This is a genomic window from Vibrio sinensis (genome assembly GCF_003605645.1).
GTDB classification, from domain to species: Bacteria; Pseudomonadota; Gammaproteobacteria; order Enterobacterales; family Vibrionaceae; genus Vibrio; species Vibrio sinensis.
Map to the genome: position 1 here is coordinate 115,343 of NZ_QVMU01000007.1, position 57,671 is coordinate 173,013.

The window sequence follows — 57,671 nt, forward strand, 5'->3', positions numbered from 1 at the left end:
TTTTTAGGTGTGACTTTACCTATCGCCTGCCATGGGCCTGGCATCGGATTATCAATAGTGACGATGTCCATCGCCGATTCTTGATACCAGCGTACATTGTCAGGGCTTCGCTGTGCGTAATATTTTCTTCCATCTGGACGCACTAACACAACTGGCTTAGAACGTTCTGCACGATAAATAACAAAGGTGATTTGCTCTATACTAGGATCAACTCGAAATCGGTTATCAAGTAATGAAATTGAGGACGAATTAGAAGCATAACAAACACTCGTCATTATCATGCCCATCAGGGCGAACCAAATCCTCAATTTCATTTCTCCTATTGGCGCCAAAGGCAGTTTCCGCTCTTTGCGACCAAATCTAATCGACTTTGATGTGCTTCTATTTCATCGGCCGTTGCATGTAAAACCTTTAGTGCTTTTCGCTCAGAAGTGACGCGTTTTATTGACTCACCTCCCGTCTCGCTCGAATTCCCCGCATTAAATTGCAATGACGTTTGGCCACCGGTCATTAATAAGTAAACGTCAGCTAGGATCTCCGCATCGAGCAATGCGCCGTGGAGCGTTCGGTGAGAGTTATCTATGCCATAACGGTCACACAAGATATCAAGGTTATTTCGTTTGCCCGGGAAGATTTTCTTCGCCATGGCAAGAGTATCGGTAACCTTACAATAGTCTGTGGTTTTACCAATAGCTGGATTGAGCATACCAAACTCATAATCCATAAAGCCCACGTCGAAGGGCGCATTATGAGCAACTAACTCAGCGCCTTTAATGAAGTCGAGAAACTCTTCATGTACGTCACGGTATTCTGGTTTATCCAACAAGAACTCATCTGTAATACCATGAATTTCTACCGCCTCGGACTGAATTTCACGATCCGGTTTGATGTAAACGTGAAAATGACGACCGGTCAGTTTACGGTTGATGATTTCAACCGCACCGATTTCGACAATACGATGCCCTTGATAATGAGGGCCGCCCTCAAGGTTCATACCGGTGGTTTCGGTATCAAGAACCACGATGCGATGCTGATTAGAATTGTTACTGGTATTCATTGCGAGCTATATGTCAGACTATGGAATTATGTGTGAACCCCAATAGTATCAAATCATGACGAAACAAGTGGAAATTTTCACAGATGGTTCTTGTTTAGGTAATCCAGGACCTGGTGGTTACGGTATCGTATTGCGTTATAAGCAGACCGAAAAGACGCTTGCCCAAGGATATACGATGACAACCAACAATCGCATGGAAATGCTCGCAACCATTGTGGCTTTGCAAGCACTCAAAGAACCATGCAATGTCATTCTCACCACAGATAGCCAATACGTTCGTCAAGGCATCATGCAGTGGATCCATAATTGGAAAAAAAGGGATTGGAAAACATCAGACAAAAAGCCGGTAAAAAATGCCGACTTATGGAAAATGCTCGACCATGAATCACAACGTCACCATGTTGACTGGCGCTGGGTAAAAGGCCACGCTGGCCATCGTGAAAATGAGATGTGCGATGAATTAGCTCGAACGGCAGCAGAAAACCCAACCCAAGAAGACACTGGCTACATCCCGAACCCAAGTTGATACAGGAACGTCACTACTTTCGTAAGTATGATGACGATTTGGGCTTGATGCTGTAATTAACATTTACCGGTGTCAGTTTTCGTTTTAAGTGCCAATGTGGCTTGATAGGTTTCAACGGATATGTCCGCTTTCGAGCCACGATAAAATAAGCACTACCAAATACGTTAGCCCAATCTCCTATTCCGCTCTCTAGCCATGTCCACATGGTTCTGCAATTTTGCATCGGAAACAAGGCATAACTGTCACACTCAATCACTTGGTAATTAAGAATACTCAACCAATCTTTTACTCGTGCTGGTGTAAACATACGACCGCTCCAAGGAAGATCGTTTTTACGCCACGGCATAAAGCTCGCCAAACCAATAAAGCTGATAGGATTGAAACCAGAGATGATAATGTAGCCATCATCAATCATCACTCTATCAACTTCACGCAGTAATCGATGCGGGTCAGTACAAAAATCTAATTGATGAGCGAGAATCACAGCATCAAAGCTTTTCTCAATGAAAGGGAGGTCACAACCATCAGCAATCACATTGTGCAGAGGATTATGGTGGTCAACACTAACTTGATGTTGAATATTGCAATTAAAACTGGTTAATTCACAGCTTAGACCACCAAGCTTAAGCAAATGGTAGCCAAATAACCTTGGACACCACTCATCAAGGCGTGTTTGAATTGAGTCACTTACCCATTGGCCATTTTTCAATTGTGACCATGAATACGGGGTTTCTAATTTTCGTTTGCTGTGTGCTGGCTTCATTCCTAACCTGCTTCACCTTGATACTGGAGATACGATCATGCTAAACATCAAAAGCATACCCGCATTTAATGATAATTACATCTGGTTGATACAAGATGATGAATGCCGCTGTGCTGTCGTTGATCCTGGTGACGCACAACCCGTACTTGATTATTTAGACAAGTACGATCTCAATTTAGATGCCATCTTGATCACCCACCATCACAACGACCATATCGGCGGTATCTCTGCATTGCAAAGACGTTTTCCTAATGTAGACATCGTTGGCCCAGCTCATGATCCTATTCCTACTTTAACCCACGAGGTTGAAGACGGCGACCAAATTGACTTATTTGGTGAGATTTTTTTAGTGATAGGACTACCGGGTCACACACATGGTCACATCGCTTATGTCGGTGATGGCAAGCTTTTCTGTGGCGATACGCTATTCTCAGCCGGTTGTGGCAGAGTATTTGAGGGTACGATGGAGCAAATGCATCAATCTTTGAACAAGTTAGCAGCACTACCAGAAGAAACCGAAGTTTATTGTGCCCATGAATACACCGCGAGCAATGTCGCCTTTGCCCTTGCGGTTGAACCTGACAACCGGTTATTACATAACTATCGTGACCAAGTAAACCGTATGCGCGCTCAAAACCAAGCCACATTACCAACTACCATACGGCAAGAAAAGTGGATCAATCCATTTCTGCGCGTTGATCAAGAAAGTGTCATAAAATCAGTCAGCAATCGCACTTCACATCGCGATCCCCTATCAGTCTTTACCGCCCTACGCCAGTGGAAGAACGAATTTTAGCATTTTGTTTCTTGTCACTCCTATAGGGAGACAAGTATTATCAGCAGCCATTGAAAAGAAGGGCTGTACAATGCGAGTAACACACAGCTGGGTTTTGGGACTGCTTTTATTGTCAGGTTGCCAACTAACCCAGCCCACCACAACTGCGTCAAATGAAACGACGACAGATACATCACTACCAAAAGTAGTGAAGCCGGTAACACCTCCAGTTGTTGAGGTGAAAGAACCTGTGCCACCTCAACCTATTGAGACGCCTCAAAACCAAGAGGACGTGTGGCAACGTATCGCTATGCAGCTGCAAATGCAGATACCCGATCAAAAAAAGGTCGACTACTACCGTAAATGGTATTTAAAACACCCTAGCCATTTAAAAACGGTTTCCCAACGCGCACAACCATTTATGTACTTAATCGTTGATAAGATTGAGAAACGTGGCTTGCCAATGGAACTCGCCCTATTACCTGTTGTTGAAAGCTCTTTCGATGCTTTTGCCTATTCTCATGGCAGTGCAGCAGGCCTATGGCAGTTTGTCCCATCAACAGGGAAAATGTACGGCTTAAATCAAAACTATTGGTATGACGGTCGTCGTGATGTCAACGCATCAACTGATGCTGCATTGGATTTTCTAACTGATCTGAATAAACGTTTTAATGGTAATTGGGATCATGCAATTGCCGCTTATAACAGCGGTGGTGGTCGAGTATCGAGTGCAATTCGTGCCAACAAAAAAGTAGGCAAACCAACGGATTTCTTCTCTCTGCGTCTACCAAAAGAGACCAGCAGCTACGTACCTAAGTTACTAGCACTGGCTGATGTCATCGCCAATCAAGAGAAGTACGGTTTAAAACTACCACCAATTGCGAACAAACCCGTAGTACAAGTGGTGAAACCTCAAGAGCAACTGGATTTAGCTATCGCGGCACAATATGCCGGCATTTCAGTCTCAGAACTTCAGGCGCTCAACCCTGCTTACAACCAGTGGGCAACGGCACCGAATGGCCCTCATCAGCTAATGTTGCCAATCCATAGTGTTGATCGCTTCAACAAAGAGCTATCGAAAAATCGCGGTAAGGGAATGACGGTTGTTCGTTATAAAGTTAAGTCGGGGGATACATTAAGTGTTCTCGCGAATAAATATAAAACGACAACGGCTGTAATTCGTACTGCGAACGGCCTAAAAGGCAATAATATTCGAGTTGGCCAGCATTTATTAATTCCAGCATCGACCAAAGGCAACTCAGCGTACACGCTAACCGCTTCAAATCGACTGCAAAAAACACAAGCGAAAGCACGTGGTCAAATTAAACTAACGCACACAGTAAAAAGTGGCGATAGTTTATGGAGTATTGCTAAGGCGAACAAAGTATCTCATCAATCTTTAGCTAAATGGAATGGAATGGGTCCGAGAGACACATTGCGTGTTGGGCAAAAATTAGTGATTTGGAAAAACGGTGCGGATGGCGCAATTATTCGTACGGTTTTCTATAATGTACGCTCTGGTGACACGATCAGTGGTATCGCAAGTAAGTTCAAAGTGAAGAGCCAAGACATTGTTAAATGGAACAGCTTACACAAGAAAAAATATCTGCAACCAGGTCAAAAACTTAAGCTCTACGTCGACGTCACCAAGGTTAGTGTATGATGCCATCAAGTAACCCACTTATCATGTTGGTTGATATATTCCGCTCTCCAAGCGCGTGTTTTTTAGCACTTCACCAACGAGGAATGTGGGGCTGGCAACCGTATATTTTCTTGATCATTAGCCCTTTCCTTTTTTGGGGAGCGTACTTTGATCTTGTAAATTTTGATTGGTTATTTAAGACGTTATCAAGCCAAATGGTCGATCTCACTCCGCAACAACTTGAGTTGCTAGATGCGAATACCCTTATGGCTATGGAGATAATTCAAGACATCACCTATCGGACAATAACCATTCTGATGTTGGCTTTTTGGTTCAAGCTTGCAACTAAACCGAGTCAGCACCAACATGGTTATTGGCGTTGGGTCGCAGCCAGTGCTGTGATCCTATTTCCAGCAGTGTTGGGCGATTTAGCCAGTTACGTTTCGGTATTGCTTAACCATGGTTATGTCATGACCTATGCAGCAGACCTCAATAGCTTAAACGGGCTATTAAAATTACCACCAAGTAATGATTGGTCTGCGTTTGCAAGTGCATTCCCATTACTTCTGCCTTGGTATATCGCATTAGGCTACGCAGCTGTGATTTCATGGACAGAGTTCGAGCGAGGACAAGCCTTGGTTATTTCAGCCCTACCATGGCTTGGTTACTACTTTTTTTGGGCAATATTTATCTTAATTTTTTAACGTATTCGTTATTGATGACTTTCGTTAGTCAGTGATTAAGGTAAGCTCAGCTCGACAAGCAATGGGTTATGATCAGAGGCATCCGTTTGAGGTGCCTCTGCTTTATCTACCTTTAATCCACGAACAAATACATGATCTAACGCGAGTCCTGTGACAAATTGCACACGATGATCAGGAGAGAAGTGAACCTCTTTCACACCAATACTCCCCAACACCTGACTCATCACTGCCACCCGACTTTCACTCCAACTGTTAAAGTCACCCGCTACAATAATGGGACCTTGGTGATGCTTGAGCTCGTTAATCAGAACGCTCAATTGGTGTTGATACTCTTGTGTTCCAAACGTGAAATTCACCGCATGAATATTAACCACGGCTAATGACGCTCCGTTCGAGAGCGCATAAGTGGCATAGAGCCCGGATTTAGGCAAACGAAGCCATGGCTCTAGCTCAGTATAAGCACAAGCCAATTTTGGCAGCTCTGGTGCTAGATTTAGCACTCCAGCTGTACTATCAAACGCTTTGAAAGCTTCAACTTGATTACCATTCCACATCTTAGTCGCGATCCAAGCTTTCAAGTCTGGCGTCATGTTTGCTTCTTGAAGCAAAACTAATTGCCGTCCCTGCGAGTATTGCCCCAAGGCTTGTTGCCAGTTTTCTCGATTTTGCTTGTAGATATTCCACACTAACAGATTGATCTTGCCATCCACATCTAATGGTTTCGGTGAAGCATTACGATAACAAGCAAGCTCAGGAATAGGTGCTGAACTCGATTCCGAAATGGTGGTGACTTTAGCGCTATCAGGCAAAGTAAAGATCACTTGAACAGTGATCAGCGCAATAGTAAATATCACGCATAGGAGTAAAGTTAAATTTCGTTTTTTCATAATAAAAAAGAGCCGATTGGCTCTTTGGTTTTAAATTGCATCTTCGTCTTCTTCGCCTGTACGAATACGTACAACACGTTCCACACTGGTAATGAATATTTTGCCATCACCAATTTTACCTGTTTGTGCTGTTTCAATGATCGTATCAACACACTGGTCTGCCACGTCATCAGTGACCACAATCTCTAGTTTTACTTTCGGTAGAAAGTCCACCATGTATTCCGCGCCACGATATAGCTCGGTATGGCCTTTCTGACGACCAAAACCTTTTACTTCAGAGACGGTCATGCCTGTAATGCCAACTTCCGCTAGCGCTTCACGAACATCGTCCAGTTTAAAAGGCTTGATAATTGCTTCTATCTTTTTCATGTTCATCCCTTAAACGTCAATTATTTGGTCCATTATCCCATGATACACAGGCAATAAAAAGCCCAAGCAAAATAGCTTAGGCTTATCGTGCGTTGAGTTCAACCTTTCCTAAAAAAGCCTGATATCACAACAATCACTTTAGGCTTGAATAATAAGCCGCTAAGTTCGCAATATCAGCATCATTTAGCATTGAAGCTTGCGCTTGCATCACTGCCGCTAAGCCACCGGTTCGCTCTTGCTTTTTGTAAGCGTTTAACGACAAAGCTAAATACTGCTCATTCTGACCTTTAAGGTTAGGATATCCCGGGATCATTGCGATTCCATCTGCGCCATGACACGCAGCACAAACCGCTGCCTTGGCTTGTCCTGCTGCAATATCCCCAGCGGCCAATGCCTGACCACTAAATACGCCTGCAATGGTCAGCATGCTCAACACTATTTTTTTCATTGCTCATCCTTATATGGCTAACCTATATGTCTTAGGTTTTGGTTATATATTATGTATTGATCACTTTATTTTTACATAATTTACAATTGCTTGTCCCAGATAAGTTCACATCCTTGACCGATAAATGCTTTATCGACAAACAGATCCGCAACCGCAACCACACAATCACCACACATTAAAATAGGAGTACGGCGACGTAACCAACTAGGTACGCCAAGCTCTTGAAACAGTTTCTTTAATTTACGGCTGTGCCCACGGTCACTTGGATGAGCTTTCAACCCCTCCGGATTAAACACAACATATAGCTGATGTAACTGTTCGTTGGTCAAAGCTATCGTACCACTCTGGTTTTCAGCAACGGTTAAGGTTCCTAGCTGTTCAGGAAGAAGCAAAGCATCACCAAGGGTCAAAGAGTGCTGCCAATGGGAAATATCACTATGCTCTTTCACTAAGTAGAGACGCTGACAGAAACGGCGAACTTGAACTCCGCGAAGGTTAAGTTGTGGATTGGCATCTTGCTGAGAAAGAGCAACTTGATGCCATAAACGATGCAAGTGATCTCGACTTGGCATCACTTGTTGCTGGTTAGAAAACCACATTCGAATCAATCGATTACGCAGCAATTCGCTTTCACTGGCTAAGTCTGCAATATTTATACTGCCATCAATATGTATTGCTTGTGCTAATTTGCTTTCAAGCAGCTGATCAAGTAATAATTCTTGTTCTGCACATAACTGCGCTGAACGCTGTACTGATTGATAAATACTCGGCCAACGTTGTGAAAGAGTCGGAACAACTTGGTGGCGTAAGTAGTTTCGGTCAAAGCGTGTATCCGCATTGCTTTCATCTTCCACCCACTGCAATTGATGAGAGAACGCATAACTCTCTATCTCCTTTCTGCTGACCTGCAAAAGAGGACGCAGCAAGGTACCCTCAGCAAAAGGGGCATGTTGCGCCATTGCCGATAAACCTTTGGGACCACTGCCTCGCTTCAACGCAAGTAAAAAGGTTTCAATCTGATCATCCGCATGTTGACCTGTTAGTAAAATATCGCCCTCACCAACATGTTTTGCTAAAGCCGCATAACGAGCATCTCGTGCACTAGCTTCCAAACTGATGCCGCTTCCTGTTTCTAGCTGAACTCTTTCTGCGACAAATGGGATCAGCTTTTCCTCACACCATTTCTGACACTGTTGCTGCCACTGATCTGCATTTGCACTTAAGCCATGATGCACGTAAACAGCCAAAAACTCTAACTGGGTTTCTGTTCTGTAACGATTAAGTAATTCCAATACTACGCGCGAGTCCACACCACCGCTAAACCCGAGAATGCAACGAGTCCCTTTACGGTGATGTGTATGAAGCAAAGAATGAAAGTGAGTGTATAAATCACACATAATTAATGTCGGTTCGCTCAGGGTGGTGTTATTTTAACTGCTTGCGCACAGAAAAGAAAAAGGCTGAAACAATGTTCAGCCTTTTATATCAATTTCTATGCTAATCGCAATTAACAGTAGCCGTAGTTCATTAAACGTTGATAACGACGTTCAAGTAGCACATCTTGTTCAAACTGCTCTAGTTCATCGAGCTGTTTAACCAATACGTCTTTCATGTTTGCTGCCATTTGCACATAATCACGATGCGCACCGCCTAATGGCTCTTCGATAATTTCATCGATAAGCTCAAGCTCTTTTAGACGAGGAGCAACTAGGCCCATCGCTTCAGCAGCTTGTGGGGCTTTATCAGAGTCACGCCATAAAATAGAAGCACAACCTTCCGGTGAAATTACCGCATAGGTTGAGTACTGAAGCATGTTTACATAGTCACCAACACCGATAGCTAAAGCGCCACCAGAGCCACCCTCACCAACAACGTTACAAATCACTGGCACTTTCAAGCCAGCCATTACTTTCAAGTTGGTTGCAATCGCTTCTGACTGACCACGTTCTTCCGCGCCAACACCAGGATAAGCACCCGCTGTATCGATAAACGTGATAATCGGCATGTTGAAGCGTTCAGCCATTTTCATTAAACGTAACGCTTTACGATAACCCTCAGGTTTTGGCATACCGAAGTTACGCTTCACTTTCTCTTTGGTTTCGCGACCTTTTTGGTGACCGATAATCATCACTGGACGGCCTTCAAGGCGAGCCATACCACCCACGATTGCTTTATCATCAGCATAAGCGCGATCACCCGCTAGTTCATCAAACTCAGTAAACACGTGCTCAATATAATCAAGGGTATAAGGACGTTTAGGATGACGAGCTAACTGTGCTGTTTCCCATGCGCCTAAATCACTAAATGTTTTCTTTTTAAGCTCTAAACTTTTCTTTTCAAGCTGCTCGATCTCTTTTGCAAGATCGACACCTGAGTCACCCCCATGACGAGATACATCACGTAACGCTTCAATTTTAGCTTCAAGTTCTGCGATAGGCTTTTCAAATTCTAGAAAATTCAGGCTCATCTATAGATCCTTTGTGGTTCGTTTATTTCACGAACTTAGTTAAATTCGAGTTCTACCTGGTTATTACCAAGTAACTGTTTTAAGTCATCCAATAGGGAGTCACTAGGCGTAACTCGCCATTCAGTACCCAGCGTTAGGCGTGCTCGTGCATCGGCTCGCTGGTAGTATACATGGACAGGAACTGACCCTGCCCGATGAGGTTCTAGTATTTGACTGAAACGCTCAAAAAATTGGTTGTCTATTTGTGATTCATCTATCGAGATGGATAAGCCCCGAGCAAATTTTTCACGAGCTGCACCAAGATCCATCATCTCACGTGCAGACATTTTAAGACCACCATTAAAATCATCAAAGCTGACCTGTCCAGAAATCACCAAAATTCGATCGGTTTCTAACAATTCTGCATAACGATCAAGCGCATCTGAGTAAAGCATCACTTCCATTCGACCACTTCGGTCGTCCAACGTCAGCAAGCCAATGCGAGTACCACGCTTCGTGGTCATAACTCGTGCTGCGATAACCAAGCCAGCAATCGTTAATGATTGGTCTCGGCGAGTCGGCGTCGCGTCTTTTAAGCGACAGCTCGTATATTTACCCAATTCTTTAATGTATGCGTTGATTGGGTGACCTGTAAGATACAAGCCTAATGTCTCACGTTCACCCTCAAGCCATACTTTTTCAGGCCAAGGCGGAACTTTAGTATATTTATGCTCAACCTCTTCTGGGGCTTCAGTTAGTACACCGAATAGATCTGATTGACCAAATGCTTCCGCTTGATGATGCTGGCTTGCTGCCTTAACAGCATCATTTAGTGAAGCCATCATAGCAGCTCGATGTGGACCAAGGCGATCCAGCGCTCCCGCATAAATGAGTTTTTCTATAACTCGTTTATTCACTTTCTTAAGATCGATACGCGCACAGAAGTCAAACAAGTCTTTAAAGTAGCCGTCTTTATTACGCGCCGCTAAAATCGCTTCAATCGGTCCCTCACCAACGCCTTTGATTGCACCAATGCCATAAACAATTGCACCATTTTCATCAACGTTAAATCTGTATAAACCCGAGTTAATATCTGGTGGAAGAAGTTTAATTTTCATACGGATACATTCATCGACCAAGCCTACGACTTTTTCGGTGTTATCCATATCGGCAGTCATTACTGCTGCCATAAATTCGGCTGGATAATGGGTTTTAAGCCACAATGTTTGATAAGAGACCAGTGCGTATGCGGCAGAGTGTGATTTGTTAAAACCATAACCTGCGAACTTCTCTACCAAGTCGAAGATTTTCATCGACAACTCGCCATCAACGCCGTTCGCAATCGCCCCTTCTTCGAACGTGCCACGCTGCTTGGCCATTTCTTCTGGCTTTTTCTTACCCATCGCACGACGAAGCATATCCGCCCCACCAAGCGTATAACCCGCAAGAACCTGTGCAATCTGCATAACTTGTTCTTGGTATAAGATGATACCGTACGTTGGATCAAGGATCTCTTTTAAAGATTCATGTTGCCATTTTTCATCTGGGTAAGAGATGGCTTCACGACCATGTTTTCGGTCGATAAAGTTGTCTACCATGCCCGATTGTAGCGGGCCTGGGCGGAACAAAGCCACCAATGCGATAATATCTTCAAAACAGTCAGGCTGAAGACGTTTGATCAGATCTTTCATCCCACGAGATTCAAGCTGGAATACCGCAGTCGTTTCCGAGTTTTGTAGAACGCGGAATGAAGCCTCATCGATTAATGGAATTGATTCAATGCGAACGGGCTCTTTACCCTCTTTTTCTAAACGAGGGTTAATCAACCCTAGCGCCCAGTCAATAATGGTTAGAGTACGTAACCCCAAGAAGTCAAACTTAACCAAGCCGGCCGTTTCAACATCGTTCTTGTCAAATTGTGTAACGGGGAAGTGCCCTTCCGCATCAGCATAAATCGGTGCAAAATCTGTAATGGTTGTTGGTGAAATAACCACACCACCAGCATGCTTACCTGCGTTTCGAGTACAGCCTTCCAAGATACGACACATGTCGATCAGTTCTTTGACTTCTTCGTCATTTTTGTACAGTTCAGGTAACGCAGGTTCAGCAACGAATGCTTTTTCTAGCGTCATACCTGGATCAGGTGGAATGAGCTTTGAAATACGGTCAACAAAACCAAATGGATGTCCGAGTACTCGGCCCACATCGCGAATTACCGCTTTTGCCGCCATCGTACCAAAAGTAATGATCTGAGATACCGCATCGCGACCATACATTTCAGCGACGTGATCAATCACCTGATCACGCTTATCCATACAGAAGTCGACGTCGAAATCGGGCATGGAGACACGTTCAGGGTTTAAGAATCGCTCAAACAGCAGGTCATATTCTAATGGATCAAGATCTGTAATTTTTAGTGCGTAGGCTACAAGTGAACCAGCACCCGACCCTCGCCCAGGACCAACTGGAATCAAGTTATCTTTTGACCACTGGATAAACTCCATTACGATCAAGAAGTAACCAGGGAATCCCATGTTATTAATTACTTCTAACTCGATCTGCAATCGCTCATCGTACTCTGGTCGGCGTTCTGCACGAACTTGAGGATCTGGAAATAGAAACTCCAAACGCTCTTCTAGGCCTTCCTGAGATTTTAAGACTAAAAATTCCGTCTCTTTCATTCCCTCTGTTGGGAATGCGGGGAGGAAATATTCATCTAGACGTACGGTGACATTACAACGCTTAGCAATTTCTACGCTATTTTGTAACGCTTCAGGAATGTCAGCAAATAGCTCACACATTTCATCAACACTACGCAAGTATTGCTGAGGGCTGTAATTTTTAGGTCTACGTGGATCTTCTAACGTATAACCGTCATGAATCGCAACACGAATTTCGTGCGCGTCGAATGACTCTTCCGTCAAGAAGACCACTTCATTGGTTGCCACAACGGGTAAATCAGTCTGCTCAGCAAGATCGAGTGCAAAGTGAAGATAAGACTCTTCATCGGCTCGACCAGTACGAGTCAATTCTAGATAAAAGCGATCAGGAAAATACGTTTGGTAAAACTCAACGCACTGCTCAACGAGCTTATGGTTACCTTTCAATAACGCTTTGCCAATCTCGCCGCTTCGTCCCCCTGATAAAATAATCAAACCTGCAGCGTGTTTTATCAACCACTCTTTATCAATAACGGGCTGATGTTGAACATGTCCACGCAGATAGGCTTCAGAAATCAGTAATGTCAGGTTTTTGTAACCCTCATTATCCGCTGCTAATACCGTCAATTTTGTTAGTTCATCACCAAACTCACTCGACTGCATTATAAAATCGGCACCTACGATAGGTTTCACGCCACAGCTGTGCGCTGTTCCATAGTACTTAACCAAACCACACAAGTTGGTAAAGTCAGTAAGAGCCATGGCTGGCATGCCCATTTCAGCGACTTTTTTTACCAAGGGTGGCACTTTAGATAGGCCATCTACCATGGAATAATCACTATGAATTCGAAGGTGGACAAACTTAGGATCTGACATTAACTATTTCCGAGGTATTACACTTTAAGATCTTTAATCGATTATTTTACGCGAATGCTCTCGCGATTGTTACTCTAGGCCGAGTGCTTTTTTCACTGGTTTAAAACTTTTACGGTGTTGGTCAATCACACCGTGTTGCTCAATGGCAGCAAAATGCGCTTTAGTTGGGTAACCTTTATGCTTAGCAAAACCAAATTCTGGATGCAGCTTATCTAGCTCCTCCATTTCTTGGTCACGCACAACTTTAGCGATAATAGAGGCCGCACTGATTTGAGCGACCCGTAAATCCCCTTTCACAACGGCTATTGCATCCATTGGTAACTGCGGCGTTCGATTACCATCAATCAGCGCAAGATCTGGCTGTATATGTAAACCAGCAATCGCTCGCTGCATTGCAACCATGGTTGCTTGCAAGATATTCAAGTTATCGATTTCTTCCGGTGAACAACGACCGACAGCCCAAGCGAGTGCTTTTTCTTTAATTTCTGGCAATAGCGCCAAGCGTTTCTTCTCACTTAGCTTTTTCGAATCATTGAGTCCTTCAATCGGATTATTCGGGTCTAAGATCACAGCGGCAGTAACAACATCACCAACTAACGGACCACGGCCAACTTCATCAACGCCCGCGATCAATTGGTAACCTAATGGGTATTCAAATGGTGGAAGCTCTACTTTTTCTTTTGTCATAATAATTCTATCTATTTTCTTTTCCGATCAATTTGATCACTGCATTTGCAGCCTGGCGATCGGCATCTTTGCGGATCCAGTGATGCATTTCGGTAAACCGTTTAATCATCGCATCACCCCCACCATCAAATAATCTTGATACTTCGTTAGCTAAATTCTCTGGCGTACATTCTTCAAGTAAGTACTCTTTCACCAACTCTTCATCTGCCAAAATATTTGGCAACGAAACAAATTTGGTTTTCACTAAACGTTTAGCGATAAATGCCGTTATCGCATTAACACGATAACCCACGACCATAGGTCGCTTTATCAGCATACATTCGAGGGCTACTGTGCCTGATGCTAGCATCACTGCATCTGAAGCTGTTATTACGTTACGTGCGGTATCGTTAACCAATACAAAATCAAGTTCTGGAGCGATCGCTTGCCATGCTTGCTCAAACTGTACCCGGCGCTTTTCGTTCACTAAAGCAACGACGAAACCAAGATCTGGATAGCGTTGATGAAGTAATTGGCATGCGCGTATAAAGGGCTCAGAGAGCATTTTTAATTCGTTGCCTCGGCTACCAGGTAAAACGGCTAACCACTGCTTATTTTGCTCTAAATTTAGAATTTCACGAGCAGGGCCTTTATCCGATGTTAGAGGAATAGCATCGGCCAATGTGTGACCGATAAACTCACAAGGAACATTAAATTTATCGTAAAACGCTTTTTCAAAAGGTAAAAATGCTAGAACCAAGTTAGTTGCGGCGGCAATGTTATGAATTCGCTTCTGACGCCATGCCCAAACCGATGGGCTAACATAGTGTACTGTTTTGATCCCAGCCTTTTTAAGGTCAAGTTCTAAACGCAAGTTAAAGTCAGGCGCATCGATACCAACAAAAACATCCGGTGGGTTGTCAGTAAAATAGCGGACTAACTCAGCTTTGACTTTCAGCAATCGAGGTAAACGACCAAGAACTTCAACGAGTCCCATCACGGACAGTTCTTCCATATCGAACAGCGACTGACAACCTTGAGCCATCATTTTGGGGCCGCCAATACCAACAAACTCTGCATCTGGGTATTGCGCTTTGATTGCTTGAATAAAGCCCTCACCCAAGATATCTCCTGATAACTCGCCGGCAACAATACCGATTCTTAGTGGTCTTTCCATAGTTGAATCACCTAAGCTTAAAAACACAAAAAGACCGCAACCGTTCAGCTGCGATCTTTTTATCTATCACATATCAACGTTAGCGAATAATGCCACGTTCAGTCGTTTCAATCATCTCTAGCATTGGTGCTATTGATGGGAATTCTTGGGCCATTTCTGCAAGAACTGGCTTCACTTCTTCCATTGTTTTGCCTGAACGATAAATCTCTTTATACGCTTTTTGTAATGCACGAAGCTCTGGCTTTTCAAAACCATTACGTTTCAAACCAACAAGGTTCAAACCAAATGGTGATGCATGGTTACCTTGTGCAAGCACATAAGGAAGTACATCTTGAACAACGGCAGAACAACCGCCAATGTAGGCATAAGCACCGACACTACAGAATGGATGGATCGCAGACAATGCCATGACACCAGCATAATCACCAACCGTCACATGGCCACCCAAAATAGAGTTATTACCAATATGCGTGTGGTTACCAACAATAACATCGTGAGCAATGTGCGCATTCACACACAGCAGGTTATCGTTGCCGATTACTGTCGTCGCTTTGTCTTGTGTTGTTCCGCGATGAATCTGAACGCTTTCACGGATCACATTACGATCACCGACAACCACTGTCGTATCTTCACCACCATATTTTTTATCTTGGTTTTCTTCACCAATAATAGCGAATGGGAAAATACGGTTATCTTTACCAATCACGGTGTGACCTTTAATCACAACGTGTGACATAACTTCAGTACCATCACCGATCTCAACATTTGCTGTGATGTAGGTAAAAGGACCAACTGTTACATTTGCACCAATTTTGGCGCCATCTTCTACCACCGCAGATGGGTGGATTTGAGCGGTTTCATGAATCATATTAAAACTCTCGACGAGCACACTTCAAATCAGCCGAACAAACTACGTCACCGTCTACTTTCGCAGCACATTTAAACGCAGCAATACCACGACGCTCTTTTACAAATTCAACTTCGATTACAAGCTGGTCACCAGGCGTCACTGGCTTACGGAATTTCGCGTTATCAACACTCGCAAAATAGTAAAGTTCATTACCAGATGGGGCGCCAAAGGATTTAAATGCCAACAAGCCTGTTGCTTGAGCCATCGCTTCCAAAATTAACACACCTGGGAAAACAGGAAGTTGTGGGAAATGACCGGTAAATTGTGGTTCGTTTACTGATACGTTTTTGATTGCAGTTAAATGTTTTTCTTCTTGGAAATCTATAACACGATCAATCAGCAAAAAAGGGTAGCGATGCGGCAACAGCTCTTGGATCTCTGTAATAGTCATCGTTTTCTTTTCAGTAGTCAAAGTCATATTCCTATGGTTAAGTCTTAAAAATATCTTCGCAATGCAAATATTATATACCCAAGCCAATTCAAGTTGCTCGTTTGAGCTCGAATTAATTTTGGTGAAATTTGATAAAAAAGACTCGCTAGTCAGCGAGCCTTTTTTCATTTAAACGAATGGCTTAAGCTTTTGCGTCTTGATTAAGCAATCTTTCAACCGCTTTAAGGCGTTTATTCATGTCATCGATACGGTGTACACGAGCGGCTGTCTTACGCCACTCTTTATTGCTTTGAAGAGGAATACCTGATGAGTACATTCCTTTTTCTTCAATGCTACGCATCACCATGCCCATACCAGTGATGGTTACACCATCAACAATCTCGATATGACCATTGATTACGGTCGCGCCACCAATAATGCAGTATTTACCAATAGTCGTACTACCAGCAACTACAGTGCCGCCAGCCATCGCTGTACCGTAGCCAATTTTTACATTATGAGCGATTTGAATTTGGTTATCGATGATTACGTTATCTTCGATTATCGTGTCATCTAGTGCACCACGGTCAATCGTGGTACATGAACCGATTTCAACACGATTACCGATACGAACAGAGCCAAGCTGTGGGATTTTAACCCACTCACCTTTATCGTTCGCATAACCAAAACCATCTGAACCGATAACGGTGTTTGATTGCACTAGACAGTCACTGCCTAATTCAACGCGATGGTAAATACTCACATTAGCCCAAAGCTGTGTGTTATTACCCAATTTCGCATTCTGACCAATAAAACAGCCAGCACCAATCACGACGTTGTCGCCCAGTTCAACACCAGATTCAACTACCGCATTTGCACCAATCGAAACATTAGTCCCTAGCTTCACATCAGCTGCAACGACAGCAGATGGCGCAATACCTTGTGCGGCTTTAGGCGTAGTATCTAAAGCTTGAGCCACTTTCGCAAAAGCAACATAAGGGTCGTCTACGACCAATGCATTGCCTTGGCAAAGATCACGTTGTGCTGCCTTAATCATCACAACGGTCGCTTGGCATTCACCTAGGTGTTTTGCATATTTAGGGTTGGACAAAAATGTCACATCACCCGCTTTTGCTTTATCCATTGGAGCAACCATAGAAACCACCGCATCGGCGTCTCCATGAAGCTCTCCCCTTGTAATCGTTGCCAATTCGGCTAAAGTCAGTACTGCCATAATCGCTTATTTTAATTCTTTGATAACTTTTTCTGAGATATTGAATTCAGGTTTACCGTATTGCATTGTTTGGATATCAATCACCATATCGTAACCTTCCTTCTCCGCTACTTTTTTCACTGCATCTTGAATGATCTTAAATAGCTTTTGTTTTTCTTGAGCTTCACGACGAGCAGAAGCTTGCTCTAGTGCTTGACCCTTAATTTTATACTTACTATCAAGTTGACCAATTTCAATACGCAGCTTTTCAACTTCTTCAGCACTTAGCAATTCGCCATCACGCTTCAACTTCTCAATTTTCGTTTTAGCTTGAGCTTGAATTGACTTCAGTTCATCAGCTTTACCTTTAAACTCAGATTGCATTTTTTGCAGCACAGCTTCACGCTGCGGAAGCGCTTGAAATACTTGTGCAGTGTTAATGTAGCCAATTTTCTGCGTAGCTTCAGCCGCATTTGCAAAGAAAGATGACGTCATTACCACAAGGCTAAGGCCCGCCGCTTTAATCGTTTTGTTCACTGTATTTTCCTTTGTGTTTAGAAGGTTCTACCGATTGTGAAAGTGAAGAATTCTTCATCATCACCTTCATAAATTTCAATTGGTTTTGCCACCGAGAAGACCAACGGCCCCATTGGCGACATCCATTGAAGAGCAACACCATACGATGCGCGGTAATTCATTGGATCTGAATAATCGTTATAATATGGGTCATCAACACCCGGACGATATTTAAACTCAGTATCCCATACACTTGCTGCATCTAAGAACGCACTAGTACGAATCTGGTTACGAGCTTCATCTGAAACGAATGGTGTTGGGAAAATCAACTCCATACTCGCTAACGCGACCGCGTTACCACCCACAGCGTCATCTGTTGCAGTTACACAACCATTATTACCACATGAGCCAGAACGGTTGGTATACACAGCCTTAGGACCCGCACTGTTTGAACCAAATCCACGTAGGGTACTAAAACCACCCGCGTAGTAGTTTTCATAGAATGGGAACAAGTTATCGTTACCATCCGTCTTACCATAACCGTTACCGTAGCCTAATCGACCACGCATTAACAAAGTAAACTCATGTTTCTTGGTTAAAGGCATGTATTGACGAACATCATACTGCAGTTTGAAGTACTTAGCGTCAGAGCCAGGTACGGTCATCTTATATGATGCACGTTGATAGTTACCTGCCGTTGGGAAGTAACCACGGTTTAAGTTGTTACGTGTCCATGCAAGGTTAATATCAAAATCGCTGGTGATGATATCACCATCTGGCTGACCAATACTTTGAGCGAATTGCTCTGCCTGATCATAAGTCGGTACGTTACCGATTTTATTATGAGTATAGCCTACACCGAGATCGAAACGGTTCAATTCATCAAATGGGAAACCCCACGTTAAGCTTGCACCATAACTTTCGTTGGTATAGTCAACAATACCAGCTTCAGAAGCTTCAAACTCATTGTAGAAAATCTTACCACCTAAACTCACACCATCGATGGTCCAGTACGGGTCGCGATAATCTAAGCTGATATTTTTCTGATAGTCGTTCATCATCGCATTGATACCGACACGATTACCGGTACCTGCAAAGTTATCTTGCTGAAGACCAACTTGGAAACTAATGCCCGATTCTGTACCGTAACCAACACCGAAGTTAATGCTGCCTGAGTTAGCTTCTTTAACGCTGTAAACCAAATCAACTTGGTCATCACTACCAGGAACTCGAACTGTTTGAACATCAACTGTCTCGAAGAAACCTAAGCGATTTAAACGCCCCTTACTGGTATCGATAGCTTTAGAGTTTAGCCAGCTACCCTCCATCTGACGCATTTCACGACGAAGTACTTCATCTTTGGTTGCATTGTTACCAACAAAACGGATATCGCGAACGTAGATACGTTTACCTGCTTCGACATTAATGACGAGATTAACTTGATTGGTCTCTTCATCGAATTCAGGAATCGTACGTACTTGTGGGTAGGCATAACCTGCCTCACCAAGAATTCGCTTAACGCCTTCCTCTAATGCGGTAACCGCAGATCCGTTATAAACATCACCAGGTTCAAATGTCACCAATTCAGCAAAAGCCGCTTCTTTTCCGATTAGTTGCCCACGGAATTTCACGTCTTCAACGGTATAAGGTTCGCCCTCATCGATGCCCAAGGTGATATAAACGCCTTTCTTATCTGGCGAAATCGCAACTTGAGTCGATTCAACTTGAAACTTCAAGTAACCACGATCTAAGTAATATGACTTCAGCGCTTCAATATCACCCGCAAGGACTTGTTTCTGGTATTTATCATCAGAAAGGAAGTTCCACCAAGCGACGTCAACATTTAGGTTAAAACGTCCTAATAACTCTTCATCAGTAAAGACTTCATTACCGATAAAGTTAATTTGCTTAATTTTTGCAGAAACGCCTTCAGTAAAGACAAACTTCAAGTCAGCACGATTACGAGGAAGTGGTGTAATAACGGCCTGTACAGATGCGTTATATTTACCAACACTGTAGTAGAAATCCTCTAGGCCCTCTTCAATATTGGATAAAGAAGTGCGATCGAGAGCCTCACCGACGCGAACATCAGATGCATCAAGGTTTTGCTGTAGCTGTTCATCCTTAATCGCTTCGTTTCCGGAGAAAGAAACGCTTGCGATGGTTGGTCGCTCTTTGACTTGTACAACTAAGGTGTTGTTATCGCGTAGTACTTTAATATCTTCAAAGTTACCGGTCGTATAAAGGGCTTTTATGATCTCAGCGACATCTTGATTGTCGACGCTATCCCCGATACGTACAGGCATTTTCAGCAACGCTGCACCCAACGTAACACGCTGCAACCCTTCAATTTGAATATCTTGTACAACAAAATCTTGTGCACCGTAGACAGACACGCTCGTTGCAAGGAGCGTAGTCAGCAGAATTTTTTTCATCGCCATATTTGTTTTTGTTATTCCTTACTACAAAACCTTTGTCTCGTTACAGACGAGCAAAATCATTAAATATCGCTAACGCCATAAGAGAAAAGAGAATCGCGCCGCCAACGCGGTATCCCATTTCCTGAATCTTTTCCGGAACCGGGCGTCGAATAACTGCCTCGATTGCGAAAAATAATAAATGTCCACCATCTAACATCGGCAGTGGAACCAAGTTAATAATGCCTAAGTTAACACTGATCAAAGCTAAGAAACTGAGAAAATAGACTAATCCGTAATCGGCTGTCGCTCCCGCGCCTTTAGCTATGGATATCGGACCGCTTAAGTTATTGAGCCCAACATCACCCACCACGAGCTTTTTAAGCATGCTAGCGGTTAGCCCAATCACTTGACCGGTTTTATCGATAGCCTTACCGATAGATTCAAATACACCAAATTTCAGCTCGAAGCGATAATTTTCCGGCCATTCTGCGACTTCAGGAGCGATTCCAGCAAAACCGATTTGCTGCCCATCGGCTAACTCACGACTTCCTGGTGTCAGCGTCATTTGAACTAAAGTCCCAGCACGGTCAACACTAACACTTAGTGGACGATTTGGGTTGGAACGTATCAGCTCAACAAGTTGGCTCCACTCATCAACATTTTGATCGTTGATTTTTACAATACGATCTCCAGCTTGCAACCCTGCACTCTCGGCCGCACCGCCTTGAGAAATATTTGCCAATACCATAGAAATTTCTGGGGTATACGGCTTAAAGCCAAGAGCTGACATTGCAGATTCAGTCTCTGGGTCAAAGTCCCAAGATGTAAGATCGAGTTTATAGCGTTGTTCAACTCCAATGCCATCTTCAGGTGCTACCGTCATGGTTAACTGTGAATCACCAATATGACCAATTAGGCCCATATTTACTGATTCCCAATCCGCGGTTTTGACGCCAGAAATTGATTTAAGTTCCATGCCTGGCTGTAAACCAGCTTGTGCCGCAATAGAATGAGGCGCGACCTCACCAATAACGGGTTTCACTGCAGGCACGCCAATAAGGAAAACTAACCAATAAGCACAAATTGCAAAAATGAAGTTAAAGAGCGGGCCGGCCGCAACAATTGCAGTACGTTTCCATAATGATTGTTTATCAAACGCGAGCTTTTTTTGTTCCTCAGGAATTTCATCAATTCGTGAGTCCAACATTTTGACATAACCGCCTAAAGGTATTACCGATAGACTATACTCCGTGCCGTCTTTGCCTACTCGGCTCCAAATCGACTTACCAAAGCCAATTGAAAACTTCTCAACTTTAACGCCGCAACGACGAGCCACCCAAAAGTGACCAAATTCGTGTACCGCGACTAAAATGCCTAGTGCGACGATAAAGGAAGCAAAATTCCATAATATTCCGGTCATAAGGTATATCCGTTAACGGTTTCTAGAGCGAGTATCCGTGCAATCTTATCGAGCTCCAATATACTTTCCAAGCTATTGCACTCCAATGAGTTGCTCGTCGCACAAAGTCGAGAGGTTACCATATCATTCACAGCAGCTATGTCAGTAAAGCGAATTTTTCTATTCAAAAATGCTTCTACCGCCACTTCATTCGCGGCATTTAAAGCCGTCGTCGCATGCTGACCTTCATGACAAGCATCTATCGCCATTTTTAAACAAGGATAACGTTCAAAATCAGGTGCTAGAAAACTTAACTCACCCACTTGAGTAAAATCAAGTGGAGCCACCCCGGCATTAACACGCTCTGGATAAGAAAGCGTTAACGCGATTGGCGTTGCCATATCAGGCTGCCCCATTTGAGCTAAGACAGAGCCATCTTTATATTGCACCATGGAATGGATTACTGACTGCGGGTGAATAACAACTTTCAATTGCTCACGCTGAGCATTAAACAACCAACGTGCTTCGATATATTCCAAACCTTTATTCATCATAGTGGCGGAATCAACTGAAATTTTTGGTCCCATAGACCAATTTGGGTGAGCAATCGCTTGCTCCGGTGTTACAGATGAGAGTGTCGACAAATCACTGTAACGGAATGGACCACCTGACCCTGTCAGTAGAATATGAGAAATTCCGCTTTGGGCAAGGTCACAATGTCCTAAATTAGTTTGAATTTCTTGAGGTAGACACTGGAAAATAGCATTGTGTTCACTGTCGACGGGCATCAACTCTGCACCGTGCTGTTTCACCGCATCAACAAACAGTTGACCGGTCATCACTAAAGCTTCTTTATTCGCTAACAAGACACGTTTGCCTGCTTTAACGGCTGACATCGTAGGCAACAAACCTGCGGCACCAACAATGGCCGCCATGACGGTATCAACTTCATCAAACTCAGAAACATGGCACATCGCTTCAACCCCAGAAAGAACTTGGGTCGGGATATGGCTTGAAGAGAGCGCTGCTTGTAATTTTTTTGCCGATTCGGCACTTTCCATTACTGCATATTTAGGCTGCCATTGCTGACATAATTGATGCATCCTTTCGACGTTTTGTCCTGCTACCAAAGCAACCACCTGGAAATGCTCAGGATTTTGTTCGATGACTTTTAATGTACTTGCTCCAATAGAGCCAGTCGCACCAAGGATTGTCAATTTACGCATAGCAAAAAAACCAGTATGTAATAAGGGCAAGCATAGTGCCTGCCCGTCAAATTAGAAAATGAAATAGAGAAGAGCAAATACTGGGAAAGCAGCAGTCAGGCTGTCTATCCGATCTAGAACGCCACCGTGTCCTGGGATAATATTACTGCTGTCTTTAATACCAGAGACTCGCTTGAACATACTTTCGACTAAATCACCTAATACAGAAATCACGACCGTAATCAGAGTAATTAGAATCATCGCAATATGACTAGAGAACTCGATATCAAACCACTGACTTGTTGCCCAACCGACAACAACTGCGGTGATAATTCCGCCTACTAAACCTTCAATAGTTTTATTTGGGCTCACGTTCGGCGCCATTTTGTGCTTACCTAAGCTCTTTCCTGCAAAGTAAGCACCGCTATCTGCCGCCCAGACAATAAAGCAGACATACAAAACGAGCTTCGCACCATGATAAGGATCTGTCTCGATACCTTGAGCTCTCAACATTACAACACTCCATAGGAATGGTAATAGAGTCAATACACCGAATAAATGTCGTAACACATTGGAGCCTTGCCATAATGATGAGGATTTAGGGTAAGTGATTGCTAACCCACTCGAGAACACCCACCATAATGAGCCCATAACGAGCATGGCATAGTGCGTAGAGTTCAGAGTATTGAGGTTTAAGCTGTCAAAAGGTAAGCAGATAAAACTGATAGCGCTTAATACTAAGGCTGGCAACATCGCAATAATGCGGGACTGTGCGTTAACAAACTGAGTCCACTCCCAAAAACCAATTAAAGTAATACAGGCAATGGCTGCAATAAACAAAGGCAGGGGTAACTTAAAAATACCAAGAATCACCAGAGGTGCAAGGATAAGTGCCGTTATTATTCTTTGTTTCAAACTTGAATCCTTTGTTAGCTTTCCATCAATGCTTTGACTTGTTCACCAGTACAACCAAAACGACGTTCACGGTTTATAAACCAAGTTACCGCTTCAATAAGGCTCTCTTCTGTGAACTCTGGCCAATAAATCGGCGTGAAATACATCTCAGCATACGCCAACTGCCAAAGCATAAAATTACTGATGCGACATTCGCCGCTGGTTCGAATAAGTAAATCAACTTCAGGCAAATCTGCCATCGTAAGATGTTCAGTGATAAGCTCTTCACTGATATCATTTGTAGAAAGTTGACCTAATGCTACTTTTTCTGCGATCTGTTTTGTGGCTTCTAGGATATCCCATTTTCCACCATAATTCGCAGCGATATTAATGACCATCCCTGTGTTATCAACTGTAAGTGCTTCAGCTTGAGCAATTTTCTTTTGTAAACGCTCATTAAATCGAGTTTTGTCGCCAATGACACGTAAACGCAAATTGTTTTTATGTAGCTTTTTCACTTCCGTCGATAAAACGGTAATAAACAACTCCATTAATACCCCGACTTCATCCTCCGGACGACGCCAGTTTTCGCTACTAAAAGCAAAGAGTGTTACTGCTTTGATACCAAGTTTTGCAGCACCAGAAATCGTTCGTCGAACAGCAGCTACGCCATTTTTGTGCCCAAAAACTCGAGGTTTACCTTGAGCTTTAGCCCAACGACCATTACCGTCCATGATGACAGCGATATGTTTTGGAAGAAATTCTGGTGAGAGTTGTGAATTTTGCATAAGGGGTATAGGGATTACCAGCAGGGGGACAGAGAGTAGCATAAAAAACGCTGTGCCGTGAGCACAGCGTTTCTATTTAGCGAGTGTATGGGTAATTAAACTTCCATCAACTCTTTTTCTTTTACTGCTAGAACGTCATCAACTTTCTTAACAGCAATATCTGTAAGCTTTTGAATTTCGTCTTGTGCTTTACGATCTTCATCTTCAGAGATTTCTTTATCTTTTAGTAATCCCTTAAGATCGCCGTTAGCATCACGACGGATGTTACGAACCGCTACGCGTGCGCCTTCAGCTTCACCACGAACGATTTTAACTAAGTCTTTACGACGTTCTTCCGTTAGAGCTGGAAGTGGTACACGAATGATAGTGCCCGCTGACATTGGGTTTAAACCAAGATCAGACATCATAATCGCTTTTTCAACTTTCTGAGTCAGCTCACGATCAAACACTGTAATAGCTAGAGTACGAGCATCTTCTGCAACAACGTTAGCCACTTGATTTAGCGGCGTTGCTGCACCGTAGTAATCCACACTGATACCAGATAGTAGGCTTGGGTGTGCACGACCTGTACGAATTTTAGAAAGGTTGTTTTTCAGTGCTTCAACACTTTTGTCCATGCGCTCCTGCGCATCTTTTTTGATTTCGTTAATCACAGTTTCACCTTAATGAGTGCTCTTTCAAAAGAAAGACTTGTTCGGCTGATTACCTGCCGACATTATATCGACAGGTACCAAAAATTAAGCGTTGTCGCTGATTAGCGTACCTTCGGCTTCGCCCATCACCACGCGACGTAGTGCGCCTGGTTTATTCATGTTAAATACACGGATTGGCATTTTGTGATCACGCGCTAGCGTGAAAGCAGCTAAATCCATTACCTTGAGTTCTTTCTCAAGAATCTCAGAATAAGTCAGAGTATCATACAGTTCTGCGTCTGGGTTTGCTACTGGGTCAGCAGTAAATACACCGTCAACTTTCGTTGCTTTTAGTACTACATCTGCTTCGATTTCAATACCACGCAGACACGCTGCTGAATCTGTAGTGAAAAACGGGTTACCAGTACCTGCAGAGAAGATCACTACACGGCCTTGACGAAGTTCACGAATTGCATCTGCCCAGTTGTAATCGTCACACACACCTTTCAGTGGAATTGCAGACATTACACGTGCGTTCACGTATGCGCGGTGCAGTGCATCACGTAATGCTAAGCCGTTCATTACTGTTGCTAGCATACCCATGTGGTCGCCCACTACGCGGTTCATGCCCGCTTCTGCAAGACCAGCTCCACGGAATAAGTTGCCACCGCCGATAACTACGCCTACTTGAACGCCCAGTTCAACCAGCTCTTTCACCTCTTGAGCCATACGATCAAGGATTTTAGGATCAATACCAAAACCCTCAGAGCCTTGAAGAGCTTCACCGCTCAGTTTTAATAGAATACGTTGATATGCTGGTTTAGGGTTCGTCGTCATGAAGTTTACCTTCCAAAGAGAGTTGTTGATTAACAGTCATGATTTAAAACTCAACTGATTCCATCAGTTCTAAATCATCACGGCTAACCGCTTAGTCTTATCGTAAAAAGACCGCAGCCATGGCTACGGTCTAATAATTCGCAGGTATCTAAGGATTAACCTTTTTGTACCGCAGCAACTTCTTCAGCGAAGCTCATTTCTGCAGCTTTCTCGATGCCTTCACCAACTTCTAGACGAACGAAAGTAGATACAGATGCACCTTTTTCTTTCAGCATTTCGCCTACAGTTTTCTTAGGTTCCATGATGAACGCTTGACCAGTTAGAGAGATTTCGCCCGTGAATTTCTTCATACGGCCAACAACCATCTTCTCAGCGATCTCTTGAGGCTTGCCTTCGTTCATAGCGATTTCAACTTGAACTTCTTTCTCTTTAGCAACTACGTCTGCTGGTACGTCTTCTGGGTTAACAAACTCAGGACGAGAAGCAGCTACGTGCATAGCAACGTGTTTAAGAGTTTCAGCATCGCCTTCACCAGCAACAACTACACCGATTTTCTCGCCGTGACGGTAAGAAGCGATAGCAGTACCTTCAACGTACTGTACGCGACGGATGTTGATGTTTTCGCCGATTTTAGCAACTAGTGCAACGCGAGCATCTTCAAATTTAGCTTGTAGTTCTTCAACAGTCGCTTTAGAAGCTAGTGCTTCAGCAGCTACTTCTTGTGCGAATGCGTTGAAGCTAGCATCTTTTGCTACGAAGTCAGTTTGGCAGTTAACTTCAAGAAGAGCAGCTACGCCGTTCTCTTCTTTGATGATGATTGCGCCTTCAGCTGCAACGTTACCAGCTTTCTTAGCTGCTTTCGCTGCGCCAGACTTACGCATGTTTTCAATTGCTAGTTCGATGTCAGCGTTTGCTTCTACAAGCGCTTTCTTACATTCCATCATGCCAGCGCCAGTGCGCTCGCGAAGTTCTTTAACTAGAGCAGCAGTTACAGTTGCCATTCTCTATTCCTCGTTGATTCGAAATAAGGTAAAAAACAGGGGCCTACATTGTCGGCCCCTGTTGATAACTATAACTTAATTTATGCAACAAATACTTGGCACACAGACTAAGTTGGGCTCGGAGCCGATATTATTCAGCTTCTACGAAACCGTCTTTTTCAGAAACTACAGCAACGTCTTTGTTACGGCCTTCGTTTACAGAAGTCGCAACAGCGTCAAGGTACAGTTTAACTGCACGGATTGCGTCGTCGTTACCTGGGATGATGTAGTCAACGCCATCTGGGTTAGAGTTAGTATCTACCACAGCGTAAACTGGAATACCTAGGTTGTTAGCTTCTTTAATCGCAATGTGTTCGTGATCAGCATCGATAACGAAAAGCGCGTCAGGTAGACCGCCCATGTTTTTGATACCACCAAGAGATTTCTCTAGCTTCTCCATTTCACGAGTACGCATTAGAGCTTCTTTCTTAGTTAGTTTATCAAAAGTACCGTCTTGAGCTTGAGCTTCTAGCTCTTTAAGACGTTTGATAGACTGACGAACAGTTTTGTAGTTTGTTAGCATACCGCCTAACCAGCGGTTGTTAACGTAGTACTGGTTGCTTGCGATTGCAGCTTCTTTAACAGCTTCAGATGCAGCGCGTTTAGTACCTACGAATAGAACTTTACCTTTCTTCTCGCCAACTTTAGCTAGTTCAGCTAGAGCTTCGTTGAACATTGGTACAGTTTTTTCTAGGTTGATGATGTGAACGCGGTTACGAGCACCAAAGATGAATGGCTTCATTTTTGGGTTCCAGTAACGAGTTTGGTGACCGAAGTGAACACCAGCTTTCAGCATATCGCGCATTGATACAGTTGCCATTTTAAAATCCTCTATGGGGTTAGGCCTCCACATCCCCCATGATTCCGACCCTAGCCTTAGCTGGGCACCCCGGAATATGTGTCGGAATGTGTGTGATTTAAAGATAATAGGTTAAGAAAAGTAACTCCGCATCGCCACTACATCGCGATGTAATGAAGAGAACAGACTACGTTTCCGGCGCGCTTTATATCATATTTCAGGGGTCATTGGCTACAAAAAATTGGTATTACACTTCGTTGAAAAAAGCGCTTCGACTACGATTAGAAGCATCGATGACAAATACACATTCATCGTTCTTCCTGTTAGAATGCGCTTATTCGCACTGAAATGCGCAATAAACGAATAGAGAAAGCCGATGTCAATCAAGATAAAAACAGCAGCAGAAATTGAACGCATGCGTCTTGCTGGTAGCCTTGCTGCCGAAGTCCTAGAAATGATCGAACCACACATTAAAGCCGGTGTGACGACAGAAGAGCTAAACCAAATCTGTCATGACTTCGCTCTTGAAAGAGGCGCTTATTCCGCTCCACTCGATTACCATGGATTCCCAAAATCTATTTGCACATCGATTAACCATATCGTTTGTCATGGTATTCCTGCAACTCAAGACGAGAAAGGCAGCAATGGTCAGATGAAGCCAGCGGTTCTTAAAAACGGCGATATTATTAACGTCGATATTACCGTTATCGTCCCTGACGATGAAAATGCAGACCTTAGCGTTCGTCCAAACGGTTATCACGGTGATACATCAAAAATGTTCTTCGTTGGAGAAGCATCACCTGAAGACAAACGTTTATGCATGGTGACACAAGAAGCGCTTTATATCGGTATGAAGCAAGTAAAACCTGGCGCAACAGTGGGTGATATTGGTACGGCTATTGAGAAATACATCAAGGCCAACAACAAAAACAACCCTCGCAATAAGTTCTCTATTGTGAAAGATTTCTGTGGTCACGGTATCGGTAACGAATTCCACGAAGAACCACAAGTCGTTCACTACAAAAACAGCGATCGTCGCGTGTTCAAAGAAGGCATGTGTTTTACGATTGAACCAATGATCAACGCAGGTAAGTACGGTGTCACTGTTGATGCTGCTGATGATTGGACTGTCTACACTGGCGACGGCAAGAAATCCGCTCAATATGAGCACACTATCGTTGTCACTGCGACAGGTTGTGAAGTCCTCACTTTACGTAAAGATGAGAACATTCCTCGTCTTATGAATAACGCCTAATTTAACGACTAAAAAATATCCTCGCCCGCGAGGATATTTTTTTATCGGTTTCATTTTGTTAGATTAACATTCTCTGGATGTTAACCCGCACGGAACGCTGCGCATGCTTTATCAATCTCCGATGACTTTCTCCGATGAGCAACTTTCAATCAGTGAGCTTAAATCACAGCTGGAACTATTCGCTCAACACCAAAAACAGGAATTCCTGAACCACCACCCTATTAACGACCTCATTTTAGGACGTGCTGATTACATGGATTTACTGCTCAATCGTTTGTGGCAACAATTCGGTCTATCAGAACTTCCAAACATCAGTTTAGTAGCCGTTGGTGGTTATGGTCGAGGTGAACTTCATCCGTTATCAGACATTGATATTCTGATTGTCTCGCGACATAAATTGCCTGATGCACTCGCCACCAAAGTCAGTGCTTTTATCACTTTGCTTTGGGATCTTCGTTTAGAAATCGGTCACGCGGTTCGAACCGTGAATGAATGTGCTGAAATCGGTCAAAATGATTTAACAGTAGCCACTAACCTTCAAGAAGCACGTTTGCTTTGCGGCTGTGAAGAAACATTTCATCAATTAAAGTTAGTGATCCACTCAGAGTCTTTTTGGCCCAGCGATGTGTTCTACAAAGCTAAAGTACAGGAACAACGTACTCGACATGCTCGCTACCACGACACGACCTACAATTTAGAACCTGATATTAAGTCTACCCCGGGAGGGCTACGAGACATTCACACACTTGGTTGGATAGCTCGACGTCACTTTGGTGCGACATCATTGTTTGAAATGAGCCGCTATGGCTTCTTAACCGACGCGGAATATCGCGAATTGGTTGATTGCCAAGATTTCCTTTGGCGGGTACGTTTCGCATTACATATCGAACTACGACGTTATGACAATCGATTAACGTTTGCTCATCAAGCTCAAGTCGCTGAACACTTAGGTTTTGTTGGTGAGGGTAATCGTGGTGTTGAAATGATGATGAAAGAGTTCTACCGCACACTACGTCGTGTAGCTGAACTCAACAAAATGCTGCTCAAACTATTCGACCAAGCCATTCTCAATAATGGTATCGAATACGTAACAGAAATTCTGAGTAATGATTTTCAACGCAGTGGTCCATTGATTGAAGCAAGAAAGCCAGCGTTATTCCAAGCTCGACCAGAAACGATTTTAGATATGTTTATCCATATCGCCAACGATTCAACCATTGAGGGGGTGGCACCGCCAACACTTCGTCAATTGAGAACCGCACGTCGCCGTTTAAATCGTTTTCTTCATACGATTCCAGCCGCCCGTGAAAAATTTTTAACTTTATGTCGTCACCCTAATGCCCTACACAAAGCATTCAGCTTGATGCACAAGTTGGGGGTGCTCGCCGCCTACTTACCACAGTGGCATCAAATTGTCGGTCAAATGCAGTTTGACCTATTCCATGCTTATACCGTGGATGAACATAGTGTTCGCTTGCTAAAACACATTAATACGTTCAGCTATGCAAAAAACCATGAAAAGCACCCAATTTGCTGTGAGGTTTATCCTCGTATTCAGAAAAAAGAACTGCTGATCCTTGCGGCTATTTTCCACGATATAGGCAAAGGACGTGGCGGAGATCACTCAGTTATTGGTGCAGAAGAAGCGTATGCTTTCTGTCTTGAGCATGGTTTATCTAAACCCGAAGCCAAACTTGTCTCTTGGTTAGTACGTAACCATCTATTGATGTCTGTCACTGCACAACGTCGTGATATTTATGATCCGGAAGTGATTACTGAATTTGCGAAACAGGTGCGAGATGAAGAGTACCTAGAGTATTTAGTTTGCCTAACGGTTGCAGATATTTGTGCGACCAACCCGGAGCTATGGAACAGTTGGAAACGCACGCTATTAGCCGAGCTCTTTTATTCAACTCAAAGAGCCTTACGTCGAGGGCTTGAAAACCCGGTAGATGTTCGTGAACGTATTCGTCACAATCAACAAATGGCCTCTGCGCTATTGAGGAAAGAAGGCTTCGTTAGTCGCGAGATAGACACACTATGGCAACGCTTTAAAGCAGATTACTTCTTGCGCCACACTCACTATCAAATTGCTTGGCATGGTTCTCAACTGCTCAAACATGATGATCCAACAAAACCATTAGTTTTGATATCGAAAAATGCAACGCGTGGGGGGACAGAAGTCTTTGTCTACTGTCAGGATAGAAAAGCGGTTTTTGCGACCGTGGTGGCTGAATTGGATCGACGCAACTTCACAGTTCATGACGCCCAAGTCATGACCAGTAAAGACGGGTACGTTCTTGATACTTTCATGGTGCTTGATCATCATGGCCAAGTGATTGACGCCAACAACCATAAAGCGATCGTCAAACACTTAATACATGTTCTAGAAGATGGTCGTCCAACCAAAATTCGAACTCGACGCACTCCTCGTAACTTGCAGCATTTTCATGTCAAAACCAAAGTGGATTTTCTGCCAACCAAAAGTAAAAAGAGAACGCTCATGGAGTTTGTTGCTCTCGATACGCCTGGCTTACTAGCGACAGTTGGTGCAACATTCTCAGAACTGGATATTAATCTTCATGCTGCGAAGATCACGACTATTGGAGAGCGAGCGGAAGATTTATTCATACTCACCGCTGAAAATGGCGGCAAACTAAGTGAAGAAGAAGAAATACAGCTCAAGGAGAATTTGATAAACAATGTGGCTAAATTAGCTCCAAATTAAAGATGGAAAATCTAAGCGGGATCTCCACCACAACTACATCTTCTGCTTAAAAGATCATCTACCGTACATACGCTTAGGCTGCTACAGTTGTTCATGTTAACAATATCATAACTAACGAGAGGTAGCCTATGTTCCCTAACCTGATTGGTTTAGGCATTCAAGATCCAAAGCTGATTGAACGCTATTCACTCCGACAGGAAGCACTTAAGGATGTATTGAAAATCTACTTTCGCAAACAAAAAGGCGAACTGTTTGCAAAAAGTGTGAAATTTAAATTTCCACGCCAAGTGAAGAATGTACTGATTGATAGTGGCAGCCATAAATACAAAGAAGTCACAGAAATCAACCGAAGCTTAACGATGATCATCGATGAGCTAAATAAAATCACTAAGCCAGTACCCAGTCCAGATGCGGATGTTAAACAAAAAATCCTCTCTGATTTGCGCCATTTAGAGAAAGTGGTCTCAAGTAAAATAGCCGAAATTGAATCTGATTTAGAAAAACTGAAATAACGTCCAGTCGATCTAAAAAGGGTTCCATTACGGAACCCTTTTTTTAAACTAACCAGCCTGCATATTTTCCGACAAAATAAAGCACAATACCCGCCATTGCTCCGGCGACCATATCATCAATCATAATCCCGAAACCACCATGAACACGTTTATCTAACCAACTAATTGGCCATGGTTTAATCATGTCAAAGAAACGAAAAAGCACAAACCCTGTCAGCAACCATTTCCACTCAGTCGCTGGGATTTTCAACATGGGTACAACCAACATCGTAATCCAAAAACCAACGAATTCATCCCATACGATCGATCCATGATCATGAACTTTCATATCATCTGAGGTCACTTGGCAGATTTTTACACCAATGATACCGGCAATGACTATCGCAACGACATAAAGAGATAAAGGTAATTGAACGAGCAACAGGTAAAGAGGGATCGCTGCAAGAGTCCCCATCGTACCCGGTACAATTGGAGATAAACCGCTACCAAATCCTGTCGCCAGCAAATGCCATGGATTTTTCATTGAAAGTAGAGAAATAGGATTCGTCATAATTCAGTTTTCCTCTCATCAAGCTTTAAAATGATCGTAACCACTCAGGTCCCAATCAAGTAATGTGCCTCGTTGATGCAGTTCGAAGTGGCCTTGAGGGCGAATTTGTCCAATACATGTCACTTTCGTATTGCTATGCGCTAATGCACTATCTATTGAACCTTTATTGTGCTCTGGCACAGTAAAACAGAGTTCATACTCTTCTCCACTCGTCAGGGCATATTGCTGTGCTAATTCAACATCACCTACGAATTGTAATAACTCATTCGAGATAGGCAATAGACTTACATCAATACTTGCTCCGACTTGTGAGCGTTTAAGTATATGAGCCAAATCAGAAATAAGACCATCTGAGATATCAATGGCCGAAGACGCAAGCTCCAATAATGCACAACCCGCGAGTACTCGCGGTGTAGAAAGATAGTGGCGCTCTTCAAGCACATCGGAATATGGTTTATTTTTTAGTGTCGGATTCAAAATAATATCCAGACCTGCTTTGCTATCACCCAGCATTCCGGTTACGTATATCCAATCTCCAACCTTAGCTCCATCTCTACGCAACGCTTTATCTTCTGGCACAAAGCCTTGCACTGTTAACGTCAAGCTCAATGGACCTTTTGTGGTATCACCACCAATCAATTGAATACCAAAATAGTCGGCTAACGAAAAGAAAGAATCACAGAAAGGCTTTAACCATGCTTCATCAGGCTCAGGCATTGTTAGCGCTAAGGAAACCCACGCAGGAGTCGCCCCCATAGCTGCGAGGTCGCTAATATTAGAAGCCAACGCTTTATGTGCAACCCATGCTGGGTTTGCATCGACAAGGAAATGAGTGCCTGCTACTAATGTGTCAGTACTGATGGCAATAGAAACATTTTGAGGGGGACGTACAATGGCGCAATCATCTCCAGCACTTAGCAAGACATCCTTGCGTAACTGTTGACGATTAACGAAGTATTTTTCGATTAAATTAAATTCACCCGACATATCCAACGCTCAGATATAATATGAAAAAGGCCAGCGATTAGCTGACCTTTTTAAATAGTAAACAGTTACTTCTTGCGAACGTGAGGTGCAGCTTTATCAAGCACACCATTAACGAACTTATGACTATCTTCAGCAGCGAATACTTTTGCAAGCTCAATTGCTTCGTTGATAACCACTTTATAAGGTACGTCTTCACGACGAGTCATTTCGTACATAGCAAGACGAAGTAACGCCAACTCCATCATATCCAGATCTTGCATTGGACGCGATGTGTATGGACGAATTTTGCAGTCTAGCTCTATGTGACTTAGCACAACACCTGTTAGTAGGTCACGGAAGTATGCGACGTCAGTGTCTGGTGCAGAAAGTGCAGGTTCAGAGCTGTGGTGCTCTTCCTCATCATACTTACCACCAGATAAAAACTGCTCTTCAATTGTGGCAACATTTTCTTTGGTAATTTGCCAAGAGTAGATCGCTTGTAAAGCGAATCGACGTGCATTACGACGTGCGGCTGGTTTCACACTGGCCCCCATTAGGAATCGATTTCAGAAAGAACGTTAATCATCTCAAGTGCGCTCAGTGCAGCCTCTGCACCTTTATTACCAGCCTTGGTTCCTGCGCGCTCAATTGCTTGATCAATAGTATCAACAGTTAGAACACCGAATGCGACTGGAAGACTAAACTCCATAGACACTTGTGCCAAACCTTTGTTGCATTCACTGCAAACATAGTCAAAATGTGGTGTACCGCCACGGATAACGGTGCCTAGCGATACGATAGCATCGTATTTGCCCGTTTTTGCTACACGTTGAGCAACAAGCGGTAATTCAACTGCACCAGGGCAACGAACTACAGTAATGTTGTCTTCGCTAACTTGTCCATGACGCTTTAAAGTATCGATTGCACCAGACAATAGACTTTCGTTAATAAAACTATTAAAACGAGAAATAACGATAGCAATTTTTGCATTTGGCGCTGGGAAGCCACCCTCGATCACTTTCATAAGCCTTCCTTTAACTATATTCATCAAGTGAGAATCGCCGGATTCTAGCACAAAACTGTGAGCAATATCTAATAGAGATTTAGCTCTGAAACAAAAGAGCAAGACATCTGCGACATCCTACTCCAAAACTAATAGAGAACTGAGTCGTTTACTCGCAAACGTACTCAACTACATTCAAACCAAAACCACCTAAAGCATGGTATTTCTTGTCGCTTGACGACAACAAACGCATATCATGGATGCCTAAGTCAGCTAAGATTTGGGAGCCTACTCCCACACGACGCGAAGTACCCTGCTTCTTCGCCATCGTTGGCGCTTGACCTTTATCTTGAGCTTCGAATGTTTTAACTCGGTGAATCAACAAGTCTGCTGATTCTTCGTTACCTAAAACAACCAGTACACCACCTTCTGAACCAATGCGCTTCATCGCTTTCTCAAGTGTCCAGCTTCGCTCTGCGTTGCGGTCACTACGCAATAAGTCGGTGAACGTATCGTGTAGGTGTACACGTACTAATGGTGCAACACCATCAGCACTCGCTTTGCACAATGCATAATGCACTTGGTTATCGATAGTGTCGCGATAAGTCACAAGATTAAACTCGCCAAACTCTGTTGGTAGCTTGCATTCAGCAACACGCTCAATCGTTGTTTCAGTGTTATTACGATATTCAATTAAATCCGCAATAGTACCTAATTTTAGGCCATGTTTTTCTGCGAAAATTTCAAGATCTGGACGACGAGCCATTGTGCCATCGTCATTCAAAATTTCCACGATAACAGATGCTGGCTCTAAGCCTGCAAGACGGGCCAAATCACAACCTGCTTCAGTATGACCAGCACGAGTTAGAACACCACCCTCTTGGGCCGCTAGAGGGAAGATATGACCTGGTTGAACCAAATCAGCTGCAACCGCATTTTTTGCAACCGCTGCTTCGACTGTGCGAGAACGATCCGCTGCCGAAATCCCAGTCGTTACGCCTTCTGCCGCTTCAATTGAAACCGTAAAGTTCGTAGTGTACTGAGCATTATTATCTTGCACCATTGGCGGTAAACCAAGATTTTGGCATCGCTCGCGAGTCATAGTTAGACAAATAAGACCGCGACCGAAAGTTGCCATAAAATTAATCGCTTCTGGCGTCACATGCTCTGCAGCCATGATCAAATCGCCTTCATTCTCACGATCTTCGTCATCCATTAGGATAACCATTTTTCCCAAACGGATATCTTCGATTATTTCTTGCGGCGTACTAATCGGCATATTTATTCTTCCTATTATTAGCGTTCTACTGGGTTCTATCGCAATGCTATCGGCTAAGCGAAACCATTTTGCTGTAGGAACTCCATTGTAATTCGAGACTCTGTAGATGGTTCTTGGCGGCTAACCAGTAAACGTTCCATATAGCGAGCTAGCACATCCACTTCTAAATTTACTTTACGTCCGACATGGAAACTCGTAATCGTAGTTTCTTCCCCTGTGTGAGGAACAATCGTCAGTTTAAATTCATTTTTACGTAATGCATTAACCGTTAAACTAATACCATCAACGGTTATAGAGCCTTTTTCTGCAACGTATTTATTTAGCTCTTCTGGCATTGCGACCCAAAATTCAATCGCACGCCCCACCATATTACGCTCGACAATCTCTCCAACGCCATCAACATGTCCTGAAACAATATGACCGCCAAAACGAGTAGTCGGTAACATAGCTTTTTCTAAATTAACTTTGTCGCCTGCTTGGTAGTTGGTAAAACCTGTTTTGTTTAGTGTTTCAACCGACAAATCAGCGGTGTAGCTGGTGTCGTTCATTTGAACAACAGTTAGACATACACCATTCGTTGCAATGCTATCACCAAGCTTTACATCCGACATATCTAACTTACCAGCAGAGACAGTCACACTGATGTCTTCGCCTTTAGGTGTAATGGCCGTAAGCGTACCAACGGCTTCAACAATTCCAGTAAACATGATTAACGTTCTTTTTTTATTGGTAACGCTGTAATTCGGATATCTTTTCCAACCATCGTTACTTCTTTAATATCTAAATCCAAAGCTTGCGACATGTGCTCTAAGCCCAGTACACCAAACAACCCTCGTCCGTCGCTACCCATCACTTTAGGCGCAAGATACAATATCAGCTCATCAACCAAATCTTGTTGAATCAGGCTACTCGCTAAAGTTGCTCCAGCTTCGACCCATACATGATTGATGTTGTGCTCATTGACTAATGTGGACAATGTAGAACGCAAGTCAATCTGCTCTGGTGTCTCTAAACTCAATGCCACATTACCTTGAGGTGAGACTTGAAGTATATCGCCACCACACTGGTAAATCTTAAGGTCAGAAGAAAGCTTAGACTGCCGATCTAAAATCACTCTTACTGGCTGACGAAGTTGATCTTGAGCATAAACCTCTTGAACAGAAGAGGGTAAATCCGACCAACGAACATTCAATGAAGCATTATCTTCTATCACCGTTTTACTGGTCGATAAGATAGCACCTGACTGTGCTCGAAAATGCTGTACATCTTTACGTGCACAAGAAGAAGTAATCCACTGACTATGTCCATTAGCTAAGGCCGTCTGTCCATCAAGGCTTGCTGCCATTTTCAACTGAACATAAGGCATTCCTGTTTTCATTCGCTTAATGAAAGCAGGGTTTAAAGACTCTGAATCAACTTCAAGTAGCCCTACTTCAACCGTAATCCCCGCTTCTCGTAGCATTTGAATGCCACGACCAGCCACTTGAGGATTCGGATCTTGCATCGCGCAAATCACTTTCGCGACTTTGGCATTAATTAAGCCTTCAGCACAAGGTGGTGTCCGCCCATAATGCGAGCAAGGCTCTAATGTGACATAGGCCGTCGCACCTTCTGCTTTCTTACCCGCCATACGAAGTGCATGAACTTCTGCATGGGGCTCTCCTGCTCGATAATGAAATCCTTCACCAACAATCTCACCATTACGCACGATAACACAACCTACATTTGGATTAGGTGCGGTGGTATAAATGCCTTTTTTTGCGAGCAAGATAGCCCGTGACATCATTTGATAATCTAAAGCAGAAAAAATACTCATACAGGTACCAATTTAATCTTCTAACTTGGCGATCTCTTCGCCAAATTCGCGAATATCTTCAAAGCTACGATAAACAGACGCAAAACGAATATAAGCCACTTTATCGAGCTCTTTTAGCTGGTCCATGACTAGGTTTCCAATCATGTCACTCGGTACTTCGCGTTCGCCTGTTGCTCGAAGTTGAGACTTAATCATACTGATCGCAAGCTCTACGGCATCAGCACTCACTGGGCGTTTTTCTAGCGCTCGCATCAAACCACCGACCATTTTATCTTCGTTAAATGGTTCACGGTTACCGTTTGATTTAATGACACGCGGCATGACAAGCTCTGCCGATTCAAATGTAGTAAAACGTTCACTACAAGCTAGACACTGTCGGCGACGACGGACTTGATGACCGTCTGCAACCAAACGAGAATCGATCACTTTCGTATCGTTCTCTGAACAAAAAGGACAATGCATATCACCTCCAAGTAATTAGCATCAGTGTAACGGAATTACTCTTGTTAAGAAAAGCAAAAGGGACCACTAAGGCCCCTTTTCATTAAACTTTGACGGCTTTTACCGTTCAAACAAGTAAATTTGTAACGATTAGCTACGTGATAAATAGTTAGCTTTACCAACCCATTTATAACTGGTTAGTTCTTCTAAGCCCATTGGGCCACGTGCATGCAATTTCTGAGTCGAAACCGCAACCTCAGCACCAAGACCAAATTGAGCACCATCGGTAAAACGTGTTGATGCATTCACATACACTGCTGCCGAACCCACAGAGTTAATAAACAGTTCTGCATTTTCTAGGCTATTAGTCATGATGGCATCAGAGTGACTGGCATTGTGTACTCGCATATGGTCGATAGCTTCTTTTACATCCGCAACGACTTTTACACCTAAGGTATAGCTTAGCCACTCAGTATCAAAATCACCCTCAACCGCATCACGACTGCCGGCAACGTCACCAATAATCGCTTTAGTTTTTGGCTCAACCACTAAGGTTGCTTTGTCTTTTAGACCGGCCACCAGCATCGCTAAAAATGCATTAGCGACATTTTCATGAACCAATAGCGTATCCAAAGAATTACATGCTGACGGACGCTGCACTTTTGCATTCTCAACCACAGCCAACGATTTTTCCAAATCTGCACTTTCATCGATGAAGATATGGCTGATACCAAAGCCACCAATAATCACTGGGATGGTGCTGTTCTCTTTACACATTTTATGCAAGCTAGCGCCACCACGAGGAATAATCATATCGACGTAATCATCAAGCTTAAGTAGCTCTGAAACGAGTTCGCGATCTGGCTTTTCAATGTACTGCACTGATGCCGCTGGTAATTGCGCTTTTTCCAATGCTGATTGAATGACCTTAACGAGTTCCATGTTAGAGAAAAACGTCTCTTTACCACCACGTAAAATACTGGCGTTACCCGTTTTTAAACACAGAGCAGCGATATCAATCGTAACATTTGGACGAGCTTCATAAATCACACCGACAACACCAAGAGGTACGCGACGACGTGAAAGCGACATTCCATTTTCAAGAACTTTACTGTCGATCTCACTTCCTACTGGATCGTTCAAGCTAATGACGTTACGGACATCACTCGCGATCCCAGCTAAACGCGCTTCATTTAAAAGTAAACGGTCAAGCAATGCTTCAGTCACACCCGCTGCGCGAGCTTGTTCAAGATCTTTTGCATTTGCAGCCAAAATATTGGCTGAGTTGGCTTCTAGTTCATCGGCAATGATTGCTAGCGCTTTGTTTTTTTGTGCCGTTGATGCTGTTGCCAGAATGAAAGCTGCATCTTTTGCAGCTTTACCCATATTCGTTAAACTCACGTCAATTCCCTCTATAATTATTCTTGAATTACGACCATATCATCGCGGTGAATCACTTCACTTCCGTAGTCATAGCCAAGGATAGCAACAATGTCTTTGCTGTGTTTGCCAATTATTTTGCTCAGATCTTGACTAGAGTAACTTGAGATACCTCGAGCAATCAGTTTACCGTGAGCATCTGTTACGCGAACCACGCCACCGCGACTAAACTCACCACGGACTAAAGTGACGCCTTTAGCCAGTAAACTACTGCCTTTACCAATAACGGCATTAACAGCGCCATCATCAATCACAATATCACCCGCAGCCGCTGGACCTGCAAGAATCCAACGCTTACGGTTTTCGAGAGCTTCAGAGCAAGGCAAGAATCGCGTACCTTGTGGTTCACTGCTTAGTGCATCAAAAATCACATCCGGTGCACTACCAGCAGCAATGATAACTTCAATGCCAGCTCGACGAGCAATATCTGCCGCTTGTAATTTCGTCGCCATGCCCCCCGTACCCAATGTGGTACCACTGCCACCCGCTATTTTACGTAGTGTGTCATCGATGGTTCGAACTTCTTTGATCAGTTCTGCATTTGGATCTTTACGTGGGTCAGCAGTGAACAGCCCTTTTTGGTCCGTTAACAATAAAAGCTTCTCAGCGCCACATAGGATCCCAACCAATGCCGATAGGTTGTCGTTATCGCCCACCTTAATTTCATTGGTTGCGACCGCGTCGTTTTCATTCACAATCGGAATAATGCCATGTTCAATCAAAGCATTAACCGTATCTCTTGCATTAAGAAAACGTTCACGATCTTCAAGATCCGCTCGGGTTAGCAAAATCTGACCGATTTTGATTCCATAAATTGCGAATAGAGATTCCCACGTTTGAATCAACTGGCTTTGCCCGACTGCAGCAAGCAGTTGTTTGCTTGCCATTGAGTTGGGCAGTGCGGGGTAACCAAGGTGTTCTCTTCCTGCTGCAATAGCACCAGATGATACGATGACCACTGAATGGCCTTGTTTCTTGAGTTCAGCACATTGACGCGCAAGCTCTACCATATGAGCGCGATTTAAAGCTAATGTGCCACCGGTTAATACACTGGTACCCAGTTTCACAACCACTGTTTGTGACTGTGCCGCATTTACGCCTTGTTGATTCATTACCATAATCTGTTGTGAATAATTTGAACCTGATGTTTTAACAATCAAACGGGTAATTCACAAGTGAAAAAGGCACCCTTAGGTACCTTTTTTATCTTCAATGAGAATTTCCAGAATAGAATTACGTAAATTGTGCCGACTGCGGATGCAGCTTGACTGACAATGCAAATTTACTGCTTAACATTTGCTCTAATTTTTCATGAAATGCCATTTGAGTTCGGTTGACTTCCTCAATGGCTTTTTTAGGCAATTTCTTCTCCTGCCAATTTCCCTCTATGTCATAAAGACCAATTAAGTAACGAGCACAAAACGCATCGCCATCACGTTCCAGTTCTAACCACCACCCCCAAAACTCACGTTCTTCGGGTGATTTTTGATCATTGACACACACGGACAAACAATCAAATAAATAATAATTTTCGCGGCTCAATGGCTCACGAAGATAAGGTCCTATCGATTTTAGGTTCGAGATCAAGCGAAAATGTGTCGGCGCTTTAGTCACTTCAGACATAGACACCCTCCATGGTTTGTTTTTTAATTATCAGAGATTTACTTATCTCCCTTATCCTTAAGAATCGTCTAAAAAAGCCTCACTGTCATCTAAATAGCTCATCTTCTAGCCACTTTATCGCTAAATCGAGGGATTGCTCATATCCTTGGCTAATAGTTTTCGTATTGATTTTTTTTGCTTTGCCATAATCACTAAAAAGTGCAACCAGTTGATTATCGCTATATGGTGATACCGGATCCCCTTCAAGACTCATTGCAAGAATAGGCACTCGGGTTTTCCTAGAAGAGAGGATTCCTTGGACTTTTAACGACCAAGCCATCAACTGCCCCGTCAGGCTATTCATATCAACAACATCTTTACCTAAACGCGAGGCTAATATGTCGAGATACATTTTCGGCATTTTCAGCAACTTCTTCGGTGACACAAAAATATCATGGATAGGCGCACCCAATGTGACACAAGCTTTTACTTTATCTGGTTCCATAAATGACAAGCGAACCATGGCATTCCCGCCAAATCGAAAACCAACAAGCCCAACACGATAATGATCAACCCAAGGAATGGACGGTAATTCATTCAATACTGCTTGATGCAGTACCGATGTATTCTCAGTTAACGACCAATGTGAACTGTGGCCCACAGAGGGCATATCTACCGTAATCATCGCGATATTTTTTTTAGCCAGATGATCTCGGAATAAACGCCACATATCGGTCTGGAGGCTATCAAGACCTGCACTCACAATCACCACAGGTTGAGGTTTCTCCGTACTGGTTAAATGCAGGTAAGCTTTGATTCGTTTTCCCTCATAGGGAATATCTAACTGCTTAATAATATATTTGGTTTTCTTCGCTGCTTCGTCATACGCCTTATGAGCAAGCACTTGCGCTTGTAAAGCCAAGTTATCATTTTTCAAATGAGGATAACCTGCAATGCTATAGCAAAGTGATGCGCTGAAAAGCTCATCAGCCGCTTGCTCACCTTTCATATCATGAGCGCGTTTCTGGTGTAGCATCCCTAGCTTAGTCCACTCGAATGTCCAGTTTCCTCGGTGATAACCCATTACCGTATCTAGCCATTCATCGTGAGTTCGAGAATGTGGTGACGAGGCAATTTTGGCTAAGACCGATTCTAACTCGATAGGATCAAGGCCTTGCCAGTTCCACTGTAATCGGCGCAAGTGTCGATACCATTTACTCCCATCCTGAGTACGTTTTTCTGCCAGAATAGTTTGATTAGTCGGCATGTAACGAGTCAGTTCTGAGGTTTCTTTGGCTTGTTTATGATTGGTAAATAGTGCTTCGGAAAGGTTTTGCTTATCTGGTGTCGACATGGCGGGTACTTACATAGCAAAAAATCAATTCTGATAGTATACCGCACTCCCTCTCAGTTGCAGTGTTGATCAGCTATCCACTTTATGCGCGAAAGCAATTGTTGGTCATTTAGTGCGATAGCTCACACAACTTTGATGGTCACCGATAAAAAAATACCCCTATAAAAGGGGCATTTTAAAAGACTATATCGATATCAATTATTTTTGCTTACGATTGATTGGCTCAGCGTATTGGATCGTCATATCCCAAGGCTGTTCAATCCACGTATCTTGTGCAATATCCACAACGTAATCATCAAGAAGTTCTTTACCTGATGGTTTTGCACATACTGCAATCAGTTTTGCTTTTGGATACATTTCACGTAACTTACGTGCAGTTTCGCCACTGTCTACTAGGTCTTCAACTATCAAGAAACCTTCGCCATCGCCTTCTGGCGCTTTAACGATTGTCATATCACGTTGATGATCATGATCGTAGCTAGAGATACAAATTGTATCTACATAACGAATTCCCAATTCACGCGCCAAAATTGCGCCAGGAACTAAACCACCACGGCTAACAGCCCAGATGCCTTTCCACTGCTCTGCCGGCATTTGCTTTTCAGCCAATTCACGACAGTAAGTTTGCATGTTGTCCCAAGTGATAATGAATTTGTTGCTCATTGTAATAACCTAATAAATTGAAAATTTGTATCCCCTTGAAACTTTGGCAGACACAAGCCATGTCTTAAGTCATTTCCACAATAGGAAATTGGGGGTTCAAGCTACGCAAACGATTATTCTACCGAAACAACGGCGTAATACCAACGCTGATGTTTAAAATGTAAGACGAAACAAAAGAAATTGCCCCTAGGACAAAGTCCTAAGGGCAATCATTTTTTATTGAGTTCATCAAATTCTCATTGAAGGCGCTTTTGATGCTGCCAAAGAATCTATTAACCAATAACGAATTTAAGAACAAAGATAAGAGACATAACCCAAACACTGGTCGATACGTCACGCCCTTTTCCGCTCATCAATTTAATCGCAGCGTAAGCGATAAAACCAAGAGAAATACCATCTGCAATTGAACCCGTTAAAGGCATCAATAAGCACGTCACCGCAACAGGAGCAGCTTCTGTTAAGTCGCGCCAGTCAACACTCACAAGACCTGAAAGCATCAAAATAGCCACGTAGAACAGAGCGCCTGTTGTTGCGTAAGCAGGGATCATTCCAGCTAAAGGTGAGAAGAATAAAGCAAGTAAGAATAATACGCCGACGGTTACAGCAGTTAACCCGGTACGACCACCAGCAGCCACACCTGCCACACTCTCAATATAAGAAGTGGTGTTTGAAGTACCAAGCAATGCACCTACAGATGTTGCTGTTGAGTCAGCTAAAAGAGCTTTATTTAAACGAGGAATATTGCCTTTTTCATCCGTCAAACCTGCTTTTTGTGAAACGCCAACAAGCGTACCTGCTGTATCAAACAAATCGACAAATAGGAAAGCGAATACAACCGAAATCATACCGATTTCAAATAGGCCAGAAAAATCTAGCTGCATAAATGTTGGTGCGATACTCGGTGGCGCAGACATTAGACCGCCCCATTGAACATCACCAAATGCAATACCTAAAGCCGTCACAGATAGAATAGCTATCATTACCGCGCCTTTAACGCCGCGATGAACGAGAGCAATTGTAAAGAAGAAGCCAAGTGACGCTAATACGGCTGGTAGCGAAGTGATAGAGCCAAGGGAAACTAACGTTGCAGAGTTATCAATAACAATCCCAGCATTCTTCAGCGCAATGAAAGCAAGGAACAAACCAATGCCCGCCGAAATACCCGTACGCAATGAAACGGGAATCGAGTTAATGATCCACTCGCGAATTTTAAAGATACTAAGTAAAACAAACAGTAAACCAGAAACAAACACGGCTGCTAATGCAACTTGCCATGTGTGACCCATACCGAGAACGACAGAATAGGTAAAGAACGCATTCAAACCCATGCCAGGAGCTTGAGCAATTGGGTAGTTAGCGACAATACCCATAATAAAACAACCGATAGCAGCAGCTAAACAGGTTGCAACAAACACAGCGCCACGATCCATACCTGCATCTGCAAGGATAGCTGGGTTTACAAAAATAATATAAGCCATGGTCAAAAACGTAGTTACACCAGCGACGATTTCCGTCTTAACACTAGTGCCGTTTTCACTGAGTTTAAAGAGTTTTTCCAGCATGGTTGGATCCTATAAAATAGAAAAAGTAAACGATTGCGTAAACGATTGGCTGGATTATAGAGTCATCAAAAAACAAATTCCAGATAGAATTAATACTCTAATTGATATTTTTACCAACCAGATGCATTAAATGACAGAAATCAAAATAGAAAAATGGATATAAACCCTTAACATTCAAGCACTAACACACCAATAAAAAAACAATCTATCGATAAAAACCATTGTAAAAATATTCTGCTATAAGTCGCTATTTAGATTCAATATTGCCTCCGAACGACTGATTGCGTTGAAAAACATGCTTTGGTTATCGTTTTTAGGCAAAAAAAACGCCACTCAATTTGAGTGGCGGTTGAATCATGTCAGCGAAAAGGCGCTGTAAATAAATTCTAATGTTTAGGGGTAAACAAACTGTTCAAGTGGCTAGTTTAGTAACCAAAACTAGCTGGGTATGCAAAGTTGCTTGTATAAACAGAGCTGTTTATCCAGAACGCTGCACTTGGTAAACCTTTCATAGCTATCACCTTAAATCAAAGCAGTTAATAAAAAACGTTGATTTCTCGGTTCCTTGGAGGCGATAAATCGGACTCATCCATTGAGCATTTTTTCTTCCACTGGAAGTTGGTTATAAATATACCACCAAGAAAATTAATTACAATAGTATTGGTGATTAAAGTCACAATATTTGATCTTTTTGCTCAATAAATATGCTAATTGGTAATTTAATTACAGAATAATCACAAGAACATGCCCTTTCATGCATTTTTTGATCACCACCGTTGCTTCTAATTACACTTTCAATACGCCACTTGATGATTTGCCCTTCTATTGGGCTACAACCAAAGGCTCGGGAGTGTTATTCTTGCAGAGTAAAGTTAGAAGCGCCAAACAGCAGCCTGAACAATTAACGAGCTGTGAAATAACACTATATTATTTGGCAATATGCATATTAAGGAGTCATCTGTGTCTGAATTCCATTCTGAAATTAGCAAGTTATCACCTGCACCTATCTGGCAGTTTTTTGATAAAATATGCTCGATTCCTCACCCATCTAAACATGAAGAAGCGCTCGCTCTCTATATTGTTAACTGGGCAACAGAGCAAGGCTTAGAAGTACGCCGCGATCCTACTGGCAACGTATTCATTAAAAAGCCAGCAACGCCGGGAATGGAAAACCGTAAAGGTGTGGTGCTTCAAGCACACATTGATATGGTGCCACAGAAAAACGAAGACACTGATCACGATTTCACTACCGACCCGATTCAACCATACATTGATGGTGAATGGGTAACAGCTAAAGGTACCACTCTAGGTGCTGATAACGGCATGGGAATGGCATCATGTCTCGCTGTTCTTGCTGCTGATGATATTAGCCACGGCCCTCTTGAAGTACTGTTAACTATCGATGAAGAAGCGGGGATGACTGGTGCTTTTGGTTTAGAAGCAGGTTGGTTGGAGGGAGATATTCTTTTGAATACAGACTCTGAGCAAGAAGGTGAAGTCTACATGGGCTGCGCTGGCGGTATCGATGGCGAATTTACATTCAATATTCAACGCGAAGAAATCCCAAGCGGTTTTGTTACACGACAGCTTGTTCTTAAAGGCCTAAAAGGTGGTCACTCTGGTTGTGACATCCATACAGGTCGTGGTAACGCAAACAAATTATTGATCCGCTTCTTAGCTGGACATGCTCAAGAGCTAGACCTACGTATGGTTGAGTTCCGTGGCGGAAGCTTAAGAAATGCGATTCCTCGCGAAGCCTTTGTGAGTGTAGCCGTTCCTGCTGAAAATGAAGCAAAACTGGCTGAGCTATTCAATTACTACACTGAGTTACTAACAACTGAACTGGGCAAAGTTGAAACTGACATCGTTTCTTTCAACGAAACGACTCAAGTAAGCATGGGCGTATTCGCTCTGGCGGATCAACAACGATTCATCGCGGCAATGAATGCTTGTCCAAACGGTGTTATTCGTATGAGTGATGAAATTGAGGGCGTGGTAGAAACATCTCTCAACGTTGGTGTAATTTCAACAAGTGCCGATAGCATTAGCGTCATGTGTTTAATTCGTTCACTGATTGACTCAGGGCGTCAACAAGTTGAAAGCATGCTTACTTCTGTCGCTGAACTTGCCAATGCAAACATTGCATTTAGCGGTGCATATCCTGGCTGGAAACCTGACGCAAACTCAGAAATCATGCAAATCTTCCGTGATATGTATGAGGAAATCTACGGACATAAGCCAAACATAATGGTTATTCACGCTGGTCTAGAGTGTGGTTTATTCAAAGAACCTTACCCTGAGATGGATATGGTTTCATTCGGCCCTACGATAAAATTCCCACATTCTCCAGACGAGAAAGTGAAAATTGATACTGTCGCTTTGTTTTGGGAACAGATGGTTGCTTTACTTAAAAGCATCCCAGTAAAAGCATAAAAAATTAGAAAAACTAATGTGAAAAGCCAGCACTGATTAGCTGGCTTTTTCCATTTTTCTAGATGGCTATCGATAAATAAAATTAATCGTATCGAAAACCTTTTTTAGTTGGTCATGAAATAGCTGGATTGCTACAGTCCCCGTCCTTGAAGCGTCTTTGGGCAAACCATCTTGCCTTCTTCAAGCACCATAACACCGTGTTGTTATGTTGGGAGCGCTCCTTCCTGGAGTGTCTTATTTCTCTTATATACTAATCTGTATAGATAGTCGTGTATTACGTTGTGCATTGCGATTTTTACTTGTAGGCATAACACATAACGGCCTCATTTTATTGGCTGCTATTGACGGGCAATGGCTCATAATCGCAGGCGATAATCCTATACATTTTATATCAACGAACTGAATAATTGTGATGAAGAAAGAAAAACTGCTTGTAGGTTGGTGTGAAACACTATCCCTACCATGTCTTGGTATTGACGAAATTAACGCTAAAATTGATACCGGCGCCAGAACATCTTGCTTACACGCGTTCAAAGTAGAGAGCTTTTACAAGGAAGAGACACTTTGGGTTCGCTTTTGGCTACACCCAATTCAACACAACACGGAAGTAGAAGTCGTTTGCGAAGCTAAAGTTATTGATGAACGTGTAGTTCGTGACTCTGGTGGTCATGAAGAAAAACGCTATGTGATTGAAGCTCTCATGAGCCTCGGCGGACAAACTTGGCCAATCGAAATCACATTAAACAACCGCGAGAACATGGCTTTTCGCATGTTATTAGGTCGCACAGCGATGCATCACCGTATCCAAGTCGACCCTGTAGAATCGTTTCTAATCCCGTTTGAGGAAAATAAATAATGAAAATTGGTATTCTGTCACGCAACGCGAATCTTTATTCGACTCGTCGTCTGATCGAAGCGTGTGAAGTTCGAGGCCATGAAGTGAAAGTTGTTGATGCTCTTCGTTGTTACATGAATATCAATTCTCAGAAACCAGAAATTCACTTTAAGGGTGAAGAGCTATCTGGTTACGATGCTATTATTCCTCGTATCGGTGCATCAGTGACCTTTTACGGCACAGCTGTTCTACGCCAATTTGAAATGATGGGTGTATACCCTGTTAACGAATCGGTAGCGATTACTCGTTCTCGTGATAAATTGCGCTCAATGCAACTACTGTCTCGTCAAGGTATCGGTATGCCAATCACTGGCTTTGCAAGCAAACCAGATGATGTAAAAGATTTACTTGAAATGGTTGGCGGTGCGCCAGTTGTTATCAAACTACTTGAGGGAACTCAAGGTATTGGTGTTGTATTAGCAGAAACTCGCAAAGCGGCAGAAAGCGTAGTGGAAGCTTTTATGGGCTTAAAAGCCAATATTATGGTACAAGAATTCATTAAAGAAGCGGGTGGTGCGGATATCCGCTGTTTCGTTCTTGGTGATAAAGTGATTGCAGCAATGAAACGTCAGGGTGCTGAGGGCGAGTTTCGCTCTAACCTACACCGTGGTGGTAGTGCTTCACTTATTAAAATCACACCTGAAGAACGCCGCACTGCGGTTGCTGCTGCGAAAATAATGGGTCTAAATGTGGCTGGGGTCGATCTACTTCGTTCTGACCGTGGTCCATTAGTCATGGAAGTAAACTCATCTCCAGGTCTGGAAGGTATTGAGGCCGCAACTGGTAAAGACATTGCTGGAATGATTGTCGAATTTATTGAGAAAAATGCGGCAAGCAAAAGGACTAAAACTCGTGGCAAAGGCTAAAAAGAATAGCGTTTTTGAGTTTCTTGGCGAATCTATCGCTCCAGGGGAACGTAAGGTTATTGAGTTAGAAGCTGCAAAGCTTTATACCCACTCACCATTATCGATCCCTGTTGAAATCATCAATGGTACGCAAGCAGGACCAATTTTAATGGTCAATGCTGCAATCCATGGTGATGAACTCAATGGTGTTGAAATTGTACGTCAACTGATCAACACCATTGATGCAAAAAAACTGAAAGGTACGCTAATTGCTGTACCTATCGTTAACGTTTTTGGTTTTATTCACAAATCACGCTACTTACCAGATCGTCGCGACTTAAACCGTTGCTTCCCTGGCAGTGATAAAGGCTCCCTTGCTTCACGCATGGCGAATACTTTCTTTTCACAAGTAGCAAAACGCTGTGATTACATATTAGATTTGCATACTGGTGCGATTCACCGTACCAACTTACCGCAAATCCGCGCAGACCTTAGCAATGAAGAAACATTACGCATTGCTAAAGCATTCGCAACGCCTGTAATCGTTGATGCTCCACTTCGTGATGGCTCATTACGCAGTGAAGCAGAACGATTAGGTATTCCTGTACTAACTTATGAAGCAGGTGAAGCACTACGCTTTGAACCTATTTGTATTAACGCAGGCTATATTGGTGTTCAACGTGTAATGCAAGCAATCGGTATGCTAAGAGCAAGCCGTAAAAAACTTTTAACGCCTGTGATTGCAAAATCAACAAGTTGGCTAAGAGCAGAAAGCGATGGCATTTTGCGCACTTTAGTGACCTTGGGCGAGAAAGTTGAAAAAGGCCAAACTCTTGCTTACATCAGTGCCCCTCTTGGACACGATGAAATCGAGTTAAAAGCGACAAAAGGCGGGATAGTGATTGGTCAACAAACACTTCCACTCGTTAACGAAGGTGATGCAATTTTCCACCTAGCTTACTTTACCGAAGATGATGATGAAGTAGAACAAGCTGTAGAAGACTTCATTGAAGATGTCGCAGATTATGATTTAGAGCCTCTTACAACAGGTCAAATCAATACTCCATCTTAGTCATACTAAAAAGCCCTTGAATTTATCAAGGGCTTTTTTTATATCCATTGTCCCGTCCTGAAATGTGTTTACACATTGAGGACGAATTATGAATAAGCACTCAGCCCCTAAATGTGGGTGCACATTTAGGGCTGGGTACTTCAATAACTATACATACTTAACCAAATGAGGCCCAAATTACCGTCGCAACCAATAGTGGGCATACAAACTTAACGTATACCGGCCATACACGACCAAACCAACCTAAAGAAAACTCTGGATAACCTTGTTCAAGCTCCTGAAGTTTACTATGACGGCTCCATACCCAACCACCAAATAGACAGAACAACAATGCTGCAATTGGTTGTAGGTACTGAGTAGCAACCATCGCGACTAAGCCAAACATCGAGTTAAAGTTAAATACGATTACGATACTAAATGCGGCTATCAGGCTACCTAGCACCCAGCTTGTTGGGGTTCGTTTAGTATTAAAACGTTCACCTACCAAAGAAACTGAACACTCCAACATCGAAATCGATGACGTTAAGGCCGCAATCGTCAGCAAGGCAAAGAACACAATCGAAAATATCTGCCCTAACATACCAAGGCTATCAAACATCAGTGGCAATACGGTGAACACAAGCGTGTCTGAACTCAACAATGAACCATCTTCAGCATAGATTTGAACGCCCTTTTGCATTGCGACAAACATCGCTGGCATCACGACCAACCCGGCAATAAAGGCAACGGCTGTATCCACCAAAGTAACGTTCATCGCCATCTTAGGTAGGTTCTCTTTCTTACTTAAGTAAGATCCATAGATAAGCATTGAGCAACCACCAATAGTCAAAGAAAAGAAACCTTGCCCCATTGCAGCCAAAATCAGTTTGCGGTCGAATACTTTCTCAAAATCAGGAACAAGATAGTGCTTTAACCCCTCGACAGCGCCGGCTTGAGTCATGATGTACACAAACAACAAACCAAATAACACGAATAATGCAGGCATGAGTCGAGTTGACCATTTTTCGATACCCTGCTTAACGCCACCTTGTACGATTAAAATCGTCAGAACATAAAAAACTAAAGTGCCAAATAAATTACGCGCAACGCTAAAACCTTTAAACCAATCTGCAGCACTCGCAAAACCAAACAGCTCCGAAATACCACCAAACATAAAGCAAATAATCCAGCCACCGACAATGCTATAAAAAGCAAGTACAGCACTTGGAACGCTCAACCCAATCCAGCCGACAATACTACCAACACGCTTTCCTAACGGATTAACGGTGAGTGAACGCATACTATCAACAGGGTTTGCTTGCCCATGTCGACCAATGGCCATTTCAACCACCAGCATTGGATAAGCCACCACAAAGATCATGATCAAGTACACAAGTAAAAATGCGCCACCACCATTGCTCGCCGCTTGTGTTGGGAAACCCCATATATTACCTAGCCCTACCGCTGCACCTGCAGCGGCAAGAATGAATCCGAGTCTCGAGCTAAACAGCTCTCGTGTTTGAGATGTTTCTACCTGTGCCATACCACTCAACTTGCACTTATGAACTAGCCAGCTAGTACAATAATTCAGTTATATAATAAAAACAACCAATCATTACTACCAAAAACTAATTGATATGAAAATAACAATAAAAGCGGCTAAAATTTAACCCAATTACAGAACTAAAACCCACACAGACCATTTAATAACTTCATTCACTTTTAATAAGACAACAAAAAGGGACGCATTAGCGTCCCTTGAAATCTAAACTAGCCGTTTGAATCACAATTTTAGATAGTGAAAATTTGGTAATCTTTCAACTGTGGAATTTTTTTGTGAAGCTCTTGCTCCTGCTCTGCCATATCATCTAACGATTCACAGAACTCTTCACTTTGAACTTCGACATCTTGCGCATGTTCAGCAAGACGCTTTGCTACGCGCTCTTTCAACTCAGTCATGCTTTCAGCCATAGCAGTAAGGTTAAGCCCACCCTCAGCTTTCATCTTCGCTGACATGGCATTAAACGCACTAGAGATAAACTCTTCGTTAAATATCTCTTTTGCTTTATCAAAATCAGCAGCCCATGACTCGGTCAAAGATTGAAAACTTTCAGCAGGTAAAACCAAATCGCCATTCTTGTAGTATCGAGACTCAATATCAGCATAAAATTGGTGCAGTTTCTCTTTAACACCATCAAACGCCTCTGGAGCATCGAAACTTTCACTAACATCATCGATGATCTCGTTAGCTAGCTCTAGACCATCATTAGCGATCTTTTTCGCTCTTGGTAAGTAGCTGTTTAAAGCTTCTCTATAGTCTTCAATCGCCGCTTTCTGATCGCTATCAAGCTCGACAATATCACCATGAATCATCAAATTATTATTTTCATCAACGACCGCCGTTTCCCCACTTGCTTGATGAATCTCCAATCGCTGACCATCTAAATGGATTTCATTTTTGATATCAATTTTGCATTGAGCAGCCATCAATTGACCACTCATAAACAAAGGAATAATCGCTAATATTGCTTTCATGACTTTCTCTTTAATCTACGTAAACGATGACTCATACAAGTATACCAAGTTAAGCGTGAATTAGGGATGAACCACTCGAATCACTCAATGCTATCAACTTCATAATAGAACTCTGTGGTGCCAATCTTATAACTGACATCATCCCCAACTTGTTTATTTTTTAACGCGGTACCTAAAGGAGACTGAAACGTAATGACACTAATTATCTGTTGCTGATAATTGATCGTTAAACCACCTGAACAAGGGCTGATAAATAACCACTTCAGTTCCCCACTTTCAGCGATTAAACTCACCAAAGATCCAACTCGAACATACTCACAATCATTAGCCAGCACGATACGTTTAGCCGCTTGAATTTCTTGCTCACACTCTTGAGCACGCATTGCCTGCCCATGTGCCAAGTACGCAGCCTCAAGCGCCAATGTATCGTACTTGTTCTCAGGGACGGTTTCTTCATCTGTCGCCGCAGCAATCGCACTTTGTGTCGAAGCGAGAGCGACACGGTGTTTATTCTCTAATTGCTCTATAAATAGAGCGAGGATCTGATTCTTATTCATCTATTCAAAAAAACTCAATTGTCTCGCTTGCTCTTCAGGCTTGAGCATAACACTAACCCCTAGCAAACGTATCTCCCTTCCTTGTTGACGCTTCAATATATCGACCAATAACTGACGAAAATAGGCGAGATCAAGCTGTGGCTGAATATGTTCAATCGTGGTTTGCTGAAAATCTGCGAATTTGATCTTAATTCCCTGTTTAATAATTTGTTTACTGGGTGATGCACGTTCTAAGCGTATCTCTAATTCAGGGAATAGCCTATTTTCAATCACTTGCCAGCATTCATCAAAAGTCACAATATTCTCACTGAATGTTCGCTCTACACCTACCGATTTACGCTCACGCTCAACAATAACGTCGCGATTATCAATTCCTTGGCTCTTTTTCCATAGTGATGCTCCCAACCGACCAAAACGACGTAATAATTCACGATAATCACTGCGTTTAATATCTTCACACAGATATAAGCCCGCTTGATGCAACTTTTCCAAGCTCACTTTCCCCACTCCGGGAATTTTTTCTAACGGTAATTTGTCGACCACTTCTTGTACCTTTTCTGGAGGTACAACAAACTGTCCATTGGGTTTATTGATGTCTGAGGCGACTTTAGCCAAAAATTTAATTGGGGCGACACCAGCCGACGCTGTCAGGTTCAACTCTTGATAAATATCACGTCGAATCGCTTCGGCAATTAATGTAGCAGAACCATGACAAAGTTTAGAATCACTTACATCTAGAAAAGCTTCGTCTAAAGATAGCGGTTCAATCACGCTTGTATAGCGCTCAAAAATAGCCCGTATTTGTAAAGATACCTGCTTATAGACATGCATTCTTCCCGGAACTACTAGTAACTTAGGACACAATTGCAACGCTCTTGATGTTGGCATGGCACTACGTACACCAAATTTGCGCGCTTCGTAGTTACAAGTGCTGATCACTCCGCGTTGTTTTTCATGTCCACCAACAGCCAATGGAACACCACGATAGCTGGGGTTATCGCGCATTTCGACGGCCGCGTAAAAACAATCCATATCGACATGAATAATTTTTTTGACGTGTTCTTCCATTGTTGTTGCTATGTATACTGTTTAAAAAAACAGTATAGCCGTTAATCAATATTTAAGAAATAGTCTTCGTCTTTGTCACGATTTTGAGAAATATTCTAGAGTTATGTTTCTATTTGATTACTATGAACAAAAAGGACAGTAACAACTAGGGACAAATATTCGTGAGCAATCGAATTTTAGTGGTAGAAGATAGCCGCGCGTTCAGAAATTACCTGCAACAACAACTGACACAAGCTGGATTTGAAGTTTTAACTGCAGAATCATTTACTCAAGCAAAGCAAATCCTCGATACACAACAAGATCTGTTATGTGCAGTCTTAGATTATTGCCTTCCAGATGCTGAAAATGGCGAAGTGATTGATCTTGTTCTCTCTCATCAACACAGAGTCATTGTACTGACTGCAATGTTTCAAGAAGATATTCGAGAGAAAGTAATTGCGAAAGGCGTTCTCGATTATATTCTGAAAGATAGCAAAGCCTCCGTTTCGTATCTATTGGCACTTCTAACTCGACTGACCAATAATCAACAACATAAGTGTTTAGTCGTTGATGACTCGGTGACGATTAGAAATCTAGTTACTCAATTACTGGATCAACAATACATCGCAACATTACAGGCAGAAGATGGTGAACAAGCACTGACTATCTTAGAAAAAAATCCAGATATTACGTTAGTGATCACTGACCATGATATGCCAAATAAAGATGGCATTAACATGATACGCGACATACGACAAAGCCAAAATAAAAACCAACTAGCGATACTTGGTTTGTCAGGCAGCGATGACCACACCATGACGGCGCGCTTTCTTAAAGCAGGAGCAAATGACTTTCTATATAAGCCATTTAACCAAGAGGAATTTTTCTGTCGAGTGCATCAACTCCTCGATATGAAAGAAGCCACTGATGCTTTATATAAGATGGCGAACGAGGATGCATTAACTGGGCTTTGGAATCGTCGCTTTCTATTCAATCAACCCTGTGGAGGATGTTCGCAGCGTCATGTCGCTATGCTGGATATTGATTTTTTCAAGCAAGTTAATGATACCTATGGTCATGATGGCGGGGATGCAGCGTTAGTGATGATCGCCAACATTCTTAAGATCTATTTCCCCGATGATGTCGTCGCACGATTTGGCGGAGAGGAGTTCTGTATACAGGTTTGTGGTGATTTAAATGAATTTATTACCCGTTTAGAACACATGCGTGAACGGGTCGAAAAAACACCGACTCAATATAAAGAGCAGCAAATTAAACTGACTGTCAGCATCGGTGTTTCAAATAAGATGGGGACGCTTTCGCAACAAATCAAAATCGCAGATGATCATTTATACCAAGCTAAAGCCAACGGACGAAATCAAACCGTAATACAATAATGTTCATTGCCTAGTTGTAATAAAAAACCCGACAATGCCGGGTTTTTACATGATGGAGCCATCTGCGATCAATTAAGCAATACGATCTTTTTCCCAAGCCGCCAATTTCTCAGCGCGAGCTGCTGCGCGAGCTTCACGCTTCTTACGAGCATCACATGGCTCTGGACAGTTACAAACTTTCTCGATTCCCACCGCACCTAAACCGCCACAGCTACCTTTTACTACTTTCTTTTGGAATATGTAGCCAACAGCCATTGCAGCAATCACTGCCATGAAAACCCCAAAAGTGATCAGAAATGTATTCATATTGATGCGCTCACTTAACTCGTTATTTGTTTATGAAAGGCTTGTACGCTTCAGAAGCCAGTTCTTTGAAACCATCCTCTGTTTTCACAATCATGAAAACAGCAATATTGTTATCATTGGCGATCTTCATACCACGTTCTTCACCAAGAACCATCAAGCCAGTTGCTAGACCGTCGGCCGTCATCGATGACTTATTAAGTACCGTTACTGACACCACTTTATGGTTAATTGGCTTACCTGTTTTTGGATCAATAATATGTGAGTATCGCACACCATTGCTCTCAAAGTAATTGCGATAATCGCCACTCGTCGCCACAGCCATGTCGCCAGGTTCGATGATCTCTTGAATACTACGCTCGTTTACCGTTGGTTTTTCAATCGCGATACGCCAAGCAATCCCCTCTCGGTTCAGACCTTTAAGTCGCATCTCTCCGCCAACTTCAACCATATAATTCTTGATACCTTGCGCCTGTAAGTAATCGGCGACAACGTCGACACCCCATCCCTTGGCAATAGTAGAAAGATCAACATATAAATTTGGAATATCTTTACTCAGCTTATTACCATCAATAGACAAATGATGAATACCAACATTGGCCTTACGCGCCGCAAGCTCTTGATCACTCGGCACAATATCCGGACGAGCTTCAGGGCCAAATCCCCATAAGTTAACAAGTGGACCTACGGTCACATCAAGTGCACCTAAAGTTAGACCGTTCAAGCGCATAGCTTCTTTCACTACCGTTGCCGTTTGAGGGGATACTTCAAATGGTTCACTCGTTTGATGCTGGTTGAAACGACTCAGTTCTGAATCTTTACGATAAGTCGACATCTGATCATTCACTTCTTCAAGTAAGCGATCGATTTCGGTCTGCAGAACCTCTGGCGTTGGTATACCCTCTTGTTCGATATACTTAATATTGTAAGTCGTCCCCATAGTAGGGCCACTCAAATGAATCTGCTCAGCAGGTTTATCACAACCTGCAAGTACTAATAGAGAAGCAAATACAACAAGCCACTTTTTCACTCGTTTACCCCTAATCCTGCACTAGAAAATATAAGGAAGCTGTTATTGAAAGGCACTGCTAAAAGATCCAGTTGCTATTCATCAGCTCTCTTATATTCACTAATTAAAAAAAAGAATGGCTAGCTCAAGAGCCAGCCATGTATCTATTTATCGTAAACCTAAATTTCGAATGATTTGTTGCTGTGGCTAGGCAGTAGTGCCAATTTATCGCTATGAGCATAGATAACTATGTGATTAGCGAAAATTGACACTATTAACAACACCATGGCTTCAAATCAAAAGAAATTAGCCACCGAAGTCATCTAGAAGAATATTCTCATCTTCTACACCTAGATCTTTCAGCATGCCGATAACAGCCGCGTTCATCATAGGTGGACCACACATGTAG

Annotated in this window: 58 protein-coding genes (2 of these 58 running past the window's edge); 12 read left to right on the forward strand and 46 right to left on the reverse strand. The window is 42.9% G+C overall.

The window, feature by feature from the left end:
* On the reverse strand, positions 1-314 hold the 5' portion of the coding sequence (locus tag DZ860_RS10065) for a TIGR03503 family protein (protein WP_243641840.1). The gene continues 940 nt to the left of window position 1, outside the view; the window shows 314 of its 1,254 coding nt (coding positions 1-314); it begins with the start codon at positions 312-314; the stop codon falls past the left edge of the window.
* Between the two features lie 5 nt (positions 315-319).
* The gene (gene dnaQ, locus DZ860_RS10070; RefSeq protein ID WP_120030845.1) at positions 320-1,057 is read right to left on the reverse strand and encodes a DNA polymerase III subunit epsilon; all 738 of its coding nucleotides are present in this window, start codon (positions 1,055-1,057) and stop codon (positions 320-322) included.
* Between the two features lie 55 nt (positions 1,058-1,112).
* Here dnaQ and rnhA point away from each other — a divergent pair, with 55 nt between their 5' ends.
* Entirely contained in the window at positions 1,113-1,583 is a 471-nt protein-coding gene (gene rnhA / locus DZ860_RS10075) for a ribonuclease HI (protein WP_120030847.1), read from the forward strand.
* A gap of 13 nt (positions 1,584-1,596) precedes the next feature.
* Here the strand turns inward: rnhA and DZ860_RS10080 are convergent, their stop codons facing one another.
* Positions 1,597-2,346 (reverse strand): class I SAM-dependent methyltransferase, encoded by a 750-nt coding sequence (locus tag DZ860_RS10080; protein WP_120030849.1) that lies wholly within the window; start codon positions 2,344-2,346, stop codon positions 1,597-1,599.
* A gap of 37 nt (positions 2,347-2,383) precedes the next feature.
* Here DZ860_RS10080 and gloB point away from each other — a divergent pair, with 37 nt between their 5' ends.
* The 3 genes from gloB (at position 2,384) to DZ860_RS10095 (ending at position 5,467) form a co-directional block, all read left to right on the forward strand.
* Positions 2,384-3,142, forward strand: a complete 759-nt coding sequence (gene gloB, locus DZ860_RS10085) for a hydroxyacylglutathione hydrolase (RefSeq protein WP_120030851.1) — start codon at positions 2,384-2,386, stop codon at positions 3,140-3,142.
* Positions 3,143-3,212: 70 nt separating this feature from the next.
* Positions 3,213-4,784 carry a LysM peptidoglycan-binding domain-containing protein gene (locus DZ860_RS10090; protein ID WP_120030853.1) on the forward strand — a complete coding sequence of 524 codons (1,572 nt, stop codon included), beginning with the start codon at positions 3,213-3,215 and terminating at the stop codon, positions 4,782-4,784.
* Positions 4,781-5,467, forward strand: a complete 687-nt coding sequence (locus DZ860_RS10095; RefSeq protein WP_120030855.1) for a YIP1 family protein — start codon at positions 4,781-4,783, stop codon at positions 5,465-5,467. Before DZ860_RS10090 ends, DZ860_RS10095 begins: the two co-directional genes overlap by 4 nt.
* A 35-nt stretch (positions 5,468-5,502) precedes the next feature.
* On the opposite strand, the gene DZ860_RS10100 is transcribed toward DZ860_RS10095, so the two are convergent.
* The 21 genes from DZ860_RS10100 to rpsB form a co-directional block, all read right to left on the reverse strand.
* Positions 5,503-6,354, reverse strand: a complete 852-nt coding sequence (locus tag DZ860_RS10100) for an endonuclease/exonuclease/phosphatase family protein (protein ID WP_120030857.1) — start codon at positions 6,352-6,354, stop codon at positions 5,503-5,505.
* Between the two features lie 30 nt (positions 6,355-6,384).
* Complete coding sequence (gene glnB, locus DZ860_RS10105) at positions 6,385-6,723, reverse strand: nitrogen regulatory protein P-II (protein ID WP_005593356.1); 339 nt, start codon at positions 6,721-6,723, stop codon at positions 6,385-6,387.
* Between the two features lie 133 nt (positions 6,724-6,856).
* Entirely contained in the window at positions 6,857-7,171 is a 315-nt protein-coding gene (locus DZ860_RS10110) for a c-type cytochrome (protein ID WP_120030859.1), read from the reverse strand.
* Between the two features lie 80 nt (positions 7,172-7,251).
* Positions 7,252-8,568: a tRNA lysidine(34) synthetase TilS gene (gene tilS, locus DZ860_RS10115; RefSeq protein ID WP_120030861.1), complete on the reverse strand. Its 1,317-nt coding sequence runs from the start codon at positions 8,566-8,568 to the stop codon at positions 7,252-7,254.
* A 110-nt stretch (positions 8,569-8,678) separates the two neighbouring features.
* Positions 8,679-9,638, reverse strand: a complete 960-nt coding sequence (gene accA / locus DZ860_RS10120) for an acetyl-CoA carboxylase carboxyl transferase subunit alpha (protein ID WP_120030862.1) — start codon at positions 9,636-9,638, stop codon at positions 8,679-8,681.
* Positions 9,639-9,673: 35 nt separating this feature from the next.
* On the reverse strand, positions 9,674-13,153 hold the full coding sequence (gene dnaE / locus DZ860_RS10125; RefSeq protein ID WP_120030864.1) for a DNA polymerase III subunit alpha: 3,480 nt from the start codon (positions 13,151-13,153) through the stop codon (positions 9,674-9,676).
* Between the two features lie 69 nt (positions 13,154-13,222).
* Complete coding sequence (gene rnhB / locus DZ860_RS10130) at positions 13,223-13,840, reverse strand: ribonuclease HII (RefSeq protein ID WP_120030866.1); 618 nt, start codon at positions 13,838-13,840, stop codon at positions 13,223-13,225.
* A gap of 7 nt (positions 13,841-13,847) precedes the next feature.
* Positions 13,848-14,996 carry a lipid-A-disaccharide synthase gene (lpxB, locus tag DZ860_RS10135; RefSeq protein ID WP_120030868.1) on the reverse strand — a complete coding sequence of 383 codons (1,149 nt, stop codon included), beginning with the start codon at positions 14,994-14,996 and terminating at the stop codon, positions 13,848-13,850.
* A 79-nt stretch (positions 14,997-15,075) separates the two neighbouring features.
* Positions 15,076-15,864: an acyl-ACP--UDP-N-acetylglucosamine O-acyltransferase gene (gene lpxA / locus DZ860_RS10140; RefSeq protein WP_120030870.1), complete on the reverse strand. Its 789-nt coding sequence runs from the start codon at positions 15,862-15,864 to the stop codon at positions 15,076-15,078.
* A gap of 1 nt (position 15,865) precedes the next feature.
* Positions 15,866-16,318 (reverse strand): 3-hydroxyacyl-ACP dehydratase FabZ, encoded by a 453-nt coding sequence (gene fabZ / locus DZ860_RS10145; protein WP_120030999.1) that lies wholly within the window; start codon positions 16,316-16,318, stop codon positions 15,866-15,868.
* Positions 16,319-16,478: 160 nt separating this feature from the next.
* Positions 16,479-17,510, reverse strand: a complete 1,032-nt coding sequence (gene lpxD / locus DZ860_RS10150; protein WP_120030871.1) for a UDP-3-O-(3-hydroxymyristoyl)glucosamine N-acyltransferase — start codon at positions 17,508-17,510, stop codon at positions 16,479-16,481.
* A gap of 6 nt (positions 17,511-17,516) precedes the next feature.
* Positions 17,517-18,026 (reverse strand): OmpH family outer membrane protein, encoded by a 510-nt coding sequence (locus DZ860_RS10155; RefSeq protein ID WP_120030873.1) that lies wholly within the window; start codon positions 18,024-18,026, stop codon positions 17,517-17,519.
* A 17-nt stretch (positions 18,027-18,043) separates the two neighbouring features.
* On the reverse strand, positions 18,044-20,446 hold the full coding sequence (gene bamA / locus DZ860_RS10160; RefSeq protein WP_120030875.1) for an outer membrane protein assembly factor BamA: 2,403 nt from the start codon (positions 20,444-20,446) through the stop codon (positions 18,044-18,046).
* Positions 20,447-20,486: 40 nt separating this feature from the next.
* On the reverse strand, positions 20,487-21,845 hold the full coding sequence (rseP, locus tag DZ860_RS10165; protein WP_120030877.1) for a sigma E protease regulator RseP: 1,359 nt from the start codon (positions 21,843-21,845) through the stop codon (positions 20,487-20,489).
* Positions 21,842-23,050, reverse strand: coding sequence for a 1-deoxy-D-xylulose-5-phosphate reductoisomerase (gene ispC / locus DZ860_RS10170; RefSeq protein WP_120030879.1), 1,209 nt, complete (start codon positions 23,048-23,050; stop codon positions 21,842-21,844). The genes rseP and ispC overlap by 4 nt, the downstream gene beginning before the upstream one ends.
* A gap of 51 nt (positions 23,051-23,101) precedes the next feature.
* Positions 23,102-23,944, reverse strand: a complete 843-nt coding sequence (locus tag DZ860_RS10175; protein WP_120030881.1) for a phosphatidate cytidylyltransferase — start codon at positions 23,942-23,944, stop codon at positions 23,102-23,104.
* A gap of 14 nt (positions 23,945-23,958) precedes the next feature.
* Positions 23,959-24,711, reverse strand: coding sequence for an undecaprenyl pyrophosphate synthase (gene uppS, locus DZ860_RS10180; RefSeq protein ID WP_120030883.1), 753 nt, complete (start codon positions 24,709-24,711; stop codon positions 23,959-23,961).
* 95 nt (positions 24,712-24,806) lie between these two features.
* A complete protein-coding gene (frr, locus tag DZ860_RS10185; protein WP_120030885.1) occupies positions 24,807-25,364 on the reverse strand; it encodes a ribosome recycling factor in 558 nt (185 codons plus the stop codon).
* Between the two features lie 84 nt (positions 25,365-25,448).
* On the reverse strand, positions 25,449-26,180 hold the full coding sequence (pyrH, locus tag DZ860_RS10190; RefSeq protein WP_120030887.1) for a UMP kinase: 732 nt from the start codon (positions 26,178-26,180) through the stop codon (positions 25,449-25,451).
* Positions 26,181-26,335: 155 nt separating this feature from the next.
* Positions 26,336-27,181, reverse strand: a complete 846-nt coding sequence (gene tsf, locus DZ860_RS10195; RefSeq protein ID WP_120030889.1) for a translation elongation factor Ts — start codon at positions 27,179-27,181, stop codon at positions 26,336-26,338.
* A 130-nt stretch (positions 27,182-27,311) separates the two neighbouring features.
* A complete protein-coding gene (gene rpsB, locus DZ860_RS10200) occupies positions 27,312-28,040 on the reverse strand; it encodes a 30S ribosomal protein S2 (protein ID WP_120030891.1) in 729 nt (242 codons plus the stop codon).
* Positions 28,041-28,395: 355 nt separating this feature from the next.
* Between rpsB and map the strand changes: the two genes are divergently transcribed.
* The 3 genes from map (at position 28,396) to DZ860_RS10215 (ending at position 32,514) form a co-directional block, all read left to right on the forward strand.
* The gene (gene map / locus DZ860_RS10205; RefSeq protein WP_120030893.1) at positions 28,396-29,274 is read left to right on the forward strand and encodes a type I methionyl aminopeptidase; all 879 of its coding nucleotides are present in this window, start codon (positions 28,396-28,398) and stop codon (positions 29,272-29,274) included.
* Between the two features lie 103 nt (positions 29,275-29,377).
* Positions 29,378-32,002, forward strand: a complete 2,625-nt coding sequence (gene glnD, locus DZ860_RS10210) for a bifunctional uridylyltransferase/uridylyl-removing protein GlnD (protein ID WP_120030894.1) — start codon at positions 29,378-29,380, stop codon at positions 32,000-32,002.
* A 128-nt stretch (positions 32,003-32,130) separates the two neighbouring features.
* Positions 32,131-32,514 (forward strand): DUF3461 family protein, encoded by a 384-nt coding sequence (locus DZ860_RS10215; RefSeq protein WP_120030896.1) that lies wholly within the window; start codon positions 32,131-32,133, stop codon positions 32,512-32,514.
* Positions 32,515-32,557: 43 nt separating this feature from the next.
* Here the strand turns inward: DZ860_RS10215 and pgpA are convergent, their stop codons facing one another.
* The 15 genes from pgpA to vcdP all read right to left on the reverse strand — a co-directional run bounded on the left by pgpA (position 32,558) and on the right by vcdP (position 45,702).
* Positions 32,558-33,064, reverse strand: coding sequence for a phosphatidylglycerophosphatase A (gene pgpA / locus DZ860_RS10220; protein ID WP_120030898.1), 507 nt, complete (start codon positions 33,062-33,064; stop codon positions 32,558-32,560).
* 18 nt (positions 33,065-33,082) lie between these two features.
* The gene (gene thiL / locus DZ860_RS10225) at positions 33,083-34,051 is read right to left on the reverse strand and encodes a thiamine-phosphate kinase (RefSeq protein WP_120030899.1); all 969 of its coding nucleotides are present in this window, start codon (positions 34,049-34,051) and stop codon (positions 33,083-33,085) included.
* 65 nt (positions 34,052-34,116) lie between these two features.
* Entirely contained in the window at positions 34,117-34,584 is a 468-nt protein-coding gene (gene nusB, locus DZ860_RS10230) for a transcription antitermination factor NusB (RefSeq protein ID WP_120030901.1), read from the reverse strand.
* Entirely contained in the window at positions 34,584-35,054 is a 471-nt protein-coding gene (ribH, locus tag DZ860_RS10235) for a 6,7-dimethyl-8-ribityllumazine synthase (RefSeq protein WP_120030903.1), read from the reverse strand. The genes nusB and ribH overlap by 1 nt, the downstream gene beginning before the upstream one ends.
* A 148-nt stretch (positions 35,055-35,202) precedes the next feature.
* A complete protein-coding gene (gene ribBA, locus DZ860_RS10240) occupies positions 35,203-36,312 on the reverse strand; it encodes a bifunctional 3,4-dihydroxy-2-butanone-4-phosphate synthase/GTP cyclohydrolase II (RefSeq protein WP_120030905.1) in 1,110 nt (369 codons plus the stop codon).
* A 53-nt stretch (positions 36,313-36,365) separates the two neighbouring features.
* Entirely contained in the window at positions 36,366-37,019 is a 654-nt protein-coding gene (locus DZ860_RS10245) for a riboflavin synthase (RefSeq protein WP_120030907.1), read from the reverse strand.
* Between the two features lie 2 nt (positions 37,020-37,021).
* Positions 37,022-38,128 carry a bifunctional diaminohydroxyphosphoribosylaminopyrimidine deaminase/5-amino-6-(5-phosphoribosylamino)uracil reductase RibD gene (gene ribD / locus DZ860_RS10250; RefSeq protein WP_120030908.1) on the reverse strand — a complete coding sequence of 369 codons (1,107 nt, stop codon included), beginning with the start codon at positions 38,126-38,128 and terminating at the stop codon, positions 37,022-37,024.
* Positions 38,129-38,140: 12 nt separating this feature from the next.
* Positions 38,141-38,590, reverse strand: a complete 450-nt coding sequence (nrdR, locus tag DZ860_RS10255; RefSeq protein WP_120030910.1) for a transcriptional regulator NrdR — start codon at positions 38,588-38,590, stop codon at positions 38,141-38,143.
* A gap of 129 nt (positions 38,591-38,719) precedes the next feature.
* Positions 38,720-39,970 carry a glutamate-5-semialdehyde dehydrogenase gene (locus DZ860_RS10260; protein WP_120030912.1) on the reverse strand — a complete coding sequence of 417 codons (1,251 nt, stop codon included), beginning with the start codon at positions 39,968-39,970 and terminating at the stop codon, positions 38,720-38,722.
* Between the two features lie 17 nt (positions 39,971-39,987).
* On the reverse strand, positions 39,988-41,127 hold the full coding sequence (proB, locus tag DZ860_RS10265) for a glutamate 5-kinase (protein WP_439333121.1): 1,140 nt from the start codon (positions 41,125-41,127) through the stop codon (positions 39,988-39,990).
* A 115-nt stretch (positions 41,128-41,242) separates the two neighbouring features.
* A complete protein-coding gene (gene crl / locus DZ860_RS10270; RefSeq protein ID WP_120030916.1) occupies positions 41,243-41,632 on the reverse strand; it encodes a sigma factor-binding protein Crl in 390 nt (129 codons plus the stop codon).
* An 85-nt stretch (positions 41,633-41,717) separates the two neighbouring features.
* The gene (frsA, locus tag DZ860_RS10275) at positions 41,718-42,965 is read right to left on the reverse strand and encodes an esterase FrsA (RefSeq protein ID WP_120030918.1); all 1,248 of its coding nucleotides are present in this window, start codon (positions 42,963-42,965) and stop codon (positions 41,718-41,720) included.
* Between the two features lie 198 nt (positions 42,966-43,163).
* Positions 43,164-43,628 (reverse strand): xanthine phosphoribosyltransferase, encoded by a 465-nt coding sequence (gene gpt, locus DZ860_RS10280; protein WP_120030920.1) that lies wholly within the window; start codon positions 43,626-43,628, stop codon positions 43,164-43,166.
* 272 nt (positions 43,629-43,900) lie between these two features.
* Positions 43,901-45,190, reverse strand: coding sequence for an NCS2 family permease (locus DZ860_RS10285; RefSeq protein ID WP_120030922.1), 1,290 nt, complete (start codon positions 45,188-45,190; stop codon positions 43,901-43,903).
* Positions 45,191-45,615: 425 nt separating this feature from the next.
* Complete coding sequence (gene vcdP / locus DZ860_RS25245; RefSeq protein ID WP_500691414.1) at positions 45,616-45,702, reverse strand: small protein VcdP; 87 nt, start codon at positions 45,700-45,702, stop codon at positions 45,616-45,618.
* 448 nt (positions 45,703-46,150) lie between these two features.
* Here vcdP and DZ860_RS10290 point away from each other — a divergent pair, with 448 nt between their 5' ends.
* The 4 genes from DZ860_RS10290 to DZ860_RS10305 all read left to right on the forward strand — a co-directional run bounded on the left by DZ860_RS10290 (position 46,151) and on the right by DZ860_RS10305 (position 50,435).
* Positions 46,151-47,623: an aminoacyl-histidine dipeptidase gene (locus tag DZ860_RS10290; protein ID WP_120030923.1), complete on the forward strand. Its 1,473-nt coding sequence runs from the start codon at positions 46,151-46,153 to the stop codon at positions 47,621-47,623.
* A 412-nt stretch (positions 47,624-48,035) separates the two neighbouring features.
* The gene (locus tag DZ860_RS10295; protein WP_120030926.1) at positions 48,036-48,479 is read left to right on the forward strand and encodes an ATP-dependent zinc protease family protein; all 444 of its coding nucleotides are present in this window, start codon (positions 48,036-48,038) and stop codon (positions 48,477-48,479) included.
* The gene (gene rimK / locus DZ860_RS10300) at positions 48,479-49,384 is read left to right on the forward strand and encodes a 30S ribosomal protein S6--L-glutamate ligase (RefSeq protein ID WP_120030928.1); all 906 of its coding nucleotides are present in this window, start codon (positions 48,479-48,481) and stop codon (positions 49,382-49,384) included. The genes DZ860_RS10295 and rimK overlap by 1 nt, the downstream gene beginning before the upstream one ends.
* Complete coding sequence (locus DZ860_RS10305; RefSeq protein WP_120030930.1) at positions 49,344-50,435, forward strand: succinylglutamate desuccinylase/aspartoacylase family protein; 1,092 nt, start codon at positions 49,344-49,346, stop codon at positions 50,433-50,435. The genes rimK and DZ860_RS10305 overlap by 41 nt, the downstream gene beginning before the upstream one ends.
* A 157-nt stretch (positions 50,436-50,592) precedes the next feature.
* Here the strand turns inward: DZ860_RS10305 and DZ860_RS10310 are convergent, their stop codons facing one another.
* From DZ860_RS10310 to dinB, 4 genes are all read right to left on the reverse strand, one after another.
* The gene (locus DZ860_RS10310) at positions 50,593-51,957 is read right to left on the reverse strand and encodes a sodium-dependent transporter (protein WP_120030932.1); all 1,365 of its coding nucleotides are present in this window, start codon (positions 51,955-51,957) and stop codon (positions 50,593-50,595) included.
* Between the two features lie 248 nt (positions 51,958-52,205).
* A complete protein-coding gene (locus DZ860_RS10315) occupies positions 52,206-52,949 on the reverse strand; it encodes a YggN family protein (protein ID WP_120030934.1) in 744 nt (247 codons plus the stop codon).
* 80 nt (positions 52,950-53,029) lie between these two features.
* Entirely contained in the window at positions 53,030-53,506 is a 477-nt protein-coding gene (locus tag DZ860_RS10320) for a GreA/GreB family elongation factor (protein WP_120030936.1), read from the reverse strand.
* Positions 53,507-54,574, reverse strand: a complete 1,068-nt coding sequence (gene dinB, locus DZ860_RS10325; RefSeq protein WP_120030938.1) for a DNA polymerase IV — start codon at positions 54,572-54,574, stop codon at positions 53,507-53,509. It abuts the gene before it with no gap.
* 161 nt (positions 54,575-54,735) lie between these two features.
* Here dinB and DZ860_RS10330 point away from each other — a divergent pair, with 161 nt between their 5' ends.
* Positions 54,736-55,950 (forward strand): response regulator, encoded by a 1,215-nt coding sequence (locus tag DZ860_RS10330; protein ID WP_120030940.1) that lies wholly within the window; start codon positions 54,736-54,738, stop codon positions 55,948-55,950.
* A 72-nt stretch (positions 55,951-56,022) separates the two neighbouring features.
* Here the strand turns inward: DZ860_RS10330 and nqrM are convergent, their stop codons facing one another.
* From nqrM to nqrF, 3 genes are all read right to left on the reverse strand, one after another.
* Positions 56,023-56,256: a (Na+)-NQR maturation NqrM gene (gene nqrM, locus DZ860_RS10335; protein WP_120030942.1), complete on the reverse strand. Its 234-nt coding sequence runs from the start codon at positions 56,254-56,256 to the stop codon at positions 56,023-56,025.
* Between the two features lie 22 nt (positions 56,257-56,278).
* Entirely contained in the window at positions 56,279-57,283 is a 1,005-nt protein-coding gene (locus DZ860_RS10340; RefSeq protein WP_120030943.1) for an FAD:protein FMN transferase, read from the reverse strand.
* Positions 57,284-57,568: 285 nt separating this feature from the next.
* On the reverse strand, positions 57,569-57,671 hold the 3' portion of the coding sequence (nqrF, locus tag DZ860_RS10345; protein ID WP_120030945.1) for an NADH:ubiquinone reductase (Na(+)-transporting) subunit F. 1,124 nt of this gene lie beyond the right edge of the window; the window shows 103 of its 1,227 coding nt (coding positions 1,125-1,227); the start codon falls outside the window, past its right edge; its stop codon occupies positions 57,569-57,571.

What these genes read in the sequence shown, in the direction of transcription:
- dnaE (WP_120030864.1), bottom strand. Translation starts at nt 13,153, where the DNA reads ATGTCAGATCCTAAGTTTGTCCACCTTCGAATTCATAGTGATTATTCC.
- rnhA (WP_120030847.1), top strand. Translation starts at nt 1,113, where the DNA reads ATGACGAAACAAGTGGAAATTTTCACAGATGGTTCTTGTTTAGGTAAT.
- ribH (WP_120030903.1), bottom strand. Translation starts at nt 35,054, where the DNA reads ATGAAAGTGATCGAGGGTGGCTTCCCAGCGCCAAATGCAAAAATTGCT.
- crl (WP_120030916.1), bottom strand. Translation starts at nt 41,632, where the DNA reads ATGTCTGAAGTGACTAAAGCGCCGACACATTTTCGCTTGATCTCGAAC.
- ispC (WP_120030879.1), bottom strand. Translation starts at nt 23,050, where the DNA reads ATGCGTAAATTGACAATCCTTGGTGCGACTGGCTCTATTGGAGCAAGT.
- tsf (WP_120030889.1), bottom strand. Translation starts at nt 27,181, where the DNA reads ATGGCAACTGTAACTGCTGCTCTAGTTAAAGAACTTCGCGAGCGCACT.
- rnhB (WP_120030866.1), bottom strand. Translation starts at nt 13,840, where the DNA reads ATGACAAAAGAAAAAGTAGAGCTTCCACCATTTGAATACCCATTAGGT.
- nusB (WP_120030901.1), bottom strand. Translation starts at nt 34,584, where the DNA reads ATGGGGGCCAGTGTGAAACCAGCCGCACGTCGTAATGCACGTCGATTC.
- DZ860_RS10320 (WP_120030936.1), bottom strand. Translation starts at nt 53,506, where the DNA reads ATGAATAAGAATCAGATCCTCGCTCTATTTATAGAGCAATTAGAGAAT.
- rimK (WP_120030928.1), top strand. Translation starts at nt 48,479, where the DNA reads ATGAAAATTGGTATTCTGTCACGCAACGCGAATCTTTATTCGACTCGT.
- uppS (WP_120030883.1), bottom strand. Translation starts at nt 24,711, where the DNA reads ATGCAAAATTCACAACTCTCACCAGAATTTCTTCCAAAACATATCGCT.
- nqrM (WP_120030942.1), bottom strand. Translation starts at nt 56,256, where the DNA reads ATGAATACATTTCTGATCACTTTTGGGGTTTTCATGGCAGTGATTGCT.
- DZ860_RS10315 (WP_120030934.1), bottom strand. Translation starts at nt 52,949, where the DNA reads ATGAAAGCAATATTAGCGATTATTCCTTTGTTTATGAGTGGTCAATTG.
- accA (WP_120030862.1), bottom strand. Translation starts at nt 9,638, where the DNA reads ATGAGCCTGAATTTTCTAGAATTTGAAAAGCCTATCGCAGAACTTGAA.
- bamA (WP_120030875.1), bottom strand. Translation starts at nt 20,446, where the DNA reads ATGGCGATGAAAAAAATTCTGCTGACTACGCTCCTTGCAACGAGCGTG.
- DZ860_RS10215 (WP_120030896.1), top strand. Translation starts at nt 32,131, where the DNA reads ATGTTCCCTAACCTGATTGGTTTAGGCATTCAAGATCCAAAGCTGATT.
- lpxA (WP_120030870.1), bottom strand. Translation starts at nt 15,864, where the DNA reads ATGATTCATGAAACCGCTCAAATCCACCCATCTGCGGTGGTAGAAGAT.
- DZ860_RS10110 (WP_120030859.1), bottom strand. Translation starts at nt 7,171, where the DNA reads ATGAAAAAAATAGTGTTGAGCATGCTGACCATTGCAGGCGTATTTAGT.
- DZ860_RS10305 (WP_120030930.1), top strand. Translation starts at nt 49,344, where the DNA reads ATGCGGCAAGCAAAAGGACTAAAACTCGTGGCAAAGGCTAAAAAGAAT.
- gloB (WP_120030851.1), top strand. Translation starts at nt 2,384, where the DNA reads ATGCTAAACATCAAAAGCATACCCGCATTTAATGATAATTACATCTGG.
- gpt (WP_120030920.1), bottom strand. Translation starts at nt 43,628, where the DNA reads ATGAGCAACAAATTCATTATCACTTGGGACAACATGCAAACTTACTGT.
- glnB (WP_005593356.1), bottom strand. Translation starts at nt 6,723, where the DNA reads ATGAAAAAGATAGAAGCAATTATCAAGCCTTTTAAACTGGACGATGTT.
- DZ860_RS10095 (WP_120030855.1), top strand. Translation starts at nt 4,781, where the DNA reads ATGATGCCATCAAGTAACCCACTTATCATGTTGGTTGATATATTCCGC.
- pgpA (WP_120030898.1), bottom strand. Translation starts at nt 33,064, where the DNA reads ATGACGAATCCTATTTCTCTACTTTCAATGAAAAATCCATGGCATTTG.
- rpsB (WP_120030891.1), bottom strand. Translation starts at nt 28,040, where the DNA reads ATGGCAACTGTATCAATGCGCGATATGCTGAAAGCTGGTGTTCACTTC.
- frsA (WP_120030918.1), bottom strand. Translation starts at nt 42,965, where the DNA reads ATGTCGACACCAGATAAGCAAAACCTTTCCGAAGCACTATTTACCAAT.
- pyrH (WP_120030887.1), bottom strand. Translation starts at nt 26,180, where the DNA reads ATGACGACGAACCCTAAACCAGCATATCAACGTATTCTATTAAAACTG.
- DZ860_RS10100 (WP_120030857.1), bottom strand. Translation starts at nt 6,354, where the DNA reads ATGAAAAAACGAAATTTAACTTTACTCCTATGCGTGATATTTACTATT.
- rseP (WP_120030877.1), bottom strand. Translation starts at nt 21,845, where the DNA reads ATGACCGGAATATTATGGAATTTTGCTTCCTTTATCGTCGCACTAGGC.
- glnD (WP_120030894.1), top strand. Translation starts at nt 29,378, where the DNA reads ATGCTTTATCAATCTCCGATGACTTTCTCCGATGAGCAACTTTCAATC.
- DZ860_RS10080 (WP_120030849.1), bottom strand. Translation starts at nt 2,346, where the DNA reads ATGAAGCCAGCACACAGCAAACGAAAATTAGAAACCCCGTATTCATGG.
- DZ860_RS10245 (WP_120030907.1), bottom strand. Translation starts at nt 37,019, where the DNA reads ATGTTTACTGGAATTGTTGAAGCCGTTGGTACGCTTACGGCCATTACA.
- lpxD (WP_120030871.1), bottom strand. Translation starts at nt 17,510, where the DNA reads ATGGCAGTACTGACTTTAGCCGAATTGGCAACGATTACAAGGGGAGAG.
- proB (WP_439333121.1), bottom strand. Translation starts at nt 41,127, where the DNA reads ATGGTAATGAATCAACAAGGCGTAAATGCGGCACAGTCACAAACAGTG.
- ribBA (WP_120030905.1), bottom strand. Translation starts at nt 36,312, where the DNA reads ATGCCGATTAGTACGCCGCAAGAAATAATCGAAGATATCCGTTTGGGA.
- DZ860_RS10285 (WP_120030922.1), bottom strand. Translation starts at nt 45,190, where the DNA reads ATGCTGGAAAAACTCTTTAAACTCAGTGAAAACGGCACTAGTGTTAAG.
- thiL (WP_120030899.1), bottom strand. Translation starts at nt 34,051, where the DNA reads ATGTCGGGTGAATTTAATTTAATCGAAAAATACTTCGTTAATCGTCAA.
- DZ860_RS10295 (WP_120030926.1), top strand. Translation starts at nt 48,036, where the DNA reads ATGAAGAAAGAAAAACTGCTTGTAGGTTGGTGTGAAACACTATCCCTA.
- dinB (WP_120030938.1), bottom strand. Translation starts at nt 54,574, where the DNA reads ATGGAAGAACACGTCAAAAAAATTATTCATGTCGATATGGATTGTTTT.
- tilS (WP_120030861.1), bottom strand. Translation starts at nt 8,568, where the DNA reads ATGTGTGATTTATACACTCACTTTCATTCTTTGCTTCATACACATCAC.
- nrdR (WP_120030910.1), bottom strand. Translation starts at nt 38,590, where the DNA reads ATGCATTGTCCTTTTTGTTCAGAGAACGATACGAAAGTGATCGATTCT.
- DZ860_RS10090 (WP_120030853.1), top strand. Translation starts at nt 3,213, where the DNA reads ATGCGAGTAACACACAGCTGGGTTTTGGGACTGCTTTTATTGTCAGGT.
- vcdP (WP_500691414.1), bottom strand. Translation starts at nt 45,702, where the DNA reads ATGAAAGGTTTACCAAGTGCAGCGTTCTGGATAAACAGCTCTGTTTAT.
- map (WP_120030893.1), top strand. Translation starts at nt 28,396, where the DNA reads ATGTCAATCAAGATAAAAACAGCAGCAGAAATTGAACGCATGCGTCTT.
- lpxB (WP_120030868.1), bottom strand. Translation starts at nt 14,996, where the DNA reads ATGGAAAGACCACTAAGAATCGGTATTGTTGCCGGCGAGTTATCAGGA.
- dnaQ (WP_120030845.1), bottom strand. Translation starts at nt 1,057, where the DNA reads ATGAATACCAGTAACAATTCTAATCAGCATCGCATCGTGGTTCTTGAT.
- DZ860_RS10310 (WP_120030932.1), bottom strand. Translation starts at nt 51,957, where the DNA reads ATGGCACAGGTAGAAACATCTCAAACACGAGAGCTGTTTAGCTCGAGA.
- ribD (WP_120030908.1), bottom strand. Translation starts at nt 38,128, where the DNA reads ATGAGTATTTTTTCTGCTTTAGATTATCAAATGATGTCACGGGCTATC.